This window comes from Actinomadura sediminis (assembly GCF_042675525.1).
GTDB classification, from domain to species: domain Bacteria; phylum Actinomycetota; class Actinomycetes; order Streptosporangiales; family Streptosporangiaceae; genus Spirillospora; species Spirillospora sediminis.
The window spans coordinates 1-54391 of sequence record NZ_JBHTJA010000015.1 but is presented as its reverse complement, the minus strand read 5'-3'; the positions used below and the strand labels follow the sequence as shown (position 1 = coordinate 54391).

General features: G+C 72.5%; 59 protein-coding genes and 1 pseudogene (1 of these 60 cut by a window edge). 19 read left to right on the top strand and 41 right to left on the bottom strand.

Features of this window, described 5'->3' with window-relative positions:
* Window positions 1-327 carry the 5' portion of a PPOX class F420-dependent oxidoreductase gene (locus tag ACFQ11_RS11075; protein WP_378297944.1) on the bottom strand. It extends 105 nt beyond the left edge of the window, so the window shows 327 of its 432 coding nt (coding positions 1-327); the start codon lies at window positions 325-327; its stop codon lies beyond the left edge, outside the window.
* Entirely contained in the window at window positions 324-1193 is an 870-nt protein-coding gene (locus tag ACFQ11_RS11070) for an NAD(P)-dependent oxidoreductase (protein ID WP_378297942.1), read from the bottom strand. The genes ACFQ11_RS11075 and ACFQ11_RS11070 overlap by 4 nt, the downstream gene beginning before the upstream one ends.
* A gap of 203 nt (window positions 1194-1396) precedes the next feature.
* Here ACFQ11_RS11070 and ACFQ11_RS11065 point away from each other — a divergent pair, with 203 nt between their 5' ends.
* From ACFQ11_RS11065 to ACFQ11_RS11055, 3 genes are all read left to right on the top strand, one after another.
* Entirely contained in the window at window positions 1397-1807 is a 411-nt protein-coding gene (locus ACFQ11_RS11065) for a MerR family transcriptional regulator (RefSeq protein WP_378297940.1), read from the top strand.
* 376 nt (window positions 1808-2183) lie between these two features.
* Window positions 2184-3110 (top strand): ATP-binding cassette domain-containing protein, encoded by a 927-nt coding sequence (locus ACFQ11_RS11060; RefSeq protein WP_378298042.1) that lies wholly within the window; start codon window positions 2184-2186, stop codon window positions 3108-3110.
* On the top strand, window positions 3103-4503 hold the full coding sequence (locus ACFQ11_RS11055) for a hypothetical protein (protein WP_378297938.1): 1401 nt from the start codon (window positions 3103-3105) through the stop codon (window positions 4501-4503). Before ACFQ11_RS11060 ends, ACFQ11_RS11055 begins: the two co-directional genes overlap by 8 nt.
* Here the strand turns inward: ACFQ11_RS11055 and ACFQ11_RS11050 are convergent.
* Window positions 4500-4811, bottom strand: a complete 312-nt coding sequence (locus tag ACFQ11_RS11050; RefSeq protein WP_378297936.1) for a DUF3817 domain-containing protein — start codon at window positions 4809-4811, stop codon at window positions 4500-4502. The genes ACFQ11_RS11055 and ACFQ11_RS11050 overlap by 4 nt on opposite strands.
* A gap of 185 nt (window positions 4812-4996) precedes the next feature.
* On the opposite strand from ACFQ11_RS11050, the gene ACFQ11_RS11045 reads away from it, so the two are divergent.
* Complete coding sequence (locus ACFQ11_RS11045; protein WP_378297934.1) at window positions 4997-5617, top strand: DUF4230 domain-containing protein; 621 nt, start codon at window positions 4997-4999, stop codon at window positions 5615-5617.
* Between the two features lie 80 nt (window positions 5618-5697).
* Here ACFQ11_RS11045 and ACFQ11_RS11040 read toward each other — a convergent pair whose 3' ends face one another.
* Entirely contained in the window at window positions 5698-6897 is a 1200-nt protein-coding gene (locus ACFQ11_RS11040; protein WP_378297932.1) for an acetyl-CoA C-acetyltransferase, read from the bottom strand.
* Between the two features lie 83 nt (window positions 6898-6980).
* Between ACFQ11_RS11040 and mce the strand changes: the two genes are divergently transcribed.
* The 3 genes from mce (at window position 6981) to ACFQ11_RS11025 (ending at window position 10931) form a co-directional block, all read left to right on the top strand.
* On the top strand, window positions 6981-7403 hold the full coding sequence (gene mce / locus ACFQ11_RS11035) for a methylmalonyl-CoA epimerase (RefSeq protein WP_378297930.1): 423 nt from the start codon (window positions 6981-6983) through the stop codon (window positions 7401-7403).
* 340 nt (window positions 7404-7743) lie between these two features.
* A complete protein-coding gene (locus tag ACFQ11_RS11030) occupies window positions 7744-9075 on the top strand; it encodes a DivIVA domain-containing protein (protein ID WP_378297928.1) in 1332 nt (443 codons plus the stop codon).
* Between the two features lie 131 nt (window positions 9076-9206).
* Window positions 9207-10931: an AI-2E family transporter gene (locus ACFQ11_RS11025; RefSeq protein ID WP_378297927.1), complete on the top strand. Its 1725-nt coding sequence runs from the start codon at window positions 9207-9209 to the stop codon at window positions 10929-10931.
* On the opposite strand, the gene ACFQ11_RS11020 is transcribed toward ACFQ11_RS11025, so the two are convergent.
* The 4 genes from ACFQ11_RS11020 to ACFQ11_RS11005 form a co-directional block, all read right to left on the bottom strand.
* Window positions 10891-11712 (bottom strand): alpha/beta fold hydrolase, encoded by an 822-nt coding sequence (locus ACFQ11_RS11020; RefSeq protein WP_378297925.1) that lies wholly within the window; start codon window positions 11710-11712, stop codon window positions 10891-10893. The genes ACFQ11_RS11025 and ACFQ11_RS11020 overlap by 41 nt on opposite strands.
* A gap of 91 nt (window positions 11713-11803) precedes the next feature.
* Window positions 11804-12526 (bottom strand): alpha/beta hydrolase, encoded by a 723-nt coding sequence (locus ACFQ11_RS11015; RefSeq protein WP_378297924.1) that lies wholly within the window; start codon window positions 12524-12526, stop codon window positions 11804-11806.
* 14 nt (window positions 12527-12540) lie between these two features.
* Window positions 12541-12858, bottom strand: coding sequence for an ATP/GTP-binding protein (locus ACFQ11_RS11010; protein ID WP_378297922.1), 318 nt, complete (start codon window positions 12856-12858; stop codon window positions 12541-12543).
* Between the two features lie 19 nt (window positions 12859-12877).
* The gene (locus ACFQ11_RS11005; RefSeq protein WP_378297921.1) at window positions 12878-14455 is read right to left on the bottom strand and encodes a 3-hydroxyacyl-CoA dehydrogenase family protein; all 1578 of its coding nucleotides are present in this window, start codon (window positions 14453-14455) and stop codon (window positions 12878-12880) included.
* Between the two features lie 55 nt (window positions 14456-14510).
* Here ACFQ11_RS11005 and ACFQ11_RS11000 point away from each other — a divergent pair, with 55 nt between their 5' ends.
* Window positions 14511-15485 carry an LLM class flavin-dependent oxidoreductase gene (locus tag ACFQ11_RS11000; RefSeq protein WP_378297919.1) on the top strand — a complete coding sequence of 325 codons (975 nt, stop codon included), beginning with the start codon at window positions 14511-14513 and terminating at the stop codon, window positions 15483-15485.
* Between the two features lie 51 nt (window positions 15486-15536).
* Here the strand turns inward: ACFQ11_RS11000 and ACFQ11_RS10995 are convergent, their stop codons facing one another.
* The 3 genes from ACFQ11_RS10995 to ACFQ11_RS10985 form a co-directional block, all read right to left on the bottom strand.
* Entirely contained in the window at window positions 15537-15926 is a 390-nt protein-coding gene (locus ACFQ11_RS10995; RefSeq protein ID WP_378297917.1) for an SCO5389 family protein, read from the bottom strand.
* 105 nt (window positions 15927-16031) lie between these two features.
* The gene (locus ACFQ11_RS10990; RefSeq protein WP_378297916.1) at window positions 16032-16223 is read right to left on the bottom strand and encodes a hypothetical protein; all 192 of its coding nucleotides are present in this window, start codon (window positions 16221-16223) and stop codon (window positions 16032-16034) included.
* A 132-nt stretch (window positions 16224-16355) separates the two neighbouring features.
* A complete protein-coding gene (locus tag ACFQ11_RS10985) occupies window positions 16356-18533 on the bottom strand; it encodes an MMPL family transporter (protein WP_378297915.1) in 2178 nt (725 codons plus the stop codon).
* 124 nt (window positions 18534-18657) lie between these two features.
* On the opposite strand from ACFQ11_RS10985, the gene ACFQ11_RS10980 reads away from it, so the two are divergent.
* From ACFQ11_RS10980 to ACFQ11_RS10955, 6 genes are all read left to right on the top strand, one after another.
* Window positions 18658-19266, top strand: a complete 609-nt coding sequence (locus ACFQ11_RS10980) for a TetR/AcrR family transcriptional regulator (RefSeq protein ID WP_378297913.1) — start codon at window positions 18658-18660, stop codon at window positions 19264-19266.
* 41 nt (window positions 19267-19307) lie between these two features.
* Complete coding sequence (gene nucS, locus ACFQ11_RS10975; protein WP_378297912.1) at window positions 19308-19988, top strand: endonuclease NucS; 681 nt, start codon at window positions 19308-19310, stop codon at window positions 19986-19988.
* Window positions 19989-20070: 82 nt separating this feature from the next.
* Window positions 20071-21147, top strand: a complete 1077-nt coding sequence (locus ACFQ11_RS10970; protein WP_378297911.1) for a WD40 repeat domain-containing protein — start codon at window positions 20071-20073, stop codon at window positions 21145-21147.
* Window positions 21148-21169: 22 nt separating this feature from the next.
* A complete protein-coding gene (locus ACFQ11_RS10965) occupies window positions 21170-22462 on the top strand; it encodes a hypothetical protein (RefSeq protein ID WP_378297910.1) in 1293 nt (430 codons plus the stop codon).
* A 110-nt stretch (window positions 22463-22572) separates the two neighbouring features.
* Entirely contained in the window at window positions 22573-23019 is a 447-nt protein-coding gene (locus ACFQ11_RS10960) for a hypothetical protein (RefSeq protein WP_378297909.1), read from the top strand.
* Between the two features lie 100 nt (window positions 23020-23119).
* Entirely contained in the window at window positions 23120-23851 is a 732-nt protein-coding gene (locus tag ACFQ11_RS10955; protein WP_378297908.1) for a maleylpyruvate isomerase family mycothiol-dependent enzyme, read from the top strand.
* Here the strand turns inward: ACFQ11_RS10955 and ACFQ11_RS10950 are convergent, their stop codons facing one another.
* From ACFQ11_RS10950 to ACFQ11_RS10940, 3 genes are read right to left on the bottom strand one after another with little or no spacing between them, the layout of a single operon-like run.
* The gene (locus ACFQ11_RS10950) at window positions 23852-24022 is read right to left on the bottom strand and encodes a DUF397 domain-containing protein (protein ID WP_378297907.1); all 171 of its coding nucleotides are present in this window, start codon (window positions 24020-24022) and stop codon (window positions 23852-23854) included. It abuts the gene before it with no gap.
* Window positions 24019-24195, bottom strand: coding sequence for a DUF397 domain-containing protein (locus ACFQ11_RS10945; protein ID WP_378297906.1), 177 nt, complete (start codon window positions 24193-24195; stop codon window positions 24019-24021). The genes ACFQ11_RS10950 and ACFQ11_RS10945 overlap by 4 nt, the downstream gene beginning before the upstream one ends.
* Window positions 24192-25004, bottom strand: a complete 813-nt coding sequence (locus ACFQ11_RS10940; RefSeq protein ID WP_378297905.1) for a helix-turn-helix domain-containing protein — start codon at window positions 25002-25004, stop codon at window positions 24192-24194. The genes ACFQ11_RS10945 and ACFQ11_RS10940 overlap by 4 nt, the downstream gene beginning before the upstream one ends.
* A gap of 134 nt (window positions 25005-25138) precedes the next feature.
* Here ACFQ11_RS10940 and ACFQ11_RS10935 point away from each other — a divergent pair, with 134 nt between their 5' ends.
* Window positions 25139-25507, top strand: coding sequence for an ATP-binding protein (locus tag ACFQ11_RS10935; protein ID WP_378297904.1), 369 nt, complete (start codon window positions 25139-25141; stop codon window positions 25505-25507).
* Window positions 25508-25728: 221 nt separating this feature from the next.
* Here the strand turns inward: ACFQ11_RS10935 and aac(3) are convergent, their stop codons facing one another.
* From aac(3) to ACFQ11_RS10915, 4 genes are all read right to left on the bottom strand, one after another.
* Window positions 25729-26580, bottom strand: coding sequence for an aminoglycoside 3-N-acetyltransferase (gene aac(3), locus ACFQ11_RS10930; protein ID WP_378297903.1), 852 nt, complete (start codon window positions 26578-26580; stop codon window positions 25729-25731).
* Between the two features lie 62 nt (window positions 26581-26642).
* Window positions 26643-27602, bottom strand: a complete 960-nt coding sequence (gene bla / locus ACFQ11_RS10925; protein WP_378297902.1) for a class A beta-lactamase — start codon at window positions 27600-27602, stop codon at window positions 26643-26645.
* Window positions 27603-27776: 174 nt separating this feature from the next.
* Window positions 27777-28211, bottom strand: a complete 435-nt coding sequence (locus ACFQ11_RS10920; protein WP_378297901.1) for an SRPBCC family protein — start codon at window positions 28209-28211, stop codon at window positions 27777-27779.
* Window positions 28208-28564 carry an ArsR/SmtB family transcription factor gene (locus tag ACFQ11_RS10915; protein WP_378297900.1) on the bottom strand — a complete coding sequence of 119 codons (357 nt, stop codon included), beginning with the start codon at window positions 28562-28564 and terminating at the stop codon, window positions 28208-28210. The genes ACFQ11_RS10920 and ACFQ11_RS10915 overlap by 4 nt, the downstream gene beginning before the upstream one ends.
* Before the next feature lie 95 nt (window positions 28565-28659).
* Between ACFQ11_RS10915 and ACFQ11_RS10910 the strand changes: the two genes are divergently transcribed.
* Both ACFQ11_RS10910 and ACFQ11_RS10905 read left to right on the top strand, forming a co-directional pair.
* On the top strand, window positions 28660-29250 hold the full coding sequence (locus tag ACFQ11_RS10910; protein ID WP_378297899.1) for a TetR/AcrR family transcriptional regulator: 591 nt from the start codon (window positions 28660-28662) through the stop codon (window positions 29248-29250).
* 1 nt (window position 29251) lies between these two features.
* A complete protein-coding gene (locus ACFQ11_RS10905; RefSeq protein WP_378297898.1) occupies window positions 29252-30040 on the top strand; it encodes a site-2 protease family protein in 789 nt (262 codons plus the stop codon).
* Between the two features lie 43 nt (window positions 30041-30083).
* On the opposite strand, the gene ACFQ11_RS10900 is transcribed toward ACFQ11_RS10905, so the two are convergent.
* Window positions 30084-30620 carry a PadR family transcriptional regulator gene (locus ACFQ11_RS10900; protein WP_378297897.1) on the bottom strand — a complete coding sequence of 179 codons (537 nt, stop codon included), beginning with the start codon at window positions 30618-30620 and terminating at the stop codon, window positions 30084-30086.
* Window positions 30621-30754: 134 nt separating this feature from the next.
* Between ACFQ11_RS10900 and ACFQ11_RS10895 the strand changes: the two genes are divergently transcribed.
* The gene (locus ACFQ11_RS10895) at window positions 30755-32089 is read left to right on the top strand and encodes a carotenoid oxygenase family protein (protein WP_378297896.1); all 1335 of its coding nucleotides are present in this window, start codon (window positions 30755-30757) and stop codon (window positions 32087-32089) included.
* 17 nt (window positions 32090-32106) lie between these two features.
* On the opposite strand, the gene ACFQ11_RS10890 is transcribed toward ACFQ11_RS10895, so the two are convergent.
* From ACFQ11_RS10890 to ACFQ11_RS10880, 3 genes are all read right to left on the bottom strand, one after another.
* A complete protein-coding gene (locus ACFQ11_RS10890) occupies window positions 32107-32595 on the bottom strand; it encodes a GNAT family N-acetyltransferase (RefSeq protein WP_378297895.1) in 489 nt (162 codons plus the stop codon).
* A gap of 2 nt (window positions 32596-32597) precedes the next feature.
* Window positions 32598-34100 carry an aldehyde dehydrogenase family protein gene (locus ACFQ11_RS10885; protein WP_378297894.1) on the bottom strand — a complete coding sequence of 501 codons (1503 nt, stop codon included), beginning with the start codon at window positions 34098-34100 and terminating at the stop codon, window positions 32598-32600.
* A gap of 447 nt (window positions 34101-34547) precedes the next feature.
* Window positions 34548-36128 carry a GMC family oxidoreductase gene (locus ACFQ11_RS10880; RefSeq protein ID WP_378297893.1) on the bottom strand — a complete coding sequence of 527 codons (1581 nt, stop codon included), beginning with the start codon at window positions 36126-36128 and terminating at the stop codon, window positions 34548-34550.
* 79 nt (window positions 36129-36207) lie between these two features.
* Between ACFQ11_RS10880 and ACFQ11_RS10875 the strand changes: the two genes are divergently transcribed.
* Entirely contained in the window at window positions 36208-36834 is a 627-nt protein-coding gene (locus ACFQ11_RS10875) for a cob(I)yrinic acid a,c-diamide adenosyltransferase (protein WP_378297892.1), read from the top strand.
* A 91-nt stretch (window positions 36835-36925) separates the two neighbouring features.
* On the opposite strand, the gene ACFQ11_RS10870 is transcribed toward ACFQ11_RS10875, so the two are convergent.
* The 19 genes and pseudogenes from ACFQ11_RS10870 to ACFQ11_RS10780 all read right to left on the bottom strand — a co-directional run bounded on the left by ACFQ11_RS10870 (window position 36926) and on the right by ACFQ11_RS10780 (window position 54276).
* On the bottom strand, window positions 36926-38455 hold the full coding sequence (locus tag ACFQ11_RS10870; protein WP_378297891.1) for a M28 family peptidase: 1530 nt from the start codon (window positions 38453-38455) through the stop codon (window positions 36926-36928).
* A 238-nt stretch (window positions 38456-38693) separates the two neighbouring features.
* Window positions 38694-39161: a DUF2550 domain-containing protein gene (locus ACFQ11_RS10865; RefSeq protein WP_378297890.1), complete on the bottom strand. Its 468-nt coding sequence runs from the start codon at window positions 39159-39161 to the stop codon at window positions 38694-38696.
* A 30-nt stretch (window positions 39162-39191) separates the two neighbouring features.
* Window positions 39192-39578, bottom strand: a complete 387-nt coding sequence (locus ACFQ11_RS10860) for a F0F1 ATP synthase subunit epsilon (protein ID WP_378297889.1) — start codon at window positions 39576-39578, stop codon at window positions 39192-39194.
* A gap of 78 nt (window positions 39579-39656) precedes the next feature.
* The gene (gene atpD / locus ACFQ11_RS10855) at window positions 39657-41087 is read right to left on the bottom strand and encodes a F0F1 ATP synthase subunit beta (RefSeq protein ID WP_378297888.1); all 1431 of its coding nucleotides are present in this window, start codon (window positions 41085-41087) and stop codon (window positions 39657-39659) included.
* A gap of 3 nt (window positions 41088-41090) precedes the next feature.
* Window positions 41091-41990 carry a F0F1 ATP synthase subunit gamma gene (locus ACFQ11_RS10850; protein ID WP_378297887.1) on the bottom strand — a complete coding sequence of 300 codons (900 nt, stop codon included), beginning with the start codon at window positions 41988-41990 and terminating at the stop codon, window positions 41091-41093.
* Window positions 41991-41996: 6 nt separating this feature from the next.
* Window positions 41997-43634 (bottom strand): F0F1 ATP synthase subunit alpha, encoded by a 1638-nt coding sequence (gene atpA, locus ACFQ11_RS10845; protein WP_378297886.1) that lies wholly within the window; start codon window positions 43632-43634, stop codon window positions 41997-41999.
* Window positions 43635-43674: 40 nt separating this feature from the next.
* A complete protein-coding gene (locus tag ACFQ11_RS10840; protein ID WP_378297885.1) occupies window positions 43675-44502 on the bottom strand; it encodes a F0F1 ATP synthase subunit delta in 828 nt (275 codons plus the stop codon).
* Window positions 44499-45056: a F0F1 ATP synthase subunit B gene (locus ACFQ11_RS10835; RefSeq protein ID WP_378297884.1), complete on the bottom strand. Its 558-nt coding sequence runs from the start codon at window positions 45054-45056 to the stop codon at window positions 44499-44501. Before ACFQ11_RS10835 ends, ACFQ11_RS10840 begins: the two co-directional genes overlap by 4 nt.
* Window positions 45057-45087: 31 nt before the next feature.
* Window positions 45088-45321, bottom strand: a complete 234-nt coding sequence (atpE, locus tag ACFQ11_RS10830) for an ATP synthase F0 subunit C (RefSeq protein WP_191327571.1) — start codon at window positions 45319-45321, stop codon at window positions 45088-45090.
* Between the two features lie 106 nt (window positions 45322-45427).
* Window positions 45428-46225 (bottom strand): F0F1 ATP synthase subunit A, encoded by a 798-nt coding sequence (gene atpB / locus ACFQ11_RS10825; protein WP_378297883.1) that lies wholly within the window; start codon window positions 46223-46225, stop codon window positions 45428-45430.
* A 61-nt stretch (window positions 46226-46286) separates the two neighbouring features.
* Window positions 46287-46511, bottom strand: a complete 225-nt coding sequence (locus ACFQ11_RS10820; protein WP_378297882.1) for an AtpZ/AtpI family protein — start codon at window positions 46509-46511, stop codon at window positions 46287-46289.
* A 108-nt stretch (window positions 46512-46619) separates the two neighbouring features.
* Window positions 46620-47039 carry a hypothetical protein gene (locus tag ACFQ11_RS10815; RefSeq protein ID WP_378297881.1) on the bottom strand — a complete coding sequence of 140 codons (420 nt, stop codon included), beginning with the start codon at window positions 47037-47039 and terminating at the stop codon, window positions 46620-46622.
* Window positions 47040-47417: 378 nt separating this feature from the next.
* The gene (locus tag ACFQ11_RS10810) at window positions 47418-48596 is read right to left on the bottom strand and encodes a glycosyltransferase family 4 protein (protein ID WP_378298041.1); all 1179 of its coding nucleotides are present in this window, start codon (window positions 48594-48596) and stop codon (window positions 47418-47420) included.
* Between the two features lie 157 nt (window positions 48597-48753).
* Entirely contained in the window at window positions 48754-49698 is a 945-nt protein-coding gene (locus ACFQ11_RS10805; protein ID WP_378297880.1) for a DUF2207 domain-containing protein, read from the bottom strand.
* An 803-nt stretch (window positions 49699-50501) separates the two neighbouring features.
* Window positions 50502-51129 (bottom strand): annotated as a pseudogene (locus tag ACFQ11_RS10800) (L-threonylcarbamoyladenylate synthase); the annotation flags it as partial.
* A gap of 66 nt (window positions 51130-51195) precedes the next feature.
* Entirely contained in the window at window positions 51196-52056 is an 861-nt protein-coding gene (prmC, locus tag ACFQ11_RS10795) for a peptide chain release factor N(5)-glutamine methyltransferase (protein ID WP_378297879.1), read from the bottom strand.
* Complete coding sequence (gene prfA, locus ACFQ11_RS10790; protein WP_378297878.1) at window positions 52053-53117, bottom strand: peptide chain release factor 1; 1065 nt, start codon at window positions 53115-53117, stop codon at window positions 52053-52055. Before prfA ends, prmC begins: the two co-directional genes overlap by 4 nt.
* Before the next feature lie 114 nt (window positions 53118-53231).
* Entirely contained in the window at window positions 53232-53450 is a 219-nt protein-coding gene (gene rpmE / locus ACFQ11_RS10785; RefSeq protein WP_378297877.1) for a 50S ribosomal protein L31, read from the bottom strand.
* Between the two features lie 172 nt (window positions 53451-53622).
* Entirely contained in the window at window positions 53623-54276 is a 654-nt protein-coding gene (locus tag ACFQ11_RS10780; protein ID WP_378297876.1) for a response regulator transcription factor, read from the bottom strand.
* Window positions 54277-54391: the final 115 nt, after the last annotated feature.

The window sequence follows — 54391 nt, the reverse complement described above, 5'->3', positions numbered from 1 at the left end:
GGCCGCCCGCCGGTAGTAGTCGACGAGGGCGTCGACCTCCGGCCCGTCCGGGTCGGCGCCCGGCCCGGTGAGGGTCACCGGGCCCTCGGCGGTGGCCCACGCGCGGCCGTCCGAAGAGGTGACCTCCAGCGCGGCCCGCGGGTCGCGGCGCAGGTTGGCGGTCTTGGCCCGCCCCTCGGTCATCGAGACGTAGAGGACGCCGGCGTCCCGGTCGTAGTACGGCATGACGGGCGAGAGCTGCGGGCGCCCGTCGGCCTTGATCGTCGCGAGGACCCCGAGCCGGCTCTCGGCGAGCAGGGCGCGCGGGTCGAACTGCGTGGTGGTCATGGTCGTCCCTCCGAGGGCTTGCGGAACTGCTCGACGAGCGCGGCGTAGCCGTCGCCGCCGTGCCCGGCGGCCACGGCCCGCTCGGCCAGGTCCTTGACGAACGCGGGCAGTGCGGTGGAGACGCCGAGCGCCGCGCTCTCGTCGAGGACCTGCCGCATCGCCGCCAACTGGGTGTCGACGGCTGCGTCCAGGACCGGGTACGCGCCGTCGTCGATCTGCCGCGCGTAGCCGGGGACCCAGCCGGCGACGGTCTCGATGCCCGTCTTCGCCAGCGGGGCGAACGCGGCGGCGTCCACCCCCGCCGCGCCGAGCAGGGCGGCGCCGTGCAGGAAACCGTTCAGCACGTTCCACATCACGCTCAGGACGGCCATCTCGTTCAGCGACGCCAGGCCGTGATCGTCGCCGAGGTGCGACGTTCCCGCGCCGAGACTCCGCAAAACCGGTTCGTGCCGGTCGAAGGCCGCCCGGGGGCCGCTGTAGACGAGCAGGGCGTCCGCGGTCCCGACCGTCTCGGGGATCGCCATGATCGCGCCGCCGAGGTAGTCGGCGCCGTGCCGGGAGACCGCCGCGGCGGTCCGCCGGGCCTCGCCGGACGAGCCGGAGGTCAGGTTCGCCACGGTGCGGCCGCCGAGGACGCCGCCGGCCGGTTCGAGGATCGCGCGGACGGACGCGTGGTCGGCCACGCAGACGACCACGAGCGGGGCGGCGGCGACGGCTTCGGCGGGCGTCGCGGCGAGCGTCGCGCCGCGGGCGGCGAGCGGCTCGGCCTTCGCCGCCGTCCGGTTCCAGACGGTCGTGGGGTGCCCGGCGCGCAGGAACGCCTCGGCGAGCGCGCGTCCCATCAGCCCGAGCCCGAGGACGGCCACCGGGGTGCGGGCGGTGCCGCCGATCCCCGGCGACGCCGCCGCTTCGGGCGAGGTCGCTGTTTCGGGTGACGTCGTTGTCTCGGGTGACGTCGTTGCTTGGGGCGACGCCGCTGTTTCGGGTGAAGTCGTTGCTTGGGGCGATTCGGTGGTCATGGCAGAATCCTGAACCTTCACACTGATATGAAGGTCAAGGAGCGAGCGCGATGCTGATCGGAGAGCTGAGCCGGCGGACCGGGGTCAACGCGCACCAGTTGCGCTACTACGAAGCGCAAGGGCTGCTCGAGGCCCGCCGGGGCGCCAACGGCTACCGCGAGTACGCGGACGACGCCGTGCTGACCGTCACCCAGATCCGCAGGCTCCTCGAAGCCGGGCTGTCGACGAAGGAGATCGAGTACCTGCTGCCCTGCGCGACGGGTTCGGGCCCCGAGTTCGAACCCTGCCCGGAACTCCTCGACGCTCTGCGCGCGCGCTTGAAGAAGCTCGACGAGTGCATCGAGTCGGTCGTCCAGTCCCGGCAGGTTCTGAGCGACTTCATCGACGCGACCGAGCGCCGCGTGGCGACGTCCGCCTACCGGGGGTGCGATGCGTCCGAACCGGAGCCGGCGCGCATGTGATCGCGATTGCGCGATCGGGGGCGGACGACCCTCGCCATACGAAATGCCTTTTAGTGGGCATATGCCGATTGTCCAGATATCTTGTTTCGTTCCAGTCACGCTACGAGGCAAAGAATCCAGCGGTCCCGCAGTAAAGGCAAAAAGATTGCTGACAGCCATCGCCAAGCCCGGTTATAGTCGCGATGTCGATGCATCGTTCCGCGGCAAAAGAGCTCCGGACGCCCTGGACACCGGCCCCGCCGGCGCCGGGAGCCGGGCGGGCGCCGCGTGGTGACGGGGGAGGCCACCGGCGCGCCAGACACGGCCGCAGCGAGCGCATGGCGAACAACGGGGGGAAACAGTGATCGCGGAGTATTCCGCGATCGTGGCCCGAGGAATGGGTGTCCGCCGCGGGGGGCGGTGGCTCCTGCGCCCGGTGACCTTCGGCCTTGCCGAAGGCGTGGTCGGCCTTGCCGGTCCACCTGGTGTCGGTAAATCCACTCTGCTGGCCACGTTCGCGACCTTGCGCCGACCGAACGCCGGTGCGCTGCACGTTCTCGGAAGGGACATATCGAACGGTACGGAGCTGCGCGCCGCGCGGGCCCGGATCGGCTACCTGCCGTCCCGGTTCTCCCGCGCGGGGAACATGACGGCGGGCGAGTTCGTCGAGTACGCGGCCTATTTCAAGCGGACGAGCGCCGCCGCCGCGCGCGCCATGGTCAAGCGGCTCGACCTCACCGAGGCCGCCGGGACCGAGCTCGCGCTGCTGCCGCCGGACGTCCGGCTGCGCGCCGGCCTCGCCGCGGCGTGCGTCCACGAACCCGAGCTGGTGCTCCTCGACGAACCGTTCGGCGAGCTGTGCGCCGCCGCCGAACCCTGGCCGACCGGCGCGGCCGGGCCGGGCGGCGACGCGTCCGCGGCGATCGCCGAGCTGATCCCGGTGCTGCGCGCGCTCGCCCCCACCGTGGTGATCACCGCGGACGGCTGCGACCCGCTCACCGGCTGGTGCGACCGCCTGTTCACGCTCTCCCGCGGCAAGCTCACCGAACAGCCCACCCGTTCGGCCACGACCCGCCGGGGCCGCTCCGCCGCCGACCGCCGATGGCCCGACGCGGCCGGCGGACGGGACGCGGTGCCCGGCGACCACCGGCGCGGCGAAGGTCCGGTGCCGCGCCGGTGGCTGTGGCCGGCCCGTCCATGGTCCGCATTGCCCTGGACGGGCCGGCCGCGGCGAATCGGCCGCCGCCCGCCGCTGCCCGCGCTGCCGCAGCCGGTCCGGCCGCGGGCCCGGCGGACGCCCGTGCGGAGCGCCGCCGGTGTCTGACCTCGGGCGGGTGCTCCGGCTGGACGCCCGCCGCACGGCGCTGCTCGTCGCGGTGCCGCTGCTCACCGCCGTCGGCACCGCCGCGGCGGCGCTGTCGATGTGCCCGCCGCACGCCTACTGGGACAACACCGTCGTCGCCCTGGTGAACGCGGTGCGGCTGCTCGGCCCGGTCGCCGCCGCGCTCGCCGCCTGGACGGCCGTCCGCGAACGCCCCCTGGACTACCTGCGCAACCTCACCGCCCGCTCCCCCGCCACCGGCGTGCTGTTCGACCTGCTGCTGCTGTCGGCCGCCGCGCTCGTCTCGTACGCGGCGGTCACGGCCGTGATCGTCGCCGTCACCGTGCTGCACGACGGCACCGGACGCTCCCACCCGCTCGGGTTCGCGGCGGGCGCGGGCGCGCTCGTCCTGCACGTCGTGGCCGGCTACCTGGCCGGACGGGTCGCGCCGCACCGGGCGACGGCGCCGCTCGTCCTCGTCGCCACCGGGCTGTGGTCGGCGCTGCGCGTGCCCGGGATGTCCTGGTGGAGCCTGCTGCCCCCGGCCGCCCTGAACCAGGTCGCGCTGTTCACCACGCTGCGCCCGCAGGTGCTCGCCGACCAGGTCGTGTGGGCGGTCGGCGCGACGGCCGCGCTGATCCTCGGGTACGTGCTGTGGGCGACCCGCCGCGCGCTGATCGGCGTCCCGCTCGCGGTCGCGCTCGCGGCGTCCGCGGCGGCGACCCTCGGGCTGCACGGCACGGCGGGCGGGACCGTCGCGCCCGCCCCCACCGAGCAGGTGTGCCGGGAGTGGCCGCTGACCGTGTGCGTGCATCCGGCGCTGCGCGACGCGCTGCCCGCGCTGACGTCCGCGGTGATCCCGCTCGCCGCGCGGCTGGACGGGACGCCGGGCGCGTTCACCCGCGTGGAGCAGCGTCCCGCGTGGGCGCCCGGCGGGGTGCGGGACGGCGTCGCGGGCGTCCACCTCGACGCCGCGCTGCCGCCGGGGTTCGAGGAACGGGCCGTCCGGCGGATCCGGGACGGCCTGCGCGACGCCCGCGCGTGCCCGTCCCCGCGCGGGTACGGGGCGCTGGTGGACGCGTGGCTGGTCGGGGACGCGCCGCCCGCGATCGGCGACGAGCGGGCTGCACGGGTGTTCGGCTCGTGGAGCGAGGACCGGCGCCGCGCGTGGCTGCGGACGCACTTCGCCGACTACCGGACGTGCACGCTCGGCCCCCACGACTTCCGCGCCGCGACGGGCGTCCGCTCAGCGGACGCGCACGGCCCGCGGGACGCGGCGGACGGTCCGGGCACGACGACGCACCGCACCCCGCACGAGGCGGGGAACGGCGCGCAGGGTTCCCCTGCACGGCCGCGCCGGGACCCCCAGCCCGGCGCGACCGCGCAGGAGCCTTAAGCCCGGCCTGCCGGTTCGGTGACCGGGGCGGGCTTGGTCCAGTGGCGTTCGACGAAGAACGGCGCGACGGGCAGCACGGCGGCGCCCAGCGCGAGGATCGTCCGCGTCATGTTCCAGCCGAGCTGCTGGCGCACGATCACCGCCACGCCGACGTAGGCGATGAACAGGACCCCGTGGATCGGGCCCACGAGCGACACCGCGGCGGGCATGTCCGCCATGTACTTCAGCGGCATGGCCACGAGCAGCAGCACCAGGAACGAGACCGCCTCCGCGATGGAGACGAGCCGGAAAGCACGAACGATGTCCACGTCCGGTCAAACGCCCTCCGCCCCCCAGAGGTTTCAGGGGCGGCTATGGCCCTGATCACATCGCGCGGAAGCAACAAGTGGCGTGAACGCGCGGCGCGGCGGGGCATGCCGGGTGTATGGCGAGCGAAAAACCGAATACCGGCACCCCCCGATCTCTCCGTCCGCTCCGATTCCCGCGCGGCCCCGTGCTGCTCGTCCTCGCGACGGCGGTCGTCGTGGTGGTGGGCCTGCAACTCCTGCGCGGGCTGGGGCTGCCCGGCTGGGCGAACCCGTTCGCGACGGAGACGAAGGACCGCAGCGGGCCCGTCCTGCTCAAGTCGATCCAGGACCTGCGGCGTTACGAGGCGGCGAGCGGGTCCTTCCAGGTCATCGTGGATCTGGAACAGGACGCGAAGTTCCTCCCGGGTTCGCTGCGCGGGAAGCGCACCCTGTTCGTCGGGAACGGGACCGTGGACGCCTACGTGGACTTCTCGGCGCTCGGTTCGGGCGCGATCAGGGTGAACGCGGACCGGACGGCCGCGACGATCACGCTGCCGCCCGCGCGGCTGGAGCGGACCAGCCTCGACACCGAGAACAGCTACGTCCACGCCACCGAGCGCGGCCTGTTCGACCGGTTCGGCGACTTCTTCAGCGAGAACCCGAACGACCAGCAGCGGCTCTACGTCCTGGCGAGCCAGAAGATCCAGGACGCGGCGGCGAAGAGCGGCCTGCGCGAACGCGCCGACGCCAACACCCGCTCGATGCTGACGAACATGCTGCGAGCCCTCGGCTTCACGACCGTGACGTTCACCGAACCGGCCCAGTGACCCCGCGCCCGGACGAACCGGGCGCGAGGCCGGCCCGCGTCACGCCTTGCCCTCCCCCGGCCCGAGCGGGCCCCGAGCCGCTAGGCGAGGGGCCGGGTCGGAACGCGCAGGACGAGAGCGTCGCCCTGGCCGCCGCCGCCGCACAGGCCGGCGGCGCCGACGCCGCCGCCGCGGCGCTTCAGCTCGTAGGCCAGGTGCAGCGCGATGCGGGCGCCCGACATGCCGACGGGGTGGCCGACCGCGATCGCGCCGCCGTTCACGTTGACCTTCTCGGGGTCGACGCCGAGGTCGCGCATCGACTGGATCCCGACCGCGGCGAACGCCTCGTTGATCTCGATGAGGTCGAGGTCGGCGACGTCCAGGCCCTCCTTGCCGAGCGCGTGCTTGATCGCGTTCGCGGGCTGCGACTGCAGCGAGTTGTCGGGGCCCGCGACGTTGCCGTGGGCGCCGATCTCGGCGAGCCACTCCAGCCCGAGCTCCTCGGCCTTCGCCTTCGACATCACCACGACCGCCGCCGCGCCGTCGCTGATCTGCGAGGACGAGCCCGCGGTGATCGTCCCGTCCGCGCTGAACGCGGGACGCAGCCGCGCGAGGCCCTCGACGGTCGTGTCGCCCCGCACGCCCTCGTCGGCGGAGAACACGATCGGCTCGCCGCGCCGCTGCGGGATCTCGATCGGGGCGATCTCGTCGTCGAACACGCCGTTCTTGATCGCCGCGGCGGCCCGCTGGTGCGAGCGCGCGGAGAACTCGTCCTGCTCCTCGCGGGAGATGTCGAGCTCGGCGTTGTGCCGCTCGGTCGACTCGCCCATCGCCAGCCCGTCGAACGCGTCGGTGAGCGCGTCGTGGGCCATGTGGTCGAGCATCTCGATCGACCCGTACTTGTAGCCGCCGCGCGACTTCGGCAGCAGGTGCGGCGCCCGGGTCATCGACTCCATGCCGCCCGCGACGACGATGTCGAACTCGCCCGCGCGGATCAGCTGGTCGGCGAGGGCGATGGCGTCCAGGCCGGACAGGCAGACCTTGTTGACGGTGATCGACGGGACGGTCATCGGGATGCCGGCCTTGACGGCCGCCTGCCGCGACGGGATCTGGCCCGCGCCCGCCTGCAGGACCTGCCCGAGGATCACGTACTGGACCTGGTCGCCGGACACACCGGCCCGCTCCAGCGCCGCCTTGATCGCGTGCGCGCCGAGGTCGGCCGCGGAGAAGTCCTTGAGCGAGCCCATCAGGCGGCCGATGGGCGTGCGCGCTCCGGCGACGATCACGGATGTGGCGGTCATGAGGGGGCCCTCCAGAGTGGTGCTGCGCCGACGTTTGCCACCATACCCAGGAGTATCGGCACGCCTTCGAGGGAGACCCGCCCATGCTGACCCGTATCGACCACATCGGAATCGCCTGCCACGACCTCGAGGCCACCGTCGAGTTCTACAAGGCCACCTACGGCTTCTCCGACGTGCACTTCGAGGTGAACGAGGAGCAGGGCGTCCGGGAGGCCATGCTGAAGATCAACGAGACGGGCGACGGCGCCGCGAGCTACCTGCAGCTGATCCAGCCGATCCGGGACGACTCGGCCGTCGCCAAGTGGCTCGCCAAGAACGGCGAGGGCGTCCACCACATCGCGTTCGGCACCGACGGCACCGTCTCGGAGGAGGCCGCGAACATCGGCGGCAAGGGCGTCAGGGTCCTGTACGACGAGCCGCGCAAGGGCTCGATGGGCTCGCTGATCAACTTCCTGCACCCGAAGGACTGCCACGGCGTCCTGACCGAGCTGGTGCAGAAGCGCTGACGGCCGCGGAGGACCGGTCACGGGGCGGCGCCGCACCGTGACCGGATCGTGACGCATTCGGGACCCCGGGGCGGGGTAACGCGGTACAGACTACCGCTCTGTGACCGTTCGGTCGCGTCTGGTGCATTTGTGGGGCCCGTACCTGGGCAGCCGCGACTTCACGGAGCGACATGCCAAAACGGGACAAAACACGCAGCGCGTCAAGATGAGCCCCCAACACGGCAGTGTCGGGAGTAGGCTTCATTCGCCGGAAGAGGTCTGGGGCGCTGCGCCGTTCCCGCCAGGCGATCAACCGGTCCCCGGAACCACCCGTAGCCCCGTCACATCAGGATTGAGCCACATGCAGTCCGACATCGACGCCCAGCTCACCAACTTCTTCGAAGAGACGCCCCCACGCGAGTTCGACGTGGTGCTCCGCGGCTACGACCGGCACCAGGTCGACGAGCACATCAAACAGCTCGAGAGCGAGGTCAGGCAGACCCGCGAGTCGACCCAGGCCATGCAGCGGGAGCTGTCCGACGCGCACCGCCAGCTGCAGGAACAGGAGCGCCCCACCTACTCCGGTCTCGGCGCCCGCATCGAGCAGCTGCTCCGGCTCGCCGAGGAGCAGGCCACCGAGCTCGTCCAGGCCGCCCGTTCCGAGGCGAACGAGATCAAGGCCGCGGCCAAGGTCGACGCCGCCGAACTGCGCGCCACCGCCGAGAACGACGCCGCCGAACTGCGCGCCACCGCCCAGCGCGAGGGCGACGACATGCGCAACGCGGCCGAGCGCGAGGCCGAGGAGGTGCGCACGTCCGCCCGCCGCGAGGCCGACGAGCTGACCTCCACCACCGAGCGCGAGGTCGCCAAGCTCCGCGCCACCGCCGACCACGAGGTCGCCGAGAAGCGCGCCGCCGCCGAGCGGGAGATCGCCAAGCTCCGCACCACCACCGAGCGCGAGGTCGCGCAGTTGCGCGCGTCCACCAAGCGCGAGCGCGACGAGATCCTCACCACCGCCAAGCGGCAGGCCGACGAGATGCGCGCCCAGGCGCAGCGCATCCTCGAGGAGAGCGAGGCCCAGCGCGCCCAGGCCGAGGCCGAGTTCGAGATCCAGCTCGCCGCGCGCCGCGAGGAGGCCGACCGCCAGGACGCCGAGCGCCACGCCGCCGCCCAGGCCGCCACGCAGAAGCTCGTCGCCGAGGCCGAGCAGCGCGCCGCGTCCGCCGAGCAGCGCGCCGCCAAGGCCACCCAGCAGGCCGACCAGACCCGCCGCGAGGCCGACTCGCACGCCAAGCAGCTCGTCGCGAACGCCCGCAAGAACAGCGACAACGTCATCGCCGAGGCCAAGGCGCAGGCCGAGCAGCTGCTCGCCGAGACCAAGGCCGAGGCCGACCGCGTCCGTACCAACGCGCAGCGCCAGGTCGACGAGCTCACCCGCCAGCGCGACAGCATCACCAGCCACCTCAACCAGCTGCGCCAGCTCATCGGCGGCGTCTCCCCGGGCATGGGCGCCGACGAGATCGCCGCGCCGCCGGAGAAGGCCGCCATCCCCGCGGCCGAGCCCAAGGAGGAGCCGCCGGCCAAGCCCGCCGCCAAGCCCGCCGCCAAGGCGGCCCCGGCGAAGGCCGCACCGGCCAAGGGCGGCGACGCCAAGAAGTCCGACGAGGACGACGAGGACTGGTGGCAGGAGTGACCACCTGACGCGTTCGCCCGCGCGTCACCGAGCGGAAAGCCTAGAGGCCGAGTGAACGCCTCTGGGCTTTCCGTCGTCTACACACCCGTAACACCCGAGGCCGATCACGGCAGGAGACAGAGGAGACCGGCGTGCCCGACGAGACCCCCCGCGAGGACGGTTCCGCCGCGCCCCCCGGCCCCGCCCACGTCCCTGCCCCGACCCCGCCCCCCGACGACGCCCCCGCCGGGGGGCCCGAACCCGAACCCACGACGGGCGACGGCGCCGGGTCCGCGAACGCCGAACCCACGACGGACGCCGCCGCCTCCGAAGGCGCCGCACCGGCCACCGCGGCGACCGCCGAACCGGCCGCCGAACGCGACGAGCCGAGCAGTTCCGACACGTCGAAAGCGGCCTCCGCACCCGGCACACCCGGCCGACCGGACACCCCCACGGGAACGACCGCCGAGCCGGGCGCGTCCGGCGAACCAGACACCGGCGACACCGAGGCGTCCACGCGCGACGAACCGGGTGCCGCGACCGCCGAAGCGTCCGGAGCGGAGGCGTCCGATGACCGGGACGAGCGGGGCACGGGCCATGCGGGCACCGGCTCGGAGGGCGAGCGGGCGGAGACGCGGCCGCAGGACACGGACGTCCTGGACGACTCGTCCGCCGGCGGCGGGGAGCCTGCGGCGAAGCCCGCGAAGCCCGTGCCGGCCGGCGGGGCGGTCGTGGCGGAGCCGGGCGCGCCGCTGCAGGTGACGCCCGACCCCGCGATGGACGTCGAGCAGCGGCGGCGGGAGGCGGGAGTCGATCAGCGGTTCCCGTTCGGGCGGCCGGGGCAGCCGCTCGGACGGCACCACCCGTTCGTGTTCGGCTTCACCGCGGCCCTCGGAGTGATCACGGCGTGGCTGCTGGTGCAGGCGGCCACGAGCGCGCGGTCCACGATCGTGATGATCGTCGTGGCGCTGTTCCTCGCGATCGGGTTGAACCCGGCGGTGGAGCGGCTGCGGAGGATCGGCCTTCCCCGGGGGCTGGCCGTCGGGGCGGTGTTCTTCGGGGTCCTGCTGTTCTTCGCGGGGTTCGTCGCGTCGCTGGTGCAGCCGGTGACCGAGCAGGTCAACGAACTCCGGGAGAGCATTCCGCACTTCGTCGAGCAGTTGCAGAACAACAAGCAGCTCGTGGAGTGGGACAAGCGGTACGGGCTGCTCGAGCGGGCCGAGAAGTTCGTGAACGGGGAGGACTTCCAGAAGCAGGTCACCGACGCGGCCACGGGGATCGGCAGGGTCGCCATAAGCGGTGTGCTCCAGACCGTGACCATCCTGATCCTCACGCTGTACTTCCTGGGGTCGCTGCCGCAGATCAAGACGTTCTTCTACAAGCTCGCCCCGCGGACCCGGCGCGCGCGCGTGGCGCTGCTCGGCGACGAGATCCTGGACCGGATCGGCGGGTACGTCGCGGGCCAGTTCATCATCGGGTTCATCGCGGGCGCGCTGTCGTACGTCTTCCTGTCGATCCTGGGGGTGAAGTACGCGCTGGCGCTGTCGCTGATCGTGGCGGTGACGGCGCTGATCCCGCTGGTGGGCGCGACGATCGGCGCGGTGGTGGTGTGCCTGATCGCGTTCCTGACGGGGTCGCTGACGGACGTGATCGCCTGCGTGATCTTCTACGTCGCGTACCAGCAGATCGAGAACTACCTGATCTATCCGCGGGTGATGAAGCGGACGGTCGACGTGCAGCCGGCGGTGACGATCGTGGCGGCGCTGGTGGGGGCGGCGCTGCTCGGGGTGGTGGGGGCGCTGCTGGCGATCCCGACGGCGGCGGCGGTGTCGCTGCTCATCCGCGAGGTCGTCCTGCCTCGTCAGGAGACTCTCTAGCCGTCCGGGCGAGGGCGGCGGTGAACTCGGCGACGGCCTGGTTGAACAGGTCGGGCTGCTCGACGGCGCACAGGTGCCCGGCGCGGGGGATGACGAGGAGTTCGGAGTCGGGCGCGGCGTCGGCCATGGCGCGGGCCTCGTCCTCGGTGGCGAGGGCGTCCTCGTCGCCGACCATGACGAGAGTGGGGACGCGCAGTTCGCGGAGGGTCGCGAAGGAGTCGGGGCGGGCGGCCATGGCGCGCTGCGCCCAGGCGGCGGCGCGCGGCGGGGTGGCCTGGACGAGCCCGCGGACGCGCCCGTAGACGAGGGCGCGCTGCCGCATGGTGGTGGGGCCGACGAGTCCGGGGAGGACCTCGTCGACGAGGACCCGCACGTCGCCGCCGTCGAGGGCCTCGGCCTGCCGGAGCCGGCCGGCGCGGACGGCGTCGGTGTCGGCGGCGGCGCGGGTGGCGGCGAGGACGAGCCCGCGGACGAGGCCGGGGTGGCGGCGGCAGAGCGCCATCGCGACGTAGCCGCCCATGGACAGGCCGCCGACGACGGCGCGGCGGACGCCCTGGTCGCGGAACACGCGGGCGACGTCGTCGGCCATCGCGTCGATGGACGGCTCGTCGGCGCCGAGCAGGGACCCGCCGAAGCCGCGCAGGTCGGGGGTGATCACGCGGAACCGTCCGGCGAGGCCCTGCCGCTGCTCGAGCCACATCGCGGACGAGAGGGGGAAGGCGTGCAGCAGGACCAGGGGCGTGCCCGAACCGACGTCTCTGGCGTAGAGCTGCACGGTCATGCGGGTTCCTCACCTCGTGTCGGGTTACCGGTAATGGTTACCCGGAACGCGACCGAGATGATCAGGTGTGGCCGTCATCGGCCGATCGGGGTTACGCCGCGGGGCCGTCCCATTCGGTGGGCAGCGGGTGGGCGGCGGGCGCGACGCGCCGGACGATCTCGTTGAGGACGGTCCGCACGTAGGGTTCGCCGACCCACAGGTGCTTGGCCTTGTCGACGCCGACGACCTCGGCCTGCGGGATCCGCTTGAACCGCTCGCGGGCCTCGTCGGGCCGGAGGTAGTCGTCGAGCTCGGGGACGAGCGCGAGGACGGGACGTCCGTCGGCGCCCCACGCGTCGAGGTCGGCGTCGGTCGCGCGGTGCAGCGGCGGGGAGAGCAGGATCGCGCCCTCGACGAGCGGGTCGCGGCCCCACTTGAGCGCGAGTTCGGTGCCGAACGACCAGCCGAGCAGCCACGGGCGCGGCAGGTCGTGGTACTCGGTGTACTCGAGGGCGGCGGCGACGTCGAACCGTTCGGTCTCGCCCTCGCCGAACTCGCCCTGGCTGGTGCCGCGCGCCGAGGCGGTGCCGCGCGTGTTGAACCGCAGGACGGCGAGGTCGGCGAGCGCGGGCAGCCGGTAGGACGCCTTGCGCAGGACGTGGCTGTCCATCATGCCCTCGGCGGTGGGCAGCGGGTGGAGGCAGACGAGGGTCGCCACCGGGGGGTTCTCGGGGGGCAGCGCGAGTTCGCCGACGAGTTCGAGCCCGTCGGAGGTGTGCAGGGTGATGTCCTCGCGGCGCGCCGGCAGGACGGTCGCGGCCCGGATCTCCGCCATCGGTCTCCTTCGGGTCAGTATCGGGGCGCGTTGCGGCTCCGCTGGACGCGGGGCGCGCGGCGGGTGCGGGCCTGCCAGCAGGGCCGGTGCCAGTGCCGCCGCTCGTCGGCGCCGCCGCGTTCGTCGGCGGGCCAGGCGACGACGTGCCCGACGCCGGGCGGGATCTCGTGGTCGCAGCCGGGGCAGCGGTACGGTTTCGCCGCGTTCGCCCCGGCGACGTTGCGGACGATCCAGGTGCCGTCCGGCCCGTCCTCGGTGTCCTGAGCCCACATGCCGCCGCCGCCCCGCGGGATCGGTCCGGGGGCGGAGCGGCGGTTCTTGCGGGGGCTCATGCCTTACAGGGTAGGGCCGTTACCGGAGCGGGCGTCCGGCGGTGACGTGCTCGACCAGCAGCGGGGTGGGGGCGAGGGCGGGTTCGCGGGTCTCGGCGTGCAGGGCGCGCAGGACGCCGACGGCGCGGTCGAGGCCGAGCCGGTCGAGGTCGGCGATGGGGCCGGTGGGGTAGCCGCAGCCGAGCGTCATGGCGGCGTCGATCGCGTCGGGGTCGGCGTATCCGGCGCCGAGCATCGCGGCGGCGTCGTTGAGGTAGGGGAAGCGGAGCGCGTCGACGATGAACCCGGCGCGGTCGCGGCACCGGACGGTGGTGAGGCCGAGCCCGGCGAGGAGTCCGGCGGCGCGGTCGGCGACGCCGGGGGCGGTCGCGACGGTCGCGGCGATCTCGGCGAGGTCGCCGTCGATCTCGGGGAGGCGCAGCCCGACGACGTCGCCGGGACGCCCGGACGCGACGGCCTGCTCGACGACCTGCCCGTCGGCGGACGTGACGGCGAGGACGGCGCCGTCCTCGACGTTCGCGGACGCTTCGGCGAGCAGGGCCCGGCCGGCTTCGGCGTCCTGCGCGGCCTCGATGACGAGGTCGCAGTCGGCGAGCCCGTCGGCGGACGTCCGGACCCGCGCGCCGGCGCGGTCGGCGCGGGCGGCGAGGGCGTCGGCGAGCGGGCCGGTGCCGAGGACGCCGACGACGGGCGCGGCGGCCGCGGGCGCGGTCGCGGGCTCGGCGGGCTCGGCGGGGGCGCCGTGGTCGTAGAAGCCGCGGCCGGTCTTGCGGCCGAGCAGCCCGGCGGTGACGAGCTCGCGCAGCCGCGGCGAGGGGGCGTGCCGGCGGTCGCGGGACTCGGCGTAGATCGCTTCGAGGACCTCGAGGCAGGTGTCGAGGCCGATGAGGTCCATCAGGGTGAACGGGCCCATCGGCAGCCCGGCGCCGGCCTTCATCGCGGTGTCGATGTCGTCGCGGGTGGCGTGCCCGGACTCGAGCATGCCCGCCGCCTGGTTCAGGTAGCCGAACAGCAGCCGGTTCGCGACGAACCCGGCGCGGTCGCCGATCGTGACGGGCGTCTTGCCGAGGTCCCGGACGAGCGCCGCGACGCGCTCGACGGCCTGCGGCTCGGTGCGGACGGTGCGGATGACCTCGACGAGCTTCATCACCGGCGCCGGGTTGAAGAAGTGCACGCCGACGATCTTGTCGGGGCGTCCGGTGGTGACGGCGATGTCGGTGACCGACAGGGACGAGGTGTTGGTGGCGAGGACGGCGTCGGCGCGGCAGACGCGGTCGAGTTCGGCGAACACCGTCCGCTTGAGGTCGAGCCGCTCGGGGACGGCCTCGATGACGAGGTCGCAGTCGCCGAGGTCGGCGAAGTCGGTGGACAGCGTGATCCGGTCGAGGATCTCGCGTTGCGCGTCCTCGGTCAGCCGGCCGCGCTTCACCGCGCGCCCGGTCGAGGACTCCAGGTGCCCGCGCCCGCGCGCCAGCGCGTCCGGGTTGATCTCGATGCCGACGACCGCGAGGCCGCCGCGCGCCAGCACCTCGGCGATGCCCGCGCCCATGGTGCCCAGTCCGACGACCCCGACCTTGCTGAACGAACCACTCGTCATGGTTCGCAGTCTGGCAGAGGGCTCGGGCGGGGCCGATGCCGGGTACGACCGGGACGTGCGCTTCGGAATCTTCCTTCTCGCCGCCCGCTTCCCCGGCCAGGACGACGCCGCCGCCCTGGCCCGCACGGTCGAGGCGGCCGTCGCCGCCGAGCGGGCCGGCTTCGACGACGTGTGGCTGGCCGAGCACCATTTCATGACGTACGGGGTCGTGCCGTCCGCGACGGTCATGGCCGGGCATCTGCTGGGGGTGACGCGGCGCGTCCACGTCGGGACGGCCGTCAGCGTGCTGTCCACGCAGCACCCGGTCGCGCTCGCCGAGCAGGCCGCGCTGCTGTCGCTGGTGTCGGGCGGGCGGTTCCGGCTCGGCGTCGGGCGCGGCGGCCCGTGGCGGGACCTCGAGGTGTTCGGCACCGGGCTCCCCCGCTACGAGCACGGGTTCGCCGAGTCCCTCGACCTCCTGCTCGCGTGGCTCCGTTCCGACCGGGTGTCGTGGACGGGCGAGCACTTCCGGTTCCGGGAGGTTCCGGTGGTGCCGCGGGCGCCCGCCCCGCCTCCGGTCGCGGTGGCCTGCACGTCCCGCGAGACGGAGCGGCTGGCGTCGTCCCGCGGGCTGCCGATGCTGCTGGGCATGCACGTCGGCGACGAGGAGAAGGCCGCGGCGGTCGAACGTCACGGCGTCCCGGACGTCCCGCACGTCTCCGTGCATCTCGCGCAGGTCGCGGACACGCGGGACGAGGCCGTCGGGCTGCTGCTCGACGGGATGCCGCCGTGGCTCGGGCCGGGCCTGGACGGGTACGTCCCCGTGGACGATCGCCCGCGCCCGTCCCGCGACCCGCTCGCCTACACCCGCCGCATGTGCGACCTGCATCCGGTCGGTTCCCCGGACGACTGCGCGGCCGCGCTCGCCGCCACCGCGGAACGCACCGGGATCGGCCACTTCGTCCTGCTCGTCGAGGCCGCCGGTTCCCACCGCGCGACCCTCGACAACATCGCGCGCCTCGGCGCCGAGGTGCTCCCCCGCCTCCGCTGAACGACGGACGGCCCCGCCCGTCCGGCCGGACGGGCGGGGCCGGTTCGCGCGTCAGCAGTCGCGCAGTTCCGGCGACTGGTTGAGAATCTGCTCGCGCGCGGTGATGAATTTCGCGCGGGCCGCCGGGTCGCCGTCCGCCGGGAACACGGCGACGCGGTGGCAGTTCTGGAACGCGAGCTTCACGCCGAAGTAGCGCTCCAGGGTGCCGCGCATGGCGTCGCTGGCCAGCACGCGCAGCAGCTGCCCGCGCGCCTGCTCGTCCGGCGGCGGCGTCAGGTTGTCGGCGAAGTCGCCGCCGTCCACCTGCAGCCGGGCCACCAGCCCGCTGATCATCTCCCACGCGTACGGGAGGGACGTTTTGATGCAGTCGACGAACGCGGCGTCGTCGACTTCGCCGCGCTGTGCCGTTTCGAGGAGTTCCGGGGTCACGTCAAGGGACATTCTCGGGTCCTTTCGCAGACGGATGACACCGGTCATCGACGCTAATCACGCCTCCCGGCAATTTCCAGGCTTGACAGTCGCACTGACTTGCGCGTCCCGGGACGTTCAGCGCGCGGGCGCCGCGCCGCGCCGGCGCGTCGCCGCCGTACGCGGCCGCCCGATCCGGCCGGGCATCCGGTCCGCCCAGTACTCGCGGGTGCGCCGGGCGGCCCGCCCGGCGCGGGCGCGGTCGCCTTCGGCCCGCATGTCCCGCGCCCGCTCCCGCATGACCGCGAACATGATGTCGTTGTGGTACACGACTTTCCCTCCGTCCGCCGGGCCGCGACTCCGGCCCGACATCTATGAGGTTCGCCCTAAGGCGGCCGTCCCCACATCGGCACGACGCCTTACTCCTGTGGGGACGGACGCCTTAGCCGTGCACCGGGCGCCTCAGGCGCGGGCGGATTCGGACGCGCGGCCGGGTGCGGGTCCGGTGTCGTCCAGGGCGGTGTCGTCCAGGGCGGTGCCCTCCAGGGCGGTGCCGTCCAGGGCGGTGCCCTCCAGGTCCATGTGCGGGACGATCCGGTCGAGCGGGCGCGGGAACCACCAGGCGGCGCGGCCCAGCAGCGCCATGGCGGCGGGCACGAGGCCCATCCGGACGACGAACGCGTCCACGGCGACGCCGACCGCGAGCGCGAACCCCATCGACTGGACGATCGGGTCGTGCGAGAGGACGAACCCGCCGAACACCGCGATCATGATGAGCGCGGCGGCCGTCACGACGCGGGCGCCGTCCGCGAAGCCCGAGACGACGGCCGTGCGGGCGTCCGCGCCCTTCGCGTACTCCTCGCGCATCCGCGACACCAGGAACACCTGGTAGTCCATCGCGAGCCCGAACAGGACGCTGATCAGCAGGATCGGCAGGAAGCTCGCGACCGGCCCGACCTTGTTCACCGGGACGGCGTCGGCGAGCCACCCCCACTGGTAGACGGCGACGACGGCGCCGAGGGACGCGGCGACGCTGAGCAGGAAGCCCGCGACGGCCTTGAGCGGGACGAGCACCGAGCGGAACGCGAGCGTCAGCAGGGCCAGCGAGAGCACCGTGATGACGGCGAGGAACGGCGGGAGCGCGTCGCCCAGCTTCCGGGAGACGTCGATGTTCGCGGCGGTGGTGCCGGTGACGGCGACGCCCGGTTCGGCGCGCATCGCCTCGACGAGGTTCTCGGTCGCCTCGGTGTCCGGGCCGTGCTCGGGGATGACGGTGACCGCGGCGGTGCGGCCGTCCGGTGACGTGCCGGGCGGCAGGACGGCCGCGACGCCGGGCAGCGCGGAGATGTGCGCGACCGCCCGCCGCGCCGCGGCGGGACCGCCGTCCACGACGGCGATCAGCGGCCCGTTGAAGCCGGGGCCGAATCCCTCGGCCGTCAGGTCGTCGGCCTGGCGCGCGGTGGTGCTCTCGGGGTAGGAGCCGGCGCCGGGCAGGCCGAGCCGCAGGTCGTGGGCGGGGACGGCCGTGATCCCGATCAGCGCGAGGCCGGCGAGCAGGACGGGCACCGGGCGGCGCACGACGAGCCGCGCCCAGCGCGCGCCGCCCCCGGCCGCGCCGTCCCGGGCGTCCCCGCGCAGCCCGGGGACGCGGAACCGGGTGACGGCGCGGCCCGCGAAGCCGAGCAGCGCGGGCAGCAGGGTGACGGCGCCGAGCACCGCGACGATCACCGCGCCGGCCGCCGACAGGCCCATGACGGTGAGGAACGGGACGCCCGCGACGGCGAGCCCGGCGAGGGCGACCACGACCGTGGCGCCCGCGAACACGACGGCGCCGCCCGCGGTGGCGACGGCGAGCGCGGCGGCGTCCTCGGGGCCGAGCCCGGCGGCGAGGTTCTGCCGGTGCCGCGACAGCACGAACAGCGCGTAGTCGATCCCGACGGCCATCCCGATCATCAGCGCGAGGACCGGCGCGGTCGAGATGATCTCCAGCGGGCCGGTGAGCGCGTACAGCCCGGCCATCCCGACGCCGACGCCGGCGAGCGCGCTGAGCAGCGGCAGCCCGGCCGCGACGAGCGACCCGAACGTGATCAGCAGGACGACGACCGCGACGCCGACGCCGATGATCTCGCCGGCCCCGCCGACCTCGACCGCCGGCATGAAGGCGTCCCCGCCGAACTCGACGCGCAGGTCGCCGGACGCCGCGGCCGCCGCGTCCCGCACCGCCTCCCGCGGCCCGTCCCCCAGGTCGTCGAGGCGCTGGTCGAACACGACCTGCACGATCGCGACGCGCCCGTCCGGCGAGACGGCCCCGGCGGCGAACGGGTCGACGGCCCGCGCGACGTCCGGCGCCCGCCCGACCTCGCGGACGACCGGACGGACGTCGCGGGGGTCGAGCCGTTCCCCGTGCGGCGCCGCGAGGACGACCCGTCCGGAGGCGTTCGCGTACTCGGGCAGGGTCCCGGCGATGCGGTCGAGGGTCTCCTGCGCCTCGGTGCCGGGGACGCGGTACTCCTCGCTCACCTCCCCCGCGAACGCGGCGGCGGCGCCGCCGAGCGCGGCGAGCAGCGCGAGCCAGATCGCGAGCACGGCGACGCGCCGCCGGTAGGCGAGGCGTCCCAGCCGCTGCAGCAGGTTCGTCATGCGGTCGTCCCCCTTGAACGTCGGTGGTCCCGCCGCCGAATGTACGCCCGACTGAGTCACTCGAACAAGTCGAGTGACAATGTCCGTGCCGGCACGTCCCCGGGCCTCGGTAACCTTGGGTGCCATGGCGCACGTCCCCGCCGCCGAGCGGCGTCCCCAGCTCGTCGAGGCGGCCATCGGCCTGATGGCGCGCAAGGGCGTCGAGGCCGCCAGCACCCGGGCCATCGCCGCCGAACTGGGCGTCGCGCAGGCGACCGTCCACTACACGTTCGGCACGAAGCGCGACCTGTACGGCGCGATCGTCGAGCGGCTCGCCGGCGAGATGATCGACCGGGTGTGCGCCGCGGCGCCCGCCGAGGCCGCGCCCGGTGCCGCGGGATTCGCGGCGTCCGTCCAGATCATGGCGCGGGCGCTGTGGGACGCCTACGCCGAGCGCCCCGGACGCTTCCGCGTGTTCGACGAGCTGACCACCATCGGCTCCCGCGACCCCGACATCCGGGAGGCGCTGCACGAGCATCAGCTCGCCATGGAGCGGACCGCCGCCGACCTCGTCACCGGCCTCGCCGCGGAGACCGGCGTCACGCTCGCCACCGACGCCGAGGCGATCGCGCGGTTCTTCCTCAACGGCTTCGACGGGCTGGTCAACCGGCACCTCATCACCGACGACGGCACGCACGGCGCCGACCTCGACCGACTGATCGCCGCGGTGGTCCACCTCGCCGTGGACGGCTGAACCGGGCACCGGCACCCGCCGGCCGCACTAAGCTCGGGCGGGTGCGTCTCGTCATCGCCCGCTGCAGCGTCGATTACGCCGGCAAGCTCACCGCCCATCTCCCGATGGCCCCCCGCCTGGTCCTGATCAAGGCGGACGGCAGCGTGAGCGTCCATGCCGACGACCGCGCCTACAAGCCGCTGAACTGGATGAACCCGCCGTGCTCCCTGCGCGAGGAGCCGTACACCGACAACGGCGCCGTCGCGCGCTGGACGGTCACCCACGGCAAGTCGGGCGAGCGGCTGATCCTCACGATCGAGGAGATCCTGCACGACAGCAGCCACGAACTGGGCCTGGACCCGGGCCTGCGGAAGGACGGCGTCGAGGCGCACCTCCAGGAGCTCCTCGCCGAGCACATCACCACCCTCGGCGACGGCTACACGCTCATCAGGCGCGAGTACCCGACCGCGATCGGCCCCGTCGACATCCTCTGCCGGGACGCCGACAGCGCCACGGTCGCGGTCGAGATCAAGCGCCGGGGCGAGATCGACGGCGTCGAGCAGCTCACCCGCTACCTCGAACTCCTCAACCGCGACCCGCACCTCGCGCCCGTCCGCGGCGTGTTCGCCGCGCAGGAGATCAAGCCGCAGGCGCGCGTCCTCGCCGCCGACCGCGGCATCCACTGCGTCACCCTCGACTACGACGCGCTCCGCGGCATCGAGCACGAGGGCACCCTCTTCTGAGCCCGGCCGTCCCGTCACCGGAAAGACACCTTCGTTCGCCAGACTGTGCACCGGCGGGCGCACGGACGGACGGGGTGGGCACGTGGCGGATCGGAGCGGCCTGCGCGGCGCGCGGGCGGCGGCGACGCTGACCGGGCACCGGCGCGACGTCGACGCGGTCGACGTCACCGCCGACGCCCGCCTCGCCGCGACCGGCGGCGACGACGGGATCCGGCTGTGGAACCCCGGAACCGGTGCCCCGCTGGGCGCACTCGCCGCCCCCCGCATGAGCGTGGCGTCGCTGTGCCTGAGCGCCGACGGGACCCGGCTCCTGTCCGGCGCCTGGTCGGGCGAGGTGCGGCTCTGGGACACCCGCACCGGCGAGTGCCTGCGCGTCCTGCCGGACAACCACGCGCTGCTCGATCCCGCCCGCTGGTCGCCGGACTCCGGCGGCTGCACCCGCATCGCCCTGCCCGGCGGCGGCACCCTGCCGGACGACGTCGTCATCGGCGGCGCGCACGTCGGGTTCGGCCCCGGGGAGCGGTCCGCGGTGGTCGGCGGCGTCGACGGCATCGTCCGGGTCTGGGACCTCGGCACGGGCGCGGTCGTCCACGCGATGGACGCCGCGGGAGGTGCGCGCGGCCTCGTCCCGGACGACGTCCGGATCGGGGCCGTCGCGGTCGCGGGCGGCCGGCTCGCCGCGTCCGCCCATCCGGACGGGGTGCGGCTGTGGGACGCCGCCGGCGGGCGCGGCGGGCGCGTCCTCCGCGTCCCGGGCGCGGAGCGGCGGCGGCCGTCGGCGCTGTGCCTGAGCCCCCGCGGACGGTACGCGCTGGCCGGCGACAGGGACACGAGCCTCCTGCACCTGTGGGACGTCGCCACCGGACGGCACGTGCGGACGCTCGACGGACGGGTCATGTGGTCGTTCGGTGTCGCGTTCGCCGCGGGCGACCGGTTCGCCGTGTCGGCTCATGTGGACGGCGTCCACGTGTGGGACGTCGCCCGCGGCGAGCGTCTCCGGGTCCTCGGCGAGCGGGACGGGCGCGGCGCGTCCTGCGTCGCGGCGACCCCGGACGGCCGGTTCGTGCTCGCGGGCGACCACGACGGGACCGTCCGGGTGTGGGAACTCGGCTGGCGGCCGTCATCGGACGTTCACCCCGGCGGCGCTGACATCCAGTGAACAATCGTGTACATGTAACTGGGTGAGGGCCCTCCTGCGCACCCCCGGCCTCCGGGCGAAACTGCTCTTCACGGCCCTGGCCGTGCTGCTCTACCGGCTCGGGCAGAACCTGCCGAGCCCCGGCGCGGACGTCGCGGCGCTCCGCGACGCCGCCGCCGCGGCCGCCCGCGACGACCCGATGTACGCCCTGCTCGACCTGCTCACCGGCGGCGGCCTGCCGCACCTGTCCGTCCTCGGCCTCGGCGTGTTCCCGCACGTCGCCGCGGCCGTCGCGATGGGCCTGCTCACCGGCGCCGTGCCCCGGCTGCGGGCGCTCGCCGCCGATCCGGACGGCGCCGTCCGGATCGGCCGGTACGTCGACGTCCTCGCCGTCGCGCTGGGCGCCGCGATGGGCACCGCCGTGGCATTCGCGGCGGCGCGGGGACGCCTTCCCGGCGGGGACGTCCTGACCGGCGCGGGCCCCGTCGCGGTCGCCGCGTCCATGACGGCCGGGACGGCGATCACCGCGTGGCTGCTCGGGCTGATCGCCGCGCGCGGCTTCGGCCACGGCCTCGCCCTGCTGTTCTTCACGCAGGTCTGCGCCGTCTTCCCCCGCCTCCTGGCGGACGTGCGGGAGACCGAGGGCACCGGGGCGTTCGCCGCCGCGCTCGCCGTCGCCCCGCTCACGGCCCTGCTCGCCGTCGCGGCGCTGATCGTCCTCACGCAGGCCGAGCGGCGGGTGCCCGTCCAGTACGCCCGCAGGATGGTCGGCGTCCGCGCACCCCGGAGCGAGACGGTCTACATCCCCGTCCACCTCCACCGCACCGGGCTCCGCGCGGTACTGATCGCGCTCGCCCTCCTCCACCTGCCCGCGCTCGCCGCCCGCCTGTGGCCCGGCGGCGGGCTTCCCGACGGCCTCTGGACGGCGCCCAAGCACGGCAGCGCGTGGTTCATGCTCGCCCTGTTCGCGGTCGCCGTCCTCGTGAAGGCCGCGTCCCCGCTGGGAGCCCTGGACGTCGACGGCACCGCGAACCGGCTCACGCGCGAGGGCGCGTTCGTCCCCGGGATCCGCCCCGGACGCCCGACCGCCGAGTACCTCGCGTACGTGCGGACGCGCGTCGGGTTCGCGACCCCGTTCGTCCTCGGGACCCTCGCGGTGCTGCCCCACGCGGCGCTCGCCCTGGCCGGGGTCCGCGCGACGCACGTCGGCACGTCCGTCCTGATCCTCCTCGGCGCCGGGCTCGGCACCGCGACCCGCACCACGAGGCAGGCCGTGCTCGAACAGAAAATGCACGAATACGCGCCCTACCTTCCGACGAGTTCCAGGAAAAACTGAAACCGCGCTGCACCGGACGGAATTGTTCGGCGAACGGACCGGACACGTTAACGCGGAACGCCGTCCGTGCTGCGAAACTGCGACCGTCCGACCAGCGGAGAGGGAATCCCATGCGCCCCAGAACGCGAACGGCCGCGGCACTCCTGCCCGTCCTCGCCCTGACCGTGGCCTGCCAGGACCAGCCCGAGAACGCGCTCTGGCAGATCCAGCCCGGCATGACCGTCTACATCGACGGATGGGACCAGGACAACGAGGTGGGCGACCAGGCATTGGTGGAGCAGAAGAGCTCGCAGATGTGGGTGATCCCCCGGAACGCGGAATTCCGCTACTCCCCCGGCGGCGGCTTCACCGTCGAAGTGAAACTCGACCGCGCACGCGGGTTCGTCGTCACGGACCTGGGCGGCGTGCGGGTCGGCCGCGACCACGACTCCTGCCTCGAGGACGGCGAGACCTACGCGTCCCTCGACGTCCGGCCCGACGCCCTTCGCTGGGAACAGAACGTGGACGAGGGCGGCGGGAGCAACGACGACTGCGTCGTGGGCCCCGACTACGACTGATCGCCCGACCGGCCGGCACCGCGCTCCCCGAAGCCGACCACGCGACCGTCCGGCCCGCTCGCCCCTGGTTGAACAGAACGCGCTTCGGTACCGTGGCGCCATGGACGTCTTCGACGATCTGGCGGCGGAGTTCGATCGGCTCGACGAGGTCCTCACGGGCCTGGACGCCCCGGACTGGGAACGTCCGTCCGCGTGCGCGGGATGGTCGATCGCCGACGTGGTGCTCCACCTGGCGCAGACCAACGAACTCGTGCTCGCCTCCATCGAGGGACGGGACTCGCTGCTCGAACGCGAGCCCGGCGTCGCCCTGGACGACATGATGGACCGCCTCGTCGCGGACGACCGCGGAACGGCCCCCGGAGACCTGCTCGCCCGCTGGCGGACCTCCGCGTACGGATCGCTGGACTCACTGCGGACCTGCGACCGCGGGGCGAAGCTCACGTGGGTCGCCGCACCCCTGTCTCCCCGGACGCTCGCCACGACGCGCATCGCCGAGCACTGGGCGCACGCGCTCGACATCACCGACCCGCTCGGCGCCGCCTACCCCGACACCTCCCGGCTGCGGCACATCGCCTGGCTCGCCCACCGCAGCCTCCCGTACGCGCTGTCGGCGGCGGGCGTCCAGGCCGGGCCCGTCCGGTGCGAACTGACCGGCCCCGACGGCGAACGCTGGGAGTACGGCGACCCGGAGGCCGAGTCGGTGATCCGCGGCCCCGCCGCCGAGTTCTGCCGCGTCGGCGCCCGCCGCCTCCCCGCCGACCGGTCGACGCTGGTCACGGACGGGCCGCACGCCGCCCTCGCGCTCCGCCACCTGCGGAACTACGCGCTCTGACTACCGCTTCATCTCGTCCAGCAACGCCCGGAACGCGGCGCCACCGAGCACAAGATGCCCACCCTCGGGCCTCTTACTGTCCCGAACCCCGACCCCATGAGGCAGCGCGGCAACTTCCACGCACGCGTCCCCCTGTGACTCGCTTCGGCGAGACTTGCGCCACTGAGTCATTTCCACTGCTTTACCAGCCTGCGGAAGGCAGCGGGCGTGAGGGTCAAGTGACCGCCGTCAGGGTCCTTGCTATCACGCACCCCCACCCCGTCCGGAAGCGCGGCGAGCTCCACGCATTGGGCGGACGTCCCGTCTACGGAGCGGCTTGCTTTACGCCAAACAAGATGTGTCACCCTAGCGCCTCCATAGATCGCTGAATCAGCTCTTCCGTGGAGTCCACGGGAAGCGCCTTCGCTCCAATGCGCTCGAAGCGCATCCTCAATGCACGTGCACCATCGACATCTCGGATAAGCCGCCCACCTGTCGCGGCCTCAATATAACCGATCTCCCCCTCGCGCACAGTCATGATCTTGAAAGCACCGTCCAGTGCTTCGGAAGCCCCGGAGCGGCGGGGGACGATACGCATGGTGATGTTGGGTCGACTTGCCGACTCCTGAAGGTGTGCGAGTTGGGCGCACATGACCTCCCTTCCACCGACAGGCCACGTCAGAACATTCTCGGAAATTAGGACCCAGAGTTCCGGCGGCTCAGGTCGGGCAAGGATCTTTTGGCGTGCGAGACGGCCAGCAAGAGCCTTTTTCACCACATCTTCGCCGTTATATCCGCTCTCTAGGAGCGATCGGGCGTAGTCGGGCGTCTGAAGAAGGGCAGGGATCACCTGCCCGTTGAACATTTGAACCATTGAGGCGCGACCTTCGAAGTTCGTGTAGGTCGCCAACCACTGCGGCTCGGGGGCGAGCCGGGCATACCACAAGGCCACCGCGAAGAACTTGCCCAGTCTCCACTCTTTGTCCAGTTTCGCCGCTTGCTTCTCCGTCAAGCGCGCCTCTCCCGTCTCCAGTCTGGAAATCGTGGCGCGCGAGCAGTTGAGCAGCTTGGCCACCGCGTCGCCGGAGAGGCTGCGCTCGATGCGTTGATAGCGCAGTTGGTAGGCGATCCATGCCCACATGCTCGCCATCGGGTCGGGGGGTTCGTTCGTCATCTGCCCGGCCTTTCAAGATCGGCGCTTTTCCAGATTTTGCGGGGGCACGCGACAACGGTAAGCCGCCGGGCGCACTCTGTCACCGGGAATCGACAATCGGTGAGGTGACCATGTCCGGCGAGCCACATACCCTCGTGATCAAGGCGGATGCGGGGGCGATCAAGCAGGTGCGCGACTTCGTCGCGGTGACGTTCGGGGCGTGGCGGCTGGACGACGACGTCGCCCGGACCGTGATCAGCGAGCTGGCCACCAACGCGATCCGGCACGGGTCCCGGGCGGGCGACCCCGTGGTCGTCCGGGCCTACCGGCGGGACGACGGCGCGGCCGTGGTGGAGGCGTGGGACGTGTCGGACGCGCCGCCGATCGTCCGTCCGGTGAACTTCGCCGCGGAATCGGGGCGCGGGCTCCTGCTCATCGAGGCGCTCGTGCGCCGCTGGGGCACCCGTCCGCTGAGCGAGGGCGGGAAGGTCGTGTGGGCCGAACTCGAACCGGTGCCCGCGTGAACGAGGGCGTGCTGCTGCTCTTCCTGCGGCGAATCTTCCCCGAGTGGACGATCGCGCGGGATCGGCACGGCGTGTGGCGCGCGACGGGCCGCGTCCACATCTCGGCGTCCTCCAGCGACGGCCTGCTGGAGTTGCTCGCCGCGGCGGAACCCGCGGCGGCGGAGCGGGTGACGCGCTTCTTCGGCTCGTGCGGCGAGCCCGCCGGGGCCAGGGCGCTGCGCTCAGGGGTTCGCGAGTCTGCTCTCGATCCAGTCGACGCCGAAGGTCACGACGTCGGCCGCCTCGAACAGGTGGCTGGTCGCGGCGCCGACCCGTCCACGTCGTCCGTGCCCGGCGGCGAGCATGTCGCGGGCGATGACCTCGAAGGCGTCCTGCCCCTCGGGCACGACCGGGGTGTAGTCGAACGCGCCGTTCTCGGAGTCGATGTCGTGGAAGCGCCGCCAGACGCGCTCGCCGTCCACGGTGATCGGCTGCTCGTAGTCGACGAACCGCTTCCCCGGCGCCTCGGCGAGGGCCTCCGCGTGGTGCAGCAGCGTCAGGGTGTCGAGCGGTGCGCCCAGCAGCAGCACCCGGCCGCCACGGGCGGCCAGGCGGGCCAGCGGGCTGCCGGGACCGTGCGGGTCGTCCCACGGGTGGTCGTCCATCAGGGAGTGGGCCGCCGGGCCGAGAGCGGCGAAGCTGACGTCGGGGTGACGGCTGCGTACCGCTCCCGGCCGGCGGCGCAGGGCTTCGGGCAACCGGCCGTTGCTGTGGTCGGCCTCGCTGACCTGCGGGTCGTAGGCGGGATGCTCGGCGCGCACGGCCGCCTGCCAATCGGCGGGCCAGTCGGTGAAGGCGTAGGGCGGGGCGTCGTTCCAGCCGCAGGTGACCATCAGGGTGCCCTCCGCGCCGACCGCGTCCCGCAGCGCGTCGATGACCGTCGGGGCGCCGCCCGCGACGTACCCCAGCGCCGACATCCGGGTGTGGAACATCACGATGTCGCCCTCGGCCACGCCCAACTTCCCCAGGTCGCGGACGAGTCCGCTGCGGGTGACGGGACCGCCGGAGCGCTTGAGGAGATCTAGGACGTCCATGACCGGAAACTATGCGCAGCCTCCGCGACCGGCCAACCGCTTTTACGGCACGCCCGACACCGTCAGAGGCGGCCGAGGGCCCGGGCCAGGATGGTCGCCGTGTCGGCGATCACCTTGTCGTCGGCCGGGCTGTCGTCGGTGGTGCGGTTGGTGAGGACGGACATGATCATCGGCGCCTTCGTCCCGGGCGACCAGACGATCGCGATGTCGTTGGCGGTGCCGTGGTTCGACGCGCCGCCGGTGCCGGTCTTGTCGCCGACCGTCCAGTCCTCGGGCAGCCCGGCCTTGATCCGCTTCGCTCCGGTCAGGCTGGCCTTCAGCCAGCCGACGAGCCGCGCCCTGTCGCGGGGGTGCAGGGCCTTGCCGGTGGTGAGTTCGGTGAAGGTGCGGGCGGACGCCGCGGGGGTGGTGGTGTCGCGGACCTCGCCGGGTTCCCACTCGGTCAGGTAGGGCTCGGGACGGTCGAGGCGGCTGACCCGGTCGCCGAGGGAGCGGAAGTACCCCGTCAGGCCGGACGGCCCGCCGATCTGCTTCAGCAGCGTGTTGCCCGCGAAGCCGTCGGACTTGGTGATCCCCGCGCGGCACAGCTGCGCGGGCGTCATGCCGGTGTCGGTGTACTCGGTGGTCTCCGGCGAGTTCCCGGTCAGCCCGGCCATGTCGTCGGGCTTCCAGCGGATCACCTCGTCCATGAGCCCGGGGCTTTCGGTTCGCGCCTTGTGCAGGACGGCGGAGCACGCGAACACCTTGAACATCGAGTTGAACGGGAAGCGTTCGTCGGCGCGGTAGCCGACGGTCCTGCCGGTCGCCAGGTCGATGCCCACCGCGCCGATGCGCACGCCGCGGGTCTTCTCCAGTTCCCGCAGTTCCTTCTTCAGACCGGCGTTCGAGCCGATGCGGCCGGCGTCGGCGGCGGGGATCGCGACGCGGGTGTCGGTGGGGGCGGCTCCGCAGGCGGCGCCGCCGAGCAGCGCGCAGGTGGTCAGTGCCGCGACGCCCAGTCGCAGCCGAAAGGGTCGAGTCATGCGGGCTAGAAGATCACCGACATGCGAGCGTGTCCAATACTGGTATGGATCAGCTCCCGATATTGGAATGGATATAGAGGCTCGTCACCCGTCCGTCAGGTGCGCTCGGGCGGTCTTCCGAGAAGGACGCGGCACGGCGGTCGCGGCCATCGGGACGGGTGGCGAGGGCGGCGGCTACTTCGCGGGCTCGTCCGCGAGGAGGTCCTGGAGTGCGCGCAGGACGCCGGTGCGCCAGCCGCTGTCCATGCCCTTGAACGCGAACTGCTGCGCGGGGTCGTCCAGGTCGAAGCCGCGGTGCTCGATGAACAGGCGCGTGCCGGTGCCCTCGGCGGCCAGCCGCCAGGTGACGGTGGTGTCGAGGCCGCCGCCGCCCCAGGAGATCCGCAGCAGCCGCCCCTCGTCGATCTCGAGGACTTCGCAGTCGATCGTCCCGTCGAAGTCGATGTTCGGGATGGGACGGGTCGTGAAGGTGAACCGGTGGCCGACGGCCGGCTCGAAGTCGTTCGGCATCAGCCAGCGGGCCAGCAGGTCCCGGTCGGTGAGCGCGCGCCAGACCTGCGCGGGCGGGTGCGGCAGGAACTCGTCGACCTCGATCGCGTGCTCGTTCATGCGGGCTCCTCGTTTCCGTCGTGTTCGGTGTTCTCGTGGTGTTCGCGGGATTCGTCGTCCAGCAGGGTGCGCAGGTCGGACAGCCGCGCGCGCCAGAACCGCTCGTACGGGGTGAGCCATTCCGACAGTTCCATCAGCGGCTCCGGTTCGAGCGTGTAGAGGCGCCGCCGGCCCTCGCGGCGCTCGGTGACCAGCCCGGCGCCGCGCAGGACGCGCAGATGCTCCGAGACGCTCGGGCGGCTCATCGCGAAGTGCGCGGCGAGCTCGTTCACCGAGCGCGGGCCGTCCAGGAGGAGGGTGGTCAGCTCGCGCCGCACCGGGCTGGCCAGTGCGGCGAAGACGTCGTTCGCCATGCGCCCCACAATAGGTAGGGAGTTCCCTACGCGTCAAGCGTAGGGAACTCCCTACGCATCACGGGCAGGGGCGACGGCCCGGTAATGTTCAGGGCATGCCCCCGGTCGCCTCCGACGCCACGCGCGAGCGCATCATCGACGCCGCCGAAGAGTGCTTCGGCCGCTTCGGGGTGGCCAAGACCACCGTCGAGGACATCGCCGCCGCCGCGAACCTGTCGCGGGCGACGGTCTACCGGGCCGTCACCGGGGGACGCGACGAACTGATCCTCGCCGTCGTGGTGCGCGACCTGCTGCGTTTCCTCGACCACCTCGCCGAGCGGCTCCGCAGGGAGCGGTCGGTGCCGGAGGCGATCGTCGAGGGCACGCTGGACGCGGTCGAGTACGTCCGCGACGCGCCGACGATCGCGCACTTCCTCGTGCCGGAGGCGGCGGGGCACATGCAGGCGGCCGTGGCGGGGGCGGCCGAGCACGTCCTCGAACTGTGCTGCGAGTACGTCCGGCCCCACTTCGAGCGCGCGCAGCGGCAGCGGACGCTCAGGCCGGACATCGAGGTGGAGGGCACGGTGGAGTTCCTCTTCCGGATCATCACCTCGCTGATCGTGATGGACCGCGACCGGGACGCCGACGGGCTGCGCCGCTTCCTGCGCACCTACGTCGTCCCGGCCATCGCGGCGGAAGGGGCATGACATGACGGACATCGCGCACGGAACGCGGGGAGGTTCGGCGGTCCGGCCGAGCCCGGTGTTCCTGGTGATCGTGGCGGCGACGGCCCTGGCGGGGCTGATCACGTGGCGGTACGGGCAGATCACCGACCAGCCGGCCCGGATCGCGCTGTTCGTGTTCGTGCTGGCGGGTTGGATCGTGTCGCTGTGCCTGCACGAGTTCGGGCACGCCTACATGGCGTTCCGCTCCGGCGACCACGGCATCGCCACCAAGGGCTACCTGACGCTCAACCCGTTCAAGTACGCCGACACGGTGCTGAGCTTCGCGATCCCGGTGCTGTTCATCCTGCTCGGCGGGATCGGCCTGCCCGGCGGCGCGGTGTGGATCGACCGGCACTCGATCCGCGGGAAGATCCGGCACAGCCTGATCTCGGCGGCCGGGCCGCTGTCGAACATCCTGTTCGCCGTCGTCCTGGCCGTCCTGCTCAACACCCTCGCGGACGACTCCCACAGCGTCTTCTGGGTCGGCGTGGCGTTCCTGGCGTTCCTTCAGGTGACGGCCGCGATCCTGAACCTGCTGCCGATCCCGGGCCTGGACGGCTTCGGGATCATCGAGCCGTACCTGCCGCGGAGCTGGGTGCGGCAGGCGAGCCAGTACGCGGGGTACGCGTTCCTGGTGCTGGTGGCGCTGCTGTGGCTCGGCCCCATCAACGAGGGCTTCTTCAACCTCGTCTACTACGTCACCGACGCGATCGGCCTCGAGGAGCTCCAGATCGCGATCGGCCACGCCCTGTTCCAGTTCTGGCAGGAGTGACCCGGGCGCCTCGGCCCCGCGAGGTTCCGGACGTCCGCCCGCGCTACCGGACGGACTCGTCGAACGTCCGCATCTCGGTGCGGGCCCACTCGAACCAGTCGCGGCGCATCGCGATGGACCGCCTGCCGTACTCGATGACGAGCCGTCCGTAGCGCGAGAGGTCGTCGTCGTCCCAGTCCACGGTCTCGTCGAGGACGGCGAGATCGTCCAGGGCGTCGTCGAGCCGGGCGGCCTGGGCCCGCATGTACTCCTGCGCCTCCTGCGGGGTGACCGTGCCGAGCAGGAACACCCGCAGCAGCGTCTCGTCGCGCATCGGCTTCTTGGGCTCGACCTCCACCAGCCAGCGGTGCAGCTCGGCCCGCCCGGCGTCGGTGATCGAGTACTCCCTGCGCCCGCGGGGCCCCTCGGCGGCCGCGTCGATGAGCCCGGCGTCGGCGAGCTTCCCCAGTTCGCCGTAGAGCTGGCTCTGCGTGGCCGGCCAGACGTTCGCCAGCGAGATCTCGAACATCTTCAGCAGGTCGTAGCCGCTGGCACCGTCCAGTTCGGCGATCAGTCCCAGCACGGCGTATCGCAGGCTCATGGCGTCCACCCTACATTTCTTTCTTGACATGTCAGAACAGGAATGTCTAAATTCGACCTGTCAGAAGTGGAATATGCTCGCGAGGCGGCTCCACGCGCCGGAACGGGCCCCCGGACGAAGAGGCAGGACCCACCATGACCCAGGACACCGGCATGTGGCTCGACGGGCATCTCGCCCCCGTCCCGGACGAGATCGAGGCACTGGACCTCCCCGTCACGGGCGCCCTCCCGCCCGAGCTGACCGGACGCTACTTCCGCAACGGCCCCAACCCGCCGCCGGGACGGCCGAGCGGCCACTGGTTCGCCGGCCCGGGGATGCTGCACGGCGTGCGGCTCCGCGCCGGCCGCGCCGAGTGGTACCGCAACCGCTGGGTCCGGACCCGGGAGCTCACCGAGGACGCCCCGTACATGCGGGACGACGGGACCCTCGACCTCACCGCCGTCCCCGCGAACACCCACGTCGTCCGGCACGCCGGCGAGATCCTCGCGCTGGTGGAGGCCGGGCTCCCCCACGCGGTGACGCCGGACCTCGACACGCTCGGGATCCGCGACTTCGGCGGGCGCCTCACCACCGCGATGACCGCGCACCCCAAGCGGGACCCGGCGACCGGCGAGCTGCTGTTCTTCGGCTACGGCGTCTTCCCGCCGCACCTCACCTACCACCGTCTCGCGGCGGACGGGCGTCTCGTGGAGAGCCGCGAGATCGAGGTGCCCGCGGGGACGATGATGCACGACTTCGCGATCACCGAGAACCACGTCGTCTGGCTCGACCTGCCCGTCGTCTTCGACGCCGACCTGGCGATGGCCGACGTCTCCTTGCCGTTCCGCTGGGACGACGCGTACGGGGCGCGGCTCGGCGTCATGCCCCGGGACGCCGCCGGGGACGTCCGCTGGTTCGACGTCGACCCGTGCTACGTCTTCCACGTCGGGAACGCGCACGAGGACGCGGCCGGCCGGATCGTCCTCGACGGGGTGCGCTACGCCCCCCGCGAGTTCACCGCCCTGTGGGAGCGGATCGGCGGGTCCGCCGACCCGGTCCGGGCGGCCGCGGTGTTCGACGCCGCCCGCCTGCACCGCTGGACGCTCGATCCCGCGACCGGACGGGCCGCCGAGGAGCCGCTGGACGACCGGGCCGTCGAGTTCCCCACCCACGACGACGCCCGCACGGGCCTGCCGCACCGGTACCTCTACACCGTGTCCGGCAGCGCGATCGTGAAGTACGACGTGCGGGACGGCTCGTCGTCCACGCACGCGTTCGACGGGGACGTGCACGTGGGCGAGGCGGTGTTCGTCCCGGCCGAGGGGGCGCGCGCAGAGGACGAGGGCTGGCTGCTGTCGATCGTCTCCGGCTCGTCCGGCGCGGACCTCGTCGTCCTGGACGCGACGGACGTCGCCCGGACCGTCGCGTCCGTCCGGCTGCCCCGCCGGGTTCCGGCCGGGTTCCACGGGAACTGGATCCCCGACGCCTGACCCCTCGGGGTCCGGGGTCAGCCGATCTCGACGAAGCCGAGCCGGTGGTACAGGAGGCGGGCGCGGCGGTTGCGGCGGGTCACGGCGAGCGTGAGGATGTCGTGGCCCTGCTCCGCGACTGCGTGCATGACGGCCAGGACGAGCCGGCGGCCGAGCCCGCGGCCGGTGTGGGACGGCGCGGTGAACAGGAACGCGAGCAGCGGCTCGTCCCGGTAGACGGTCACGAGGGCCGCGGCGACGGGACGTCCGTCCGGTTCGGCGACGAACGACGCGCCGGGCAGGAATGTCCCGTACTCGCCGGCCAGCGTCCGCCGCAGCTCCCGCAGCGCGCCGTCGGGGCCGCCCACGTCGTCCTCGTCGGGGGTGCCGCGGTAGGCGTCCCACATGAGGGCGGCGATGGCGTGCAGGTCGTCGGCGGCGAACGGGCGGAAGCCGGCCGGGGGCGGCGGCACCGGGCGCAGCGGGGCCCGCCATCCGCTGCGCACCGGCGCGAAACCGCCGTCCATGGTCACCGCTTGTAGCGCTTGCCGTGCAGCATGTTGATGAGCCCGAGGACGCGCGCCATCTCCTTCTCGGAGCGGGCGAACGAGGTCAGGTTCATGGTCGCGAACCGCTGCCGGGTGATCGCCTTCGGGCGGGCGAACTCGCGCAGCCCGTCCGCGCCGTGGATGCGGCCGAAGCCCGACTCCCCGACGCCGCCGAACGGCAGCGCCGCGACCTGCGCGAACGCGGCGAACGCGTTGATGGACGTCATGCCGGACCGCATCGCGCGGGCCGCCTCCATCGCGCGGGACTTGTTGCCGGAGAAGATCGTCCCGGCGAGCCCGTAGCCGGTGCGGTTGGCCTTCTCGACGGCCTCGTCGAGCGAGGCGACCCGGTGCACGGTGATCGTCGGGCCGAACGTCTCCTCGCGGACGGCGGCGGAGTCGTCCGGGACGTCGGTGAGGACGACCGGCTCCACGTAGGGCTTGCGGACGGACTCGGGCCCGCCGACGACCGCCTTGCCGCCCTTGTCGATGGCGTCCTTGATGTGCCGCTCGATGACGTCGAGCTGGCCGGGCATCGTGATCGGCCCGTAGGCGGCCTCGCGGTCGAAGCCGGGCCGCAGCTCGCGGGCCTTGTCGGTGAGCTTGCCGAGGAACGCGTCGTAGGCGCGGTCGACGACGTAGATCCGCTCGACGCCGATGCAGGTCTGCCCGGCGTTCGACATCGCCCCCCACAGCGCGGCGTCCGCCGCGGCGTCGAGGTCGGCGTCGGCGTCGACGATGCAGGCGTCCTTGCCGCCGCACTCGGCGACGATCGGGGTGAGGTTCTCGGCGCAGGCGGCCATCACCTTGCGGGCGGTGGGCGCGGAACCGGTGAAGGCGAGCTTGCCGATGTGCGGGGACGACGCGAGCGCGGCGCCCGTCGCGCCGTACCCGGTGACGACCTGCAGGACCGGGTGCTCGGGGACGACCCCGGCGACCAGCTCGGCCAGGTACGTCCCGACGCCGGGGGTGAACTCGGACGGCTTGAACACGACGGCGTTCCCGGCGGCGAGCGCGTAGGCGATCGACCCGATCGGGGTGAAGATCGGGTAGTTCCAGGGGCCGATGACGCCGACGACGCCGAGCGGCTGGTACTCCAGGGTGCACTTCTGGTTGATCGCCATCATGCCCGGGTAGACGCTGCGCGGTCCGAGCACCTTCTGCGCGTTGCGCGCCGCCCAGTCCAGGTGCGAGATCGCCATGATCGTCTCGAGCTGGGCGTCGGCGACCGGCTTGCCGGTCTCCTGGTGGATGACCTCGGCCATCCGGTTGAGGTTGCGGGCGAGGGAGCCCTTGACGTTGAGCAGCCGCACCCGGCGTTCGCGCCAGCCCAGCTCCGCCCACCAGCGGGACGCCTCCCGGGCCCGGTCGATCGCGGCGGCGACGTCGTCCCCGTCGTGGACCGGGTGCTCGGCGACGACCTCGCCGGTGGCCGGGTTCAGCGACGCGAACGTCTTCTCGGTGCGCTCCGTGGCCACGGACATGGGAACCTCCCGGGAGGCGGGTAAGTGCTCGCTTGCATGCGTAGTACTCGCTAGTAAAGCACCTTATGCCGCATCCCTACGAGTCCCCACCCCCCGCGCATAAGCCGACGCGGGCGTCTAAGGCGGTGCCCGGGCCCGCAGATAAGCCTTCGTCCCGATGTGAGAGGCACCGCCTTAGGACGAACCTCGTAGGTGTCGGGCCACGAGGGCCCGGCGGAAGACGAGGAGCAGGCCATGATCCGTCCGGAGATCACCCGGGACATCATCGACGACCGCGTACGGCAGCGCCGGAGCGAGGCCCGCCGGGCCCGCCGCGTCCGGCTCGCGAAGGCCCTGAAGCGGTGACCGCCGCGGGTTGTACGCGCACGCCGCGCGTCCCGCACCGAACGCCCCCGTCCGGACGGACGGGGGCGTTCCTCGTTCCGGGGGGTTCTGCCGGCGGCGCTCTCAGGGGACGTTCGCGGGCTTGAGCGGGGTCTCGCCGCGGATCAGGTCCGACGCGCGCTCGGCGATCGCGATCGTCGGGGCGTTCGTGTTGCCGCGCGGGACGGACGGCATGACGGACGCGTCCACCACGCGCAGGCCCTCGACCCCCAGCACGCGCAGGTCGTTGTCCACGACCGCGCCCATCGCGCACGTGCTCGTCGGATGGAACAGCGTCGCGCACTCGCGCCGGACGAACTCGGCGATCGCCGCGTCGTCGGACACCTGCTCCCCCGGGGCGAACTCGCCGCCGACGAGGGACGCGAGCGGCCCGGTGTCGGCGATCGCGCGGGCCTGCTTCACCCCCGCGACCAGGATGTCGAGATCCTCCTTCTCCGCGAGGTACGCCGGGTCGATCAGCGGCTTGGCGTGCGGGCTCGCGGAACGCAGGGTGAGCGACCCCCGGCTCCGGATCGCGATCGCGGTGACCATCACCGACAGGAGCCGCTGCGACGGCTCGACGAGCCCCTGGTCGATGAACGGGGTCGGCAGCACGTGGTACTGGAGGTCGGGTGCGGGCAGCCCCTCGGACGTCCGGGCGAACCCGCCCGCCTCCGCGACGTTCGACGCGTACGGGCCGCGCCCCAGCGCGGCGTGCAGCGCGAACGCGCGCGCGTTCGCCTGCTCCCAGAGGTTCTTGGTCCGGGGCGTGGCGAACATGACGTTCACGAACGGATGGTCTTGCAGGTTCCGGCCGACCGGGGAGTCGACGAGCACCTCGATGCCGTGCTCGCGGAGATGGTCGGCGGGCCCGATCCCCGAGAGCATGAGGAGCTGGGGGCTGTTCACCGCCCCGCCGGACAGCACGACCTCACGGTCGGCGCGCGCCGTCAGCGACTCCCCCCGCGACTCGTACGTCACGCCCGCCGCCCGTCCGTCCTCCATCAGGACGCGCGTCGCGAGCGCGTCGGTGACCACGGTGAGGTTCGGGCGGTGCTCGACCGGGTGCAGGTACCCGGCCGCCGTCGACCAGCGGCGCCCCCGCTTGTGCGTGACCTGGTAGAAGCCCACGCCGTCCTGCCCGGCGCCGTTGAAGTCGGGATTGGCGGCGAGCCCGTGCGCCTTCGCCGACTTCACCCACGCCTGGGTGAGCGGATGCTTGAAGCGCAGGTCCTCGACGCGGAGCGGGCCGCCGACGCCGTGGAACGGGCTCTCGCCGCGCTGCTGGTCCTCCGACCGGAGGAAGTACGGCAGCAGGTCCTCATAGCCCCAGCCGGTGCAGCCGTGCTCGTCCCGCCAGGCGTCGTAGTCGTGCCGGGCCCCGCGGATGTAGATCATCGCGTTGGTGGACGAGCTGCCGCCGAGCGTCCGCCCGCGCGGCCAGTACACGCGGCGGCCCGCGGCGTGCTCCTGCGGGACGGTCGAGAAGTCCCAGTCGTACGGGCCCTTGATCAGCGACGCGACGGCCGCCGGGATGTGGATCTCGGGGGCGTCGTCGGGCGGCCCCGCCTCCAGCAGCAGCACCGTGACGGACGGGTCCTCGGTCAGCCGGGCGGCGAGCACGCATCCCGCGCTGCCCGCTCCCACGATGATGTAGTCGTACACGGCACCTCCCGGGGTGAGGGTGTAGCCCGAACCCTACCGAACACCCTTCGGGACACCGCCCGGCGTTAGGGTGACCGGCATGGCGAAGAACAGGGAGAACCCCGTCGTGCTGTCCCGGATCTACACCCGGACGGGCGACGAAGGGACGACCGCGCTGGGCGACGCGTCCCGCACCCGCAAGACCGACCCGCGCCTGGCCGCCTACGCCGACGTCGAGGAGGCCAACGCCGCGATCGGCGTCGCGCTCGCCCTCGGCTCCCTGCCCGAGGACGTCGCCGCGCTCCTCCTCCGCGTCCAGAACGAACTGTTCGACGTCGGCGCGGACCTCTGCGCGCCGGTCGTCCCGGACCCGGAGTACCCGCCGCTGCGCATCGAGGCGTCCTACATCGAGCGGCTCGAGGCGGCGTGCGACGAGCAGAACGCGAAGCTGCGGCCGCTGCGCAGCTTCATCCTCCCGGGCGGGACGCCCGGCGGCGCGCTGCTGCACGTCGCCCGGACGGTCGCCCGGCGCGCCGAACGCACCGCGTGGGCGGCGGTCGAGGCGCACGGCGCCGCCGCCGTCGACGACCCCGAGGCCGTGGCGGGCGGCGTCAACCCGCTGGCCGTGAAGTACCTGAACCGGCTGTCGGACCTGCTGTTCATCCTCTGCCGGGTCGCGAACCTCGACCACGGCGACGTCCTGTGGAAGCCCGGCGGCGAACGCTAGGACCCGGACCCGGACCCGGACGCGGTCCCGGACCCGGACCCGGACGGGGCGGGGCCGGCGACCGGCCCCGCCCCGTGCCCGCCCCGCCCGGTCAGCGCAGCAGGTGACCGCCGCTCCACAGCGGCGCCGCCACGCCGAGCGCCCGCGGGAGCAGCCGCGCGTCGCCGTTCACCGCGACCGTGCTGGCCGCGAGCAGCTGCGTGACGTGCGCGACCCCGTCGACGTTGGTGTCCAGCAGCTTCATGTTCACGTTCTTCATCCGGTCGCACTTCGCGTGGTAGCACGGGTCGTAGGTCTTGCCCGCGCGTCCCCCGTACGCCTTCGCCTCCGCCGCCGTCTTCACGCCGTCCGCGCCGGTCGCGATGCCGCCCGCCGGGATGCCGTGCTCGATGAACGGGCCGTAGTCGGAACGCCCGTTGAAGACGCTCTCGGCGGTCGGCAGGCCGCGCCGCTCGTAGTACTCGCGGAACATCCGCTCGATCGCCGCCGACCCCGCCGGCGGCGTGGTGCCCTGGCCGAGCGAGTGGTCGCCGTCGTACACGGCGCGGATCCCGTTCACCGAGCCGAGCATGTCGAAGTTGAGGTTGACGGCGATCTTCCGCCGGTCCGACGGGTCCATCTCCTCGACGTAGTGGGTCGAGCCGCGCAGCCCCTCCTCCTCCGCGCCCCACCAGGCGAACCGCACCCGGTTCCGCAGGCCCTTCTCGCCGAGCGCGCCGATCTCCTCGGCGACCGCGAGCACCGCGGCCGAACCGGTCGCGTTGTCGTTCATGCCCGCACCGTCCGGCACGCTGTCGAGGTGCGCGCCCACGACGACCACGTTGTCGGCCCGGCCCCGCTTGGTCTCCGCGATGACGTTGCTGGACGACCGCTTCCCGTGCTCGGTGTCCGTCTTCACCCGCAGCGTCAGCCCGCCCTTGGCCGCGGCCTTCGCCAGCGCCGCGCCGATCTCGTGGGTCGTGGACACGACCGGCAGCTTCGACGGCTTCGCGACCGTCCCGTTGATCGGGCCCTTCTCGCCGGGCTTGTTGTAGATGACGACCGCGGCCGCGCCCGCGGCCCGCGCGCGCGCCGCCTTCGTCTCGAACGAGCACTTCCCGCGCTGCATGAGCGCGATCGCGCCCTTGCCGAAGCCCTTGAAGTCCTTCTTCTCGCACCCGCTGGTGCCCTCTTCGCCCTTCGCCGGGACGTCCACGGCGATCACGCGGGCGGTCACGTCCCCGGACCCCGAGTACATCATCGCGGCGAAGTCCTCGCCCGCCTTGTACGCCTTCTTCTTGCTCTTGCCGGCCGTCCGGGACATGACCGGCTCCGAACGCTGCAACCAGTACGGGTAGCTGAACTTCTGCACCGTCGGCGAGAACCCCGCCTTGCGCAGCCGCCCGACGACGTACTTCACCGAGACGTCGTACCCGGACGTGCCCGCCGCACGGTTGCCGCCGTTGTAGTCGGCGATCTGCTGGAACGCGTCCAGATGCCGCCGCACGTCCTTGATCGTCACCAGCTCGGCGAGATCGGGACGGGCCGGCGCCGCGCCCGCGGGCGGGACGGCGGACAGCGCCAGGAGGGACACGGTCGCGGCGGGCAGCATCACGGCCGACCCACTGAGCAGCTTGCGCACTTGGACTCCTGCGAACGGGAAGAGAGAGCTGACCAGCAGCGATCATCTCGACACGCTCCGTCACCGGCAAGTCGCCCGACCGTCAGCAGGACGAACCGATACCGCGTCCTTACCCGCCCATGCCGAACCGGCAGGTGAGCCGCACGGGACAAGTCGTAGAAACGGCGCCTTGGGGGCTGAACGCGGACCTGGGCCGGGCCTGGGCCGGGCGCGGCCTGGGCCGGGGCCCGGGCGCGGGCTACTCGGGGACGTGCAGGTCCACCGGGAAGCCGGGCGGCGCCGCCTCCAGCCACGCCAGGAAACCGGTCAGCGCGGACGCGCCCATCGCGAGCTCGACCCGCAGGCCGCCGTCGCGGACCTCGATGATGCTCACGTCCGGCAGCAGGCCCTCGGCCTCCTCCGGATCCGGGCGCCTGCGGTTGGACACGACAAGGCCCCGGCGGTGGATCACCTGCCGGGGCCGTCTGCTGAGTCCGAACACGCGGTGCCAGTGCAGGACATCGCCCTTGTAGCGGCCGATGCCCAGGCGCCACACTCCCGGGGCGCCGCCCTCCTCGGCCGGCAGCTCCCGCAGGCTGCACTCGACCGCACCGCCGCCGCGCACGAACAGGCGGCGGCGTACCGCCATCGCGAGGAAGACGAGCACGCACACCGCGGCGAGGGCGGCGAGCACCGCGCCGACGTCCACTGCCAGGTGCTCGCCCAAGTCCCCCCGCCGTTCCGCTCGGCCTCGATACTAGGCTTCGATGCCCGCCGCGCGCAGCCGGGCCCGCGCCCGCCGCTCCGCCGTGCCGTCCTCGTCACCGGACGCCTGCGCCTCTTCGAGCGCGCGCTTCGCGGCGTCCACATCGACCTCGTGGCTGAGTTCGGCCTGCTCGGCCAGGACCGCCACCTCGTCGGCCGCGACGGAGAAGAAGCCGCTGCCGACCATCGCGGTGACCGGGTCGCCGCCGTCGGCGGGCTCGATCTTGACCACGCTGCCGTCGAGGAGGACGCCGAGCACCGGGGCGTGCCCGGGCAGGATGCCGAGCGAGCCCTCGATGGTCTGCGCGACCACCATCTTGGCATCGCCGGACCAGATCTCGCGCTCCGGCGAGACCAGCCCGACCTTCAGGGTTGCCACGTCACAATCCTCCGATTACTGGAGCGGTTCCGGCGCGGCCGGGCCCCGGAGCCCGGAACCCGGCCGCGCCGGAGCGGATTACTTCTCCAGCTCCTTGGCCTTCTTTTCGACGTCCTCGATGCCACCGCACATGAAGAACGCCTGCTCGGGGATGTGGTCGTACTTGCCCTCCGCGATGGCCTTGAAGGACGCGACCGTCTCGTCCTTCGGCACCGTCACACCGGGCTGGCCGGTGAACTGCTCGGCCACGTACATCGGGTGCGACAGGAAACGCTCGATGCGCCGCGCCCGGTTGACCGTGACCTTGTCCTCTTCGGAGAGCTCGTCGATACCGAGGATCGCGATGATGTCCTGCAGCTCCTTGTACTTCTGCAGGATCCGGATCACTTCCTGGGCGACCTCGTAGTGCTCGTTCCCCAGCACCTGCGGGTCCATGATCCGCGAGGAGGAGTCGAGCGGGTCCACCGCCGGGTAGATGCCCTTCTCGGTGATGGCCCGGGAGAGCGTCGTGGTGGCGTCCAGGTGCGCGAACGTGGTGTGCGGCGCCGGGTCGGTGATGTCGTCGGCGGGCACGTAGATCGCCTGCATCGAGGTGATCGAGTGACCGCGCGTCGAGGTGATCCGCTCCTGGAGCACGCCCATCTCGTCCGCCAGGGTCGGCTGGTAGCCCACCGCGGACGGCATGCGCCCGAGCAGCGTGGAGACCTCCGAGCCGGCCTGGGTGAACCGGAAGATGTTGTCGATGAACAGCAGCACGTCCTGGTTCTGGACGTCCCGGAAGTACTCGGCCATCGTCAGCGCCGACAGCGCGACCCGCAGACGGGTGCCCGGCGGCTCGTCCATCTGGCCGAACACGAGCGCGGTGTCCTTGAGGACGTCCGCCTCGTCCATCTCCACCCAGAGGTCGTTGCCCTCACGGGTGCGCTCGCCGACGCCCGCGAACACCGAGGTGCCGCCGAAGTTGCGGGCGACACGCCGGATCATCTCCTGGATGAGGACGGTCTTGCCCACGCCGGCGCCGCCGAACAGGCCGATCTTCCCGCCCTTGACGTACGGGCAGAGGAGGTCGATGACCTTGATGCCGGTCTCCAGCATCTCGGTCTTCGACTCCAGCTGGTCGAACGCCGGGGCCTTGCGGTGGATGCCCCACCGCTCGTTGATCTCCAGGGAGGCGGTGGGAACGTCCAGCGTCTCGCCCAGGGCGTTCCACACGTGGCCCTTGGTGACGTCGCCGACCGGAACCGAGATCGGCTTGCCGGTGTCGACGACCGGAGCGCCGCGGACGACGCCGTCGGTGGGCTTCATCGAGATGGCCCGGACCATGTTGTCGCCGAGGTGCTGGGCGACCTCCATGGTCAGGGTCTGGGCCTCGCCGCCCAGGTCCGACTCCACGTGGAGCGCGTTGTAGATCTCCGGGATGGCGTCGGCGGGGAACTCCACGTCGACGACCGGGCCGATGACACGGGCGACGCGCCCGGTCGCGGTCGCCGTCTCTACTGGTGCAGTCATTAGTTACTCCCCGCCAGAATCGGCAAGCGCGTCAGCGCCACCGACGATCTCGCTGATTTCCTGGGTGATCACGGCCTGCCGCACCTGGTTCATCTGGCGCGTGTAGACCTCGACCAGTTCATTCGCGTTGTCGGTCGCCGACTTCATCGCCCGCTGCACCGACGCCTGGAACGACGCCGCCGACTGCAGCAGCATGTGGAAGATGCGGCTCTCGACGTAGTTGGGCAGCAGCAGGTCCAGCGCGGCCTGCGCCGACGGCTCGAAGTCGTACGCCGGCGGCACCTTCACGTCCAGCCCCGTGCCCTCCTGGATCTCCAGGGGCATGAGCCGCGTGACCCGGACCTCCTGCGTCAGCCGCGAGACGAACTCGGTGTAGACCACGTGGATCTCACCGACGCCGCCCTCCGCGTCCGTCTTCAGGAAGTCCTCGGTCAGCCGCCGCCCGATCCGCTCCGCCGAGGCGAAGTCGGGCCGGTCGGTGAAGCCCGACCAGGACTCCTGGATGTGCCGGTCGCGGAACCGGTACCAGGTGATGCCCTTGTTGCCGATCACGTACGGGACGGGCTCCCGCCCGGACTCCCGCAGCCGCGTGATCAGCGCCTCGGCCTCACGGATGACGTTGACGTTGTACGCGCCGCAGAACCCGCGGTCGCTCGTCACGACGAGCACCGCGCTGCGGTTGTCGGTCGGCTGCTCGTGCAGCAGCGGATGATCGACACCGACGTGGTGGCTCACCAGCGCGGACAGGGCCTGCGTGATCCGGTCGGCGTACGGCTTGGACGCCGCCACCGCCTGCTGGGCCTTGACGATCCGCGAGGTGGCGATCATCTCCTGCGCACGAGTGATCTTGGCGGTCGACTTGACCGACCTGATCTTCTGCCGGAGTTGGCGAACCTGGGCCATCGCCCGTCAGCCCTTCTTGACGCGGGTGATCGTCTCCTGGCCGACGGCCTCTTCGTCGATCGCCTCGACGGTCTCCTCCGTGACCAGCAGCTCACCCTCGCTGGTCTGGAAGCCCTTCTTGAAGGAGGCCATCGTGCGCTCGAGCGCGGCCAGGCCGTCGTCGGACAGCTGCCCCGTCTCGCGGATGGAGGTCAGCAGACCGCCCTCCTCGCGCGCGACGTGGTCGAGGAACTCGCGCTCGAACCGGCGGATGTCGCCGACCGGGACGTCGTCCAGCTGGCCGGACGTGCCCGCCCACACCGACACGACCTCCTGCTCGACCGGGAACGGGCTGCCCTGCGGCTGCTTCAGCAGCTCGACCAGGCGCGCACCGCGCTCGAGCTGCGCCCGCGACGCGGCGTCCAGGTCGGACGCGAAGGCGGCGAACGCCTCCAGGTCACGGAACTGCGACAGCGCCAGCTTCAGCGAACCGGCGACCTTGCGCATCGCCTTGATCTGCGCGGAACCGCCGACTCGGGACACCGAGATACCGACGTTGATGGCCGGCCGGACGCCCTGGTTGAACAGGTCCGTCTCCAGGAAGCACTGGCCGTCGGTGATCGAGATGACGTTCGTCGGGATGTACGCCGACACGTCGTTGCCCTTGGTCTCGATGATCGGCAGACCCGTCATCGAACCGGCGCCCAGGTCGTCCGACAGCTTCGCGCAGCGCTCCAGCAGACGCGAGTGCAGGTAGAAGACGTCGCCCGGGTACGCCTCGCGGCCCGGCGGGCGGCGCAGCAGCAGCGACACCGCGCGGTAGGCCTCGGCCTGCTTCGACAGGTCGTCGAAGACGATCAGGACGTGCTTGCCCTGGTACATCCAGTGCTGGCCGATCGCCGACCCCGTGTAGGGGGCGATGTACTTGTAGCCGGCCGGGTCGGACGCGGGGGCCGCCACGATCGTGGTGTACTCCAGCGCGCCGGCCTCCTCCAGGGAGCGGCGCACGTTGGCGATCGTCGAGCCCTTCTGGCCGACCGCGACGTAGATGCAGCGGACCTGCTTGCTCGGGTCGCCCGACTCCCAGGCTTCCTTCTGGTTGATGATGGTGTCCACGCAGACGGTCGTCTTGCCCGTCTGGCGGTCACCGATGATCAGCTGGCGCTGGCCGCGGCCGATCGGCGTCATCGCGTCGATCGCCTTGATGCCGGTCTGCAGCGGCTCGCCCACCGACTGCCGCTGCACGACGCTGGGCGCCTGCAGTTCCAGGGCACGACGCTCGGTCGTCTCGATCTCGCCCTTGCCGTCCAGGGGGTTGCCCAGCGAGTCCACGACGCGGCCGAGGAAGCCGTCGCCGACCGGAACCGAGAGGACCTCGCCGGTCCGGCGGACCTTCTGGCCCTCCTCGATGCCGCTGAATTCACCCAGGACGACGGCGCCGATCTCGCGCACGTCCAGGTTCAGAGCCAGGCCGCGGGTGCCGTCCTCGAACTCCAGGAGTTCGTTCGCCATCGCGGAGGGCAGCCCCTCGATGTGGGCGATGCCGTCGCCCGAATCGACGACGGTGCCGACCTCTTCGCGCGCGGCGGCCTCGGGCTCGTACGACTGGACGAAGCGCTCCAGCGCGTTCCGGATCTCATCCGGACGGATCGTCAGCTCCGCCATGATTCCTCTCTTGCTCCCTTTGGGGTCAGCTCTGCCGGCCTCAGCCGGTGCCGAGCCGCCGGCGGACGTCGTCCAGCCGTCCGGCGATCGTGCCGTCGATGATCTCGTCCCCGATCTGGATCGACAGTCCGCCGATCGTGGACGGGTCGAGCTCGATGTTCAGGTGTACCTCGTGGCCGTACGCTGCGGCGAGCACCGCCGCGAGCCGCGTCCGCTGCGGTTCCGAAAGCGCGACCGGCGTGCGGACCAGCGCCACCAGCCGCTGCCGGCGCCGGGTGACGAGCTTGCCGTACTCGGCGAGGCCCCTCTCCAGGCTACGTCCTCGGGGCCGCAGAACGACCTCGGTGACCAGGGCCGATGTGGCCGCGGTGACCTTGCCGTCCAGCAGTTCGCCGAGGAGCCCGGCCTTCCGGTCGTCCGGCAGGGCGCGGTTCGTCAGCGCGGCGCGCAGCTCCGCCTCGCCCTCGACGAGCCGGGAGAACCGGAAGAGCTCGTCCTCCAGGTCGTCGATCCGCCCGTCCGCCTCGGCGCGGGCGGCCTCGGCGGAGACCGCGAGGACCTCCACCGCGTCCGCCAGCTCCGAGGGCGTGGACCAGCGCAGCGCGACGACGTCGGCGACCAGCCCGAGAGCGGCCGGTGAGACCTTGCCCTCCAGCAGGATCCGGACGAGCTGCGCCTTGTCGGCGCCGTCCCGCGACGGGTCCGACACCGCCCGCCGCAGCCCGTGCTCGCGGTCGATCAGGTGCAGCACCGAGAACAGGTCGCCGCCCAGCCGGGCCAGGTCGGCGTCACCGGAGGCGACGACCGCCTCCAGCCGCTCCCCGGCCTCGGCCAGCGACGCCCTGCTCACCGCTCCCGTGATGGTCATGATGTGATCTGCTCCTGCGTGCGAGCGCGGCCCTCGAGCTCTTCGAGGAACCGGTCGACCACCCGGCTCTGGCGGGCGCTGTCCTCGAGGGACTCGCCCACGACGCGACCCGCGAGGTCGACCGACAGCGTGCCGATCTCGGCGCGCAGCGCCGCGAGGGCCTGCTGCCGCTCCGCCTCGATCTCGGCCTTGGCGGCCTCGGTGATTCGGTTCGCCTCGACCTGAGCCCGCTCCTTGGCCTCCGCGATGATCGCGGCGGCCTGCTCCTCGGCCTTCCGGCGCGCCTCGGACGCGTCGACCGCGGCCTGCTTCTCCCGGGCCTTGTACTCCTCGAGCGTCGCCTTGGCCTTGGCCTGGGCCTCCTCGGCCCGCCTGAGGCCCCCCTCGATCTGGTCGGACCGCTCTTCGAGGGTCTTCTGGATGCGCGGGGTGAGGATCTTGCCGACGACGATGAGGACGACGAGGAACGAGAAGATCCCGACGACCAGCTCGTACGAGTGCGGAAGCAGAGGGTTGTTCTCCTCCGCCGCGAGGACGGAAGTCGCTGTGATCATGTCTACAGCCCCTCCTCAGGGTGAAGCCTGGTCAGATGCCCTGGAAGATGAACGGCGCGACCAGGCCGATGAGGGCCAGCGCCTCGGTGAGGACGAAGCCCAGCATCATGTTGGTACGGATGACGCCGGTCAGTTCGGGCTGGCGGGCGATCGCGTTGACGCCCTGGCCGAAGATGATGCCGACACCGATGCCGGGGCCGATGGCGGCGAGGCCGTACCCGATCGCGGTGACGTTGCCTTCGACGGCGGCGAGCACTCCCGTCATGGGTTCTTTCCTTTTCTGTCGGCCGGCGGAGTGTCCGCCGGTCTGGCTTATCGAGGATGTCTGTTTGGGCCGCGCCGCCGGGGGGCAGAGCGACACCGTGTGGCCTTTAGTGGTCCGCGTGCAGGCCGCTCTGGATGTACATGGCGGCCAGCATCGTGAACAGGAACGCCTGCAGGAACTGGATGAGCAGCTCGAACGCGGTCATGACGATGGTGACGATCACGCCGATGATGCCCACCCCGAACCCGAGCGCCGTGGGCTTCTCGATCAGGAACCAGAAGCCGACGAGGCTGAAGAACGCCAGGATCATGTGACCGGCGAACATGTTGGCGAAGAGCCGCACCGCGTGGGTGAAGGGCGCCAGGACGAAGGTCGACAGGTACTCGATCGGCACCAGCAGGAAGTAGACGGGCTTGGGCAGGCCCTTGGGGATCAGGTTCGTGAAGTACTTGACCGGCCCCTGGTGCTTCATGCCCAGGTAGACCTTGATGAAGTAGATGAAGATCGCCAGCACGGCCGGGAAGGCGATGTGCGAGGTGATCGGGAACTGGATCACCGGGATCACCGCGAAGATGTTCCAGACCCATACCAGGAGGAACACCGACATCAGCAGCGGCATCCAGCGCTCGGTGTTCTTGCCCAGGAACGGGCGCGCGATCTGGTCGCGGACGAACACGTAGCCGAGCTCGCCGATGTTCTGCACGCCCCGCGGCACGAGCTTCGGCTTGGCGAACGCGCTCCAGCAGAACACGCAGACGACCAGCGCGCCGACGATGGCGAACAGCACCGGCTTGGTGAGCCACCAAGGGCCGCCGGCGAAGAGCGGCGGGAATTCGAAGATCTCGGGCCCCGGGGCCTGGAACTCCCCCCCACCGGTGGAGGCGAGGACCGTCTGCGCGTTCACGCGGCGTTCCCTTCATCAATGTGGCGATGGTTCACGAAGGCTTCCTCGGCGGCGGGGCCGCTCAGGCGGAATGGCGACCGTACTTCACGTAGACCAGGTAGATGGCGAGCGCGACGCCGATGACCAGGCCGATCGGCGTGATCCACGCCTGTCCCGTCCACTTGGCCAACAGCCATCCGAGCCCACCCCAGATGGCCATCCCTGACAGGAGGTAGCTGGGCACGGACCAGGCGGCGTCGGCGAATTCCTGTTGCCCGTCCTCCGGCCGACGCTTCTGCTCGCTCATCGCGCTCCGGACGATAGCAGGCCACCATGGCGGTGGTCATATTGGAGTAGTCCCCGGCGGCTGGTCGCGGCGTCGACCGTGCGGCCGGCACCGTGCGTGATGCTCTCATCACGGAGCCTTGTCCAGGGCGCCCTCGGGCTCGTCAATGTATGGCCTCCCCCGCTGCAGCGTGACCCGGAACTCCGCCGCGATCCACGTCAGGGCCAGTCCGATGACCGTCCAGCCGAAGACCGTCGTGTTCCAGAGCGACACCCCGTCGATGAGCGTGACGACCACCATCACCACGAGGATCTTGACGACGTAGCTGGCCAGCGCGGCGAGCATCATCGTCTGCGCGGAGATGCGGCCCGCCCACGACACCACCACGGCGCTGAGGGAGAAGAAGGCGATCACCACGACCGCGGCCAGCGCCGCGCCGAAGAGTCCCTTCGTGCCCGCGGTCAGCAGGCCGATCAGGACGGCACCCACGCCGACCAGTGCGGTCGGGATCGCGGCGCCGCGGAGCATCCGGGCGTCGGAAGGTTGCATGAGGGCTCCGGCTGGTCACGTTGTGTGTTCGTCTCTTGTTCGTGAAAGGTATCACAAGCGTCCGGAATGTCGGCAATTACCCTCTAGGTAATGCGATGCCCGGCATGCTCGTGACTCCCCGACGGCCCAACGGCGCGGGACGTCCGCCGAGGTCGGGGGCGCCGGCACCGCGGGGGGACACCCGGGCGGGGTGCCGACAGAGCCGACCTTAAGCGAACACGCCGAGTGACATGACCCCGGACGCCCGATCGTTACCGGCGAGTCACCTGGAGGCCCGCAGAGCAGGGGGCTCCGTTCGCCTTCGGGTGGCGCAAATCACGGAACCGGATTCGGTTACGGGGACCGGCCGCGGGGGCCCGGTGGGTCGGGCGGGCCGCGTCAGACCGGCATCCTGGTGCGCATCGCGGACTCGGCGCCGTCCCCGGCGTCGTCCGCTCCGGACGGGTCCTTGCGCCGGCGGCGCCGCCCGCGTCCCGGGCCGGCCAGCACGAGCACCACCCCGCCGACCGCCACGACCAGCGTGACGCCGAGGGTGATCCAGGCCGCGTCGAAGATCGCCAGCCCGACCAGGCCGGACGCCAGCAGCCCCACCCAGAAGTACATGATCAGCACGGCGCGGCGGGTCGAGTGGCCCAGTTGCAGCAGCCGGTGGTGCAGGTGCTGCTTGTCCGGCGAGAACGGCGACCGGCCCTGGTTCGTGCGGCGCCACACCGCCAGCAGCATGTCCATGAACGGCACCGCCGCGACGGCCGGGACCAGCAGCAGCGGCACCCAGAACGGGAACAGCCCGTTCGCGAGGACGGCCGGGTCGAACTGCCCCGTCAGCATGATCGTCGACGCGCTGAGCAGCAGCCCGATGAGCATCGACCCCGTGTCGCCCATGAAGATGCGGGCCGGGCTGAAGTTGTGCGGCAGGAAGCCCGCGCAGATCCCGAACAGCACCGCCGCCGTCAGCGTCGCGCTCGTCAGCGTCGTCATGCCGTTCGCCTTCGACAGCAGGTACGCGTACGAGAACAGCGCGAGCGCCGCGATGCCCACGACCCCCGCCGCCAGGCCGTCCAGCCCGTCGATGAAGTTCACCGCGTTGATGGTCGCGACCACGACGAACACCGTCAGCGGCACCCCGTACGCGGGCGGCAGCGACAGCGACTCCCCGTTCGGCAGCGGGATCACGTAGATCTGGATGCCCTGCATGATGAAGATCCCGGCCGCGGCGACCTGCCCCGCGAACTTGGTGAGGGCGTCGACCTCCCACCGGTCGTCGGCGATGCCGACCAGCACGATCAGCCCGCCCGACAGCAGCAGCGCCTTCGCCACCGTGATGTCGCCGTCCTGCAGGACCTTGCGCATCTCCGGCAGCCCCGTCGCCACGACCAGCGCGGCCACCATCCCGCCGAACATCGCGAGCCCGCCCAGCCGCGGCGTCGGGATCACGTGCACGTCCCGGTCGCGCGGGACGGCCTGCGCGCCGAACCAGACGGCGAACCGGCGCACCGAGGGAGTCAGCACGTAGGACACGAGGGCGGCGACCAGGATGGTCAGCAGGTACTCCCGCACGCCCTTGCGCCTCCCCTCGCCGGTCTCCTCGCCGGCCCGAACGGGGCCCGCGCGCGTCCGCCGCACGCGTCCCTTGATACGTAGACGGCCGTCCGGGGCGATCAGTTCGCCCCGCGACCGACCAACTGTAATCCCATCTCGCGCCCGCCCGCGTGCCTTACGCGTCTCTTCCCCGGTGAGCGAGAACGATTCCGGCGCCCACCGTGAGGAGCGCGAGCCCCGCCAGGGACGGGTCTCCCAGCGAGAACGCCCACGGCCCGCGGGCGGCCACGTCGTTCCCCGCGTCCGCGACGACCAGCAGGACGCCCGCCGCCGCCAGCCCCGTCCCCGCGCGGCGGTGCGGCGGCCGCCGCACCGCCAGCGCCGCCGCGCCCAGCGCCAGGACCAGCAGCGCCGTCCCCAGCCACGTCCCCGCCCAGTGCGGGCGCGCGTACGCGGGCGGCGGCGCCGTCACCGCACGGTCGGGCAGCCGCACCCGCACCCGTATCCCCTCGCCCGCCGCCAGCCCGCTCTGCGTGAAGTCGATCGCGTACCGCCCGTCCCGGTCCGCCGCGCAACCGACGCTCGCGCCCGGCCTGCCCGCCCGGCACCGCACGTCCCGCAGCCGCACCGGCGCCTCGACCCGCACCGCCGCGTGCTCGATCGGGACGTCCCACCCCGTGCCGATCGCGTCCCAGCCGAGCTCGTCGAACCCGGCGCGCGGCGTGAACGCCCGCAGCACGTCGTACTCGATCACGTACGCCTGCCGCCCGCGCACCTCCGGCCCCCGGGTGCCGACGCCGATCCGCAGCTCGTGCCCCAGCTTCGTCGTCCGCACCCGGGCCGGCGCCCCGGTGGACGAACTGGCGCGCACGTCCCGGACCTCGTACAGGCGATCGCCGTCGCGGTACCGCAGCCGCCGCACGATCCCGTGCCCGCCGCCGGCGAAGTCGAACGTGATCGTCTCCCGCACGTGCAGGATCCCGTCCGCCCGCAGGGTCAGCACCACGTCGTAGGTCGGGATCCGCGGCCGCACCGCCGGGTCGGCCGCGGCGGGCACGACCAGCAGCGCCACCAGCAGCACGCCCGCCCCGATCGCGGGCCCCCGGACACGGCCACGCACGTCTCGCATCGTCGCATCGCTACCCGTCCGCCGAGGCCCCAACGCACCGATGTCCCGATTGCCCCGGTTCTGGCGGACGGTTTCGGGGGCGGGCGGCCCTCAAGGGGGCTTGCGGGGCCGTGAGCGCGTCCGTCCCGCGCCTTACCCGGCGTCTCGTAGGTAGAGCGGACCCGGGACACTCTCCCGCCTCCACGCCTTTCAGGGCCGGGTAAGACGGTCGCGCTCGCGGCCGCGCGGCCTACGAAGCAAGGGCCTCGGCGCGCCCCGAGGACGTCGGGACGGCACGGCCCGTGCGGGCCCGGTGCCGGGCTATCGCCTGTCGTCGGCCGGGGACGGAGCCGAGGGCTTCTCCCCGTCGTCCGGCACCGCGTCCTTCGCCGGCGACCCGCCCTCGGACGTCCCGTCCTCCGAAGCCTCCGCGGCGGCGGCCTCCGGCCCGTCCTTCGGCTCGTCCTTCGTGAGGGACGGGGCGGCCTCGGCCTTCGGCGCGTCCTCCGGCGCGTCCTTGGTCAACGAAGGGGCGGCGGACTCCTGCGGCGTGCCCTTCGGCTCGTCCTCCGGCTCGTCCTTGGCGAGGGACGGGGCGGCCTCGTCCTTCGGCGCGGCCTTCGGCTCGTCCTTCGTGAGGGACGGCGTCGCGGGGGCGTCCGGCGGCTCCGCCGCGTCCTCGCCACGGGTGTTCGCGGACGTGTCCTTCGTGAGGGACGGCGGCGCGGCGTCGGTGTCGGCGCCGGCCTCGGTGTCGGTCTCGTCGTCGCGTTCGGCCTCGTCGTCGGGTTCGGCCTCGTCGTCGGTGAGCAGGATCCCGACGACGGCGCGGATCTTCTCGACCGGGACGGCGCCCGCGCGCAGCAGGCGCGGGACCGAGCCGGTCAGGTCGACGATCGTCGAGGCGTCGCCGTGTCCGGACGCGCCGCCGTCCAGGTAGACCGCGACGGACTCGCCGAGCATCTCCTCGGCCTCCGCGGCGGTGCGCGCGGCGGGCGAACCGCTCAGGTTCGCGCTGCTGACCGCGAGCGGGCCGGTCTCCTTGAGCAGTTCGACCGCGAGCTCGTGCATCGGCATCCGCACCGCGACCGTGCCCTTGGTCTCCCCGAGGTCCCACAGGAGGCTCCGGTTCGCGCGGCACACGAGCGTCAGCCCGCCCGGCCAGAACTCGTCGATCAGGTCCTGCCCGTACGGGCCGAGGTCCTCGACGAGCGCGGTGGCCGCGCGCACGGACCCGACCAGGACCGGCGGAGGCATCTCCCGGCCGCGGCCCTTCGCCTTCAGCAGCGCCGTGACCGCCGGGGGCGTGAACGCGTCGGCACCGACGCCGTACACCGTGTCCGTCGGCAGGACGATCAGCTCTCCGCGCCGCACCGCCGAGACCGCCTCCGCGATCCCCCGCGTCCGCTCCATCGGGTCAGCGCAGTCATAACGTCGGCTCACGACCCCAGTTTCCCACGCCCCGCCTCCCGCTCGGGCCGCTTCGGCCGTCACGGCGGCGCCGGGACGTCAGTCGGCGACCATGCGGGCGGTGACGAACCGGTCCCGGTCGGTGAGGTCGCGGCGGTTGCGGACGTCGCGCCAGCCGTTCTCCTCGGGGAACGTCCAGTAGACGGCGTTGCCCTGCAGGTCGCTGTGCTCGACGGCGACGTGGCCGCCGGGGCGCAGCAGCCGGCGCGCGGTGCGCTCGACGACGCGGACGGCGTCGAGACCGTCGTCGCCGCCGCCCCACAGCGCCGCGGCCGGATCGTGGTCGCGGACGTCCGGCGGGACGTACTCCCACTCGCTCATCGGGATGTACGGGGGGTTGCTGATGACGAGGTCGACGGTGCCGTCCAGTTCCGGCAGCGCGGTCGCGAAGTCGCCCAGGTGCAGCCGGACGCGGCCGCGCTCGTCCAGTTCCTCGATGTTGCGGGTGGCGTGGACGAACGCCGTCGGGTCCTTCTCCACCGCGTGCACGCGCGCGCGGGGGGCCTCCAGGGCGATCGACAGGGCGATCGCGGCCGATCCCGTCCCGAGGTCGACGACGAGGGGGTCGCGGACGTCCATGTCCCGCAGCGTCTCGAGGGCCCAGCCGACCATCACCTCGGTCTCGGGGCGCGGCACGAACACGCCGGGGCCGACCTTCAGCTCCAGGTACCTGAAGAACGCGCGTCCGGTGATGTGCTGCAGCGGCTCGCCGGCCTCCCGCCGCGCGACGAACTCCCAGAACCGGGCGTCGAACGCGCCGTCCGGGACGCCGTGCAGCTCGGACCGCTTGACGCCGTGGACGGCGGCGGCGAGCTCCTCGGCGTCGGCGCGCGGGGAGGCGGCCCCCGCCTCGGCGAGCCGCGCGGTCGCCCTGGCGATCTCGTCGAGCAGCAGCGTCATGATTCCTGGGCTTCGGCCAGCCGGCGTTCCATGTCGGCGTCGACGAGCGCCTGCGTCACGTTGTGCAGGTCGCCGTCCAGCACCTGGTCGAGGTTGTAGGCCTTGTACCCGACCCGGTGGTCGGAGATCCGGTTTTCCGGATAGTTGTAGGTGCGGACCCGTTCGGAGCGGTCCACCGTGCGGACCTGGCTCTTGCGTTCGGCCGCAGCCGCCGCGTCCGCCTCCTCCTGCGCGATCGCCAGCAGCCGGGACCGCAGGATGCGCAGCGCCTGCTCCTTGTTCTGGAGCTGGCTCTTCTCGTTCTGGCACGACACCACGACGCCCGTGGGCACGTGCGTGATCCGCACGGCCGAGTCGGTCGTGTTGACGCTCTGCCCACCGGGACCGGACGAACGGTAGACGTCGATCCGCAGATCGTTCGGGTCGATCTGGACGTCCACGTCCTCGGCCTCGGGCGTCACCAGGACGCCGACGGCGCTCGTGTGGATCCGGCCCTGCGACTCCGTCGCCGGGACCCGCTGCACCCGGTGCACGCCGCCCTCGAACTTCAGGCGCGTCCAGACGCCCTCTTCCGGGGAGCCCTTCGCCTTCACCGCGACCGTGACGCCCTTGTATCCGCCGAGGTCGGACGGGTGCGAGTCCAGGATCTCGGTCTTCCAGCCGATCCGCTCCGCGTACCGCAGGTACATGCGCAGCAGGTCGCCCGCGAACAGCGCGGACTCCTCGCCGCCCTCACCGGCCTTGACCTCGAGGATGACGTCCTTGCCGTCGTTCGGGTCGCGGGGCACCAGCAGCCGCCGCAGCCGCTCCTCGAGCTCCTCGCGGCGCTTCTCCAGCTCCGTGGCCTCGGCGGCGAACGCCGCGTCCTCGCCCGCCAGCTCCCGCGCGGTCGCCAGGTCGTCCCCGGCGGCGGTGAAGTCCCGGTAGGTCTCGACGATCGGCTTCAGCTCGGCGTACCGCTTGCCGAGCCGCCGCGCGAGCGTCTGGTCGGCGTGCACGGACGGGTCCGCGAGCCGCTCTTCGATGCCCGCGTATTCGCTGATCAGATCGTCGAGATTCACGCTGTGTCCTGGCCGTTCCGGCCCGGGGACCACTGCCGGCCTCCGGATGCAGGCTTCGGACGGCCCGGAGACTCGGGTCCCCGGACCGTCCCTGGTCGCTGGTGCGCGCGCGTCCTACTTGCCGGCCTTCTTCTTGCCGAAGCGCTGCTCGAAGCGCGCCACCCGGCCACCGGTGTCCAGGATCTTCTGCTTGCCCGTGTAGAACGGGTGGCAGTTCGAGCACACGTCGGCGTGGATGACGCCGTTCGGGGCGGTGCTGCGCGTCTCGAACGTGTTCCCGCACGTGCAGGTCACGGTCGTGACCACGTACTCGGGGTGAATATCGGCCTTCATGGTCTCTCCTCGCTTGAGGCGGTCGCCGGGCGCCCCCGCCTTCGCCTTTGCACGCATGGCGGGCCATGGGAGATGTGGGAGGCGTGAACCGGTACCGCAGCGGTTGCACTCCAAGTGTGCCAGATACCCGAACGTGCCGAGGTCACCGGGCATTCCCGATCCCGGCCCGCCGTCAGCCCCCGGCGCGGCCCAGATAGGTGAGGACGGCCATGACCCGCCGGTGCCCGCCCTGCGCGGGCTGCAGGCGCAGCTTCGCGAAGATGTTGGAGATGTGCTTCTCCACCGCCCCCTCGGTGACGACCAGGTCATCGGCGATCGCGCCGTTCGCCCGTCCCTGCGCCATCAACGCGAGCACCTCGCGCTCCCGCGGGGTGAGCGCCTCGAGCGGGTCCCCGTCCCTGCGCCGCCCCAGCAACTGGCCGATCACCTCGGGGTCGATGACGGTGCCGCCCGCGGCGATCCGCCGCACCGCGTCGATGAACTCGGCGACGTCCGCGACCCGCTCCTTCAGCAGGTAGCCCACACCCTCCGCGCCGCCGCCGATCAGGTCGGTCGCGTACCGCTCCTCCACGTACTGCGACAGCACCAGGATCGGCGTCTCCGGCCGCCGTTCGCGCACCTCGAGGGCCGCGCGCAGCCCCTCGTCCGTGAACGACGGCGGCATCCGCACGTCGACGATCGCCAGGTCGGGCCGGTGCTCCTCGACGATCCCGATCAGCCCCGGGCCGTCCCCGACCGTCGCGACGGTCTCGATCCCGGCGTCGTCGAGCAGCCGGGCGAGCCCCTCGCGCAGCAGCACCGAATCCTCGGCGATCACAACCCGCATCCCCCCATTATCCGCCCCGCCGGACGCCCGGGCGCCCGCCGGGACCGGTCACCGGCGCCGCGCACGTACGGGCGCGGGCGGGCTCGTTCAGGCGCGGGCTCGGGCGGGCGCGGCC

Excerpts from the sequence above, each read along its gene's own strand:
- ACFQ11_RS11065 (WP_378297940.1), top strand. The coding sequence starts at position 1,397 with ATGCTGATCGGAGAGCTGAGCCGGCGGACCGGGGTCAACGCGCACCAG.
- ACFQ11_RS11060 (WP_378298042.1), top strand. The coding sequence starts at position 2,184 with ATGGGTGTCCGCCGCGGGGGGCGGTGGCTCCTGCGCCCGGTGACCTTC.
- ACFQ11_RS11040 (WP_378297932.1), bottom strand. The coding sequence starts at position 6,897 with ATGACCGCCACATCCGTGATCGTCGCCGGAGCGCGCACGCCCATCGGC.
- mce (WP_378297930.1), top strand. The coding sequence starts at position 6,981 with ATGCTGACCCGTATCGACCACATCGGAATCGCCTGCCACGACCTCGAG.
- ACFQ11_RS11030 (WP_378297928.1), top strand. The coding sequence starts at position 7,744 with ATGCAGTCCGACATCGACGCCCAGCTCACCAACTTCTTCGAAGAGACG.
- ACFQ11_RS11020 (WP_378297925.1), bottom strand. The coding sequence starts at position 11,712 with ATGACCGTGCAGCTCTACGCCAGAGACGTCGGTTCGGGCACGCCCCTG.
- ACFQ11_RS11015 (WP_378297924.1), bottom strand. The coding sequence starts at position 12,526 with ATGGCGGAGATCCGGGCCGCGACCGTCCTGCCGGCGCGCCGCGAGGAC.
- ACFQ11_RS11010 (WP_378297922.1), bottom strand. The coding sequence starts at position 12,858 with ATGAGCCCCCGCAAGAACCGCCGCTCCGCCCCCGGACCGATCCCGCGG.
- ACFQ11_RS11005 (WP_378297921.1), bottom strand. The coding sequence starts at position 14,455 with ATGACGAGTGGTTCGTTCAGCAAGGTCGGGGTCGTCGGACTGGGCACC.
- ACFQ11_RS10995 (WP_378297917.1), bottom strand. The coding sequence starts at position 15,926 with ATGTCCCTTGACGTGACCCCGGAACTCCTCGAAACGGCACAGCGCGGC.
- ACFQ11_RS10985 (WP_378297915.1), bottom strand. The coding sequence starts at position 18,533 with ATGACGAACCTGCTGCAGCGGCTGGGACGCCTCGCCTACCGGCGGCGC.
- ACFQ11_RS10980 (WP_378297913.1), top strand. The coding sequence starts at position 18,658 with ATGGCGCACGTCCCCGCCGCCGAGCGGCGTCCCCAGCTCGTCGAGGCG.
- ACFQ11_RS10960 (WP_378297909.1), top strand. The coding sequence starts at position 22,573 with ATGCGCCCCAGAACGCGAACGGCCGCGGCACTCCTGCCCGTCCTCGCC.
- ACFQ11_RS10955 (WP_378297908.1), top strand. The coding sequence starts at position 23,120 with ATGGACGTCTTCGACGATCTGGCGGCGGAGTTCGATCGGCTCGACGAG.
- ACFQ11_RS10950 (WP_378297907.1), bottom strand. The coding sequence starts at position 24,022 with ATGACTCAGTGGCGCAAGTCTCGCCGAAGCGAGTCACAGGGGGACGCG.
- ACFQ11_RS10940 (WP_378297905.1), bottom strand. The coding sequence starts at position 25,004 with ATGACGAACGAACCCCCCGACCCGATGGCGAGCATGTGGGCATGGATC.
- bla (WP_378297902.1), bottom strand. The coding sequence starts at position 27,602 with ATGACTCGACCCTTTCGGCTGCGACTGGGCGTCGCGGCACTGACCACC.
- ACFQ11_RS10920 (WP_378297901.1), bottom strand. The coding sequence starts at position 28,211 with ATGAACGAGCACGCGATCGAGGTCGACGAGTTCCTGCCGCACCCGCCC.
- ACFQ11_RS10915 (WP_378297900.1), bottom strand. The coding sequence starts at position 28,564 with ATGGCGAACGACGTCTTCGCCGCACTGGCCAGCCCGGTGCGGCGCGAG.
- ACFQ11_RS10910 (WP_378297899.1), top strand. The coding sequence starts at position 28,660 with ATGCCCCCGGTCGCCTCCGACGCCACGCGCGAGCGCATCATCGACGCC.
- ACFQ11_RS10905 (WP_378297898.1), top strand. The coding sequence starts at position 29,252 with ATGACGGACATCGCGCACGGAACGCGGGGAGGTTCGGCGGTCCGGCCG.
- ACFQ11_RS10900 (WP_378297897.1), bottom strand. The coding sequence starts at position 30,620 with ATGAGCCTGCGATACGCCGTGCTGGGACTGATCGCCGAACTGGACGGT.
- ACFQ11_RS10895 (WP_378297896.1), top strand. The coding sequence starts at position 30,755 with ATGACCCAGGACACCGGCATGTGGCTCGACGGGCATCTCGCCCCCGTC.
- ACFQ11_RS10890 (WP_378297895.1), bottom strand. The coding sequence starts at position 32,595 with ATGGACGGCGGTTTCGCGCCGGTGCGCAGCGGATGGCGGGCCCCGCTG.
- ACFQ11_RS10885 (WP_378297894.1), bottom strand. The coding sequence starts at position 34,100 with ATGTCCGTGGCCACGGAGCGCACCGAGAAGACGTTCGCGTCGCTGAAC.
- ACFQ11_RS10875 (WP_378297892.1), top strand. The coding sequence starts at position 36,208 with ATGGCGAAGAACAGGGAGAACCCCGTCGTGCTGTCCCGGATCTACACC.
- atpD (WP_378297888.1), bottom strand. The coding sequence starts at position 41,087 with ATGACTGCACCAGTAGAGACGGCGACCGCGACCGGGCGCGTCGCCCGT.
- ACFQ11_RS10850 (WP_378297887.1), bottom strand. The coding sequence starts at position 41,990 with ATGGCCCAGGTTCGCCAACTCCGGCAGAAGATCAGGTCGGTCAAGTCG.
- atpA (WP_378297886.1), bottom strand. The coding sequence starts at position 43,634 with ATGGCGGAGCTGACGATCCGTCCGGATGAGATCCGGAACGCGCTGGAG.
- ACFQ11_RS10840 (WP_378297885.1), bottom strand. The coding sequence starts at position 44,502 with ATGACCATCACGGGAGCGGTGAGCAGGGCGTCGCTGGCCGAGGCCGGG.
- ACFQ11_RS10835 (WP_378297884.1), bottom strand. The coding sequence starts at position 45,056 with ATGATCACAGCGACTTCCGTCCTCGCGGCGGAGGAGAACAACCCTCTG.
- atpE (WP_191327571.1), bottom strand. The coding sequence starts at position 45,321 with ATGACGGGAGTGCTCGCCGCCGTCGAAGGCAACGTCACCGCGATCGGG.
- ACFQ11_RS10820 (WP_378297882.1), bottom strand. The coding sequence starts at position 46,511 with ATGAGCGAGCAGAAGCGTCGGCCGGAGGACGGGCAACAGGAATTCGCC.
- ACFQ11_RS10815 (WP_378297881.1), bottom strand. The coding sequence starts at position 47,039 with ATGCAACCTTCCGACGCCCGGATGCTCCGCGGCGCCGCGATCCCGACC.
- prmC (WP_378297879.1), bottom strand. The coding sequence starts at position 52,056 with ATGACGCTGCTGCTCGACGAGATCGCCAGGGCGACCGCGCGGCTCGCC.
- rpmE (WP_378297877.1), bottom strand. The coding sequence starts at position 53,450 with ATGAAGGCCGATATTCACCCCGAGTACGTGGTCACGACCGTGACCTGC.
- ACFQ11_RS10780 (WP_378297876.1), bottom strand. The coding sequence starts at position 54,276 with ATGCGGGTTGTGATCGCCGAGGATTCGGTGCTGCTGCGCGAGGGGCTC.